The organism is Neobacillus solisequens (assembly GCF_051233465.1).
In the GTDB taxonomy this organism is placed as follows: Bacteria; Bacillota; Bacilli; order Bacillales; family Cytobacillaceae; genus Neobacillus.
The window spans coordinates 461,372-519,042 of sequence record NZ_JBKFGJ010000002.1 but is presented as its reverse complement, the minus strand read 5'-3'; the positions used below and the strand labels follow the sequence as shown (position 1 = coordinate 519,042).

At 40.1% G+C, this 57,671-nt stretch carries 58 protein-coding genes and 1 riboswitch (2 of these 59 running past the window's edge); of the genes, 8 read left to right on the top strand and 50 right to left on the bottom strand.

The features are described from left to right. From ACI3K6_RS03030 to ACI3K6_RS03020, 3 genes are all read right to left on the bottom strand, one after another. Positions 1–151 carry the 5' portion of a hypothetical protein gene (locus ACI3K6_RS03030; protein WP_435553643.1) on the bottom strand. The gene continues 143 nt to the left of window position 1, outside the view, so 151 of the gene's 294 nt are visible here — the first part of the coding sequence; its start codon is at positions 149–151; its stop codon lies off the left edge, out of view. A gap of 74 nt (positions 152–225) precedes the next feature. Then, positions 226–1,509: an MFS transporter gene (locus ACI3K6_RS03025; protein WP_435553642.1), complete on the bottom strand. Its 1,284-nt coding sequence runs from the start codon at positions 1,507–1,509 to the stop codon at positions 226–228. 173 nt (positions 1,510–1,682) lie between these two features. Then, entirely contained in the window at positions 1,683–2,423 is a 741-nt protein-coding gene (locus ACI3K6_RS03020; RefSeq protein ID WP_435553641.1) for a hypothetical protein, read from the bottom strand. Between the two features lie 168 nt (positions 2,424–2,591). On the opposite strand from ACI3K6_RS03020, the gene ACI3K6_RS03015 reads away from it, so the two are divergent. Continuing rightward, positions 2,592–3,812, top strand: coding sequence for an MFS transporter (locus ACI3K6_RS03015; protein WP_435553640.1), 1,221 nt, complete (start codon positions 2,592–2,594; stop codon positions 3,810–3,812). A gap of 92 nt (positions 3,813–3,904) precedes the next feature. Here the strand turns inward: ACI3K6_RS03015 and ACI3K6_RS03010 are convergent, their stop codons facing one another. Next, positions 3,905–4,330, bottom strand: coding sequence for a MarR family winged helix-turn-helix transcriptional regulator (locus ACI3K6_RS03010; RefSeq protein ID WP_435553639.1), 426 nt, complete (start codon positions 4,328–4,330; stop codon positions 3,905–3,907). A 136-nt stretch (positions 4,331–4,466) separates the two neighbouring features. Here ACI3K6_RS03010 and ACI3K6_RS03005 point away from each other — a divergent pair, with 136 nt between their 5' ends. Continuing rightward, positions 4,467–5,957, top strand: a complete 1,491-nt coding sequence (locus tag ACI3K6_RS03005; RefSeq protein ID WP_435553638.1) for an MFS transporter — start codon at positions 4,467–4,469, stop codon at positions 5,955–5,957. A 105-nt stretch (positions 5,958–6,062) separates the two neighbouring features. Then, a complete protein-coding gene (locus tag ACI3K6_RS03000) occupies positions 6,063–6,797 on the top strand; it encodes a protein-glutamine gamma-glutamyltransferase (protein WP_435553637.1) in 735 nt (244 codons plus the stop codon). A 167-nt stretch (positions 6,798–6,964) separates the two neighbouring features. Here ACI3K6_RS03000 and ACI3K6_RS02995 read toward each other — a convergent pair whose 3' ends face one another. The 16 genes from ACI3K6_RS02995 to ACI3K6_RS02920 all read right to left on the bottom strand — a co-directional run bounded on the left by ACI3K6_RS02995 (position 6,965) and on the right by ACI3K6_RS02920 (position 23,712). Then, positions 6,965–7,969 carry an ABC transporter substrate-binding protein gene (locus ACI3K6_RS02995; RefSeq protein ID WP_435553636.1) on the bottom strand — a complete coding sequence of 335 codons (1,005 nt, stop codon included), beginning with the start codon at positions 7,967–7,969 and terminating at the stop codon, positions 6,965–6,967. A 10-nt stretch (positions 7,970–7,979) separates the two neighbouring features. After that, on the bottom strand, positions 7,980–8,747 hold the full coding sequence (locus tag ACI3K6_RS02990) for an ABC transporter permease (RefSeq protein WP_335474969.1): 768 nt from the start codon (positions 8,745–8,747) through the stop codon (positions 7,980–7,982). Further along, on the bottom strand, positions 8,737–9,495 hold the full coding sequence (locus ACI3K6_RS02985; protein ID WP_435553635.1) for an ABC transporter ATP-binding protein: 759 nt from the start codon (positions 9,493–9,495) through the stop codon (positions 8,737–8,739). The genes ACI3K6_RS02990 and ACI3K6_RS02985 overlap by 11 nt, the downstream gene beginning before the upstream one ends. Continuing rightward, positions 9,470–10,141, bottom strand: coding sequence for a thiaminase II (gene tenA, locus ACI3K6_RS02980; RefSeq protein WP_435553634.1), 672 nt, complete (start codon positions 10,139–10,141; stop codon positions 9,470–9,472). The genes ACI3K6_RS02985 and tenA overlap by 26 nt, the downstream gene beginning before the upstream one ends. A 1-nt stretch (position 10,142) precedes the next feature. Next, positions 10,143–10,652, bottom strand: coding sequence for an energy coupling factor transporter S component ThiW (gene thiW / locus ACI3K6_RS02975; protein ID WP_435553633.1), 510 nt, complete (start codon positions 10,650–10,652; stop codon positions 10,143–10,145). Next, the gene (gene thiE / locus ACI3K6_RS02970) at positions 10,649–11,299 is read right to left on the bottom strand and encodes a thiamine phosphate synthase (protein WP_435553632.1); all 651 of its coding nucleotides are present in this window, start codon (positions 11,297–11,299) and stop codon (positions 10,649–10,651) included. Before thiE ends, thiW begins: the two co-directional genes overlap by 4 nt. After that, complete coding sequence (gene thiD, locus ACI3K6_RS02965) at positions 11,296–12,108, bottom strand: bifunctional hydroxymethylpyrimidine kinase/phosphomethylpyrimidine kinase (RefSeq protein WP_435553631.1); 813 nt, start codon at positions 12,106–12,108, stop codon at positions 11,296–11,298. Before thiD ends, thiE begins: the two co-directional genes overlap by 4 nt. 12 nt (positions 12,109–12,120) lie before the next feature. Further along, positions 12,121–12,933, bottom strand: coding sequence for a hydroxyethylthiazole kinase (gene thiM / locus ACI3K6_RS02960; RefSeq protein ID WP_435553861.1), 813 nt, complete (start codon positions 12,931–12,933; stop codon positions 12,121–12,123). Positions 12,934–13,014: 81 nt separating this feature from the next. Then, a riboswitch (TPP riboswitch) is annotated at positions 13,015–13,123 on the bottom strand. Between the two features lie 350 nt (positions 13,124–13,473). Further along, positions 13,474–14,373 carry a UTP--glucose-1-phosphate uridylyltransferase GalU gene (galU, locus tag ACI3K6_RS02955; protein WP_435553630.1) on the bottom strand — a complete coding sequence of 300 codons (900 nt, stop codon included), beginning with the start codon at positions 14,371–14,373 and terminating at the stop codon, positions 13,474–13,476. 108 nt (positions 14,374–14,481) lie between these two features. After that, positions 14,482–15,270 carry a HipA family kinase gene (locus ACI3K6_RS02950; RefSeq protein WP_435553629.1) on the bottom strand — a complete coding sequence of 263 codons (789 nt, stop codon included), beginning with the start codon at positions 15,268–15,270 and terminating at the stop codon, positions 14,482–14,484. Then, entirely contained in the window at positions 15,267–16,382 is a 1,116-nt protein-coding gene (locus ACI3K6_RS02945; protein ID WP_435553628.1) for a glycosyltransferase family 4 protein, read from the bottom strand. The genes ACI3K6_RS02950 and ACI3K6_RS02945 overlap by 4 nt, the downstream gene beginning before the upstream one ends. A 58-nt stretch (positions 16,383–16,440) precedes the next feature. Beyond that, entirely contained in the window at positions 16,441–17,547 is a 1,107-nt protein-coding gene (locus ACI3K6_RS02940) for a serine/threonine-protein kinase (RefSeq protein WP_435553627.1), read from the bottom strand. Positions 17,548–17,790: 243 nt separating this feature from the next. Next, positions 17,791–18,792 (bottom strand): agmatinase family protein, encoded by a 1,002-nt coding sequence (locus tag ACI3K6_RS02935; RefSeq protein ID WP_435553626.1) that lies wholly within the window; start codon positions 18,790–18,792, stop codon positions 17,791–17,793. Continuing rightward, positions 18,770–20,062: an imidazolonepropionase gene (hutI, locus tag ACI3K6_RS02930; protein ID WP_435553625.1), complete on the bottom strand. Its 1,293-nt coding sequence runs from the start codon at positions 20,060–20,062 to the stop codon at positions 18,770–18,772. Before hutI ends, ACI3K6_RS02935 begins: the two co-directional genes overlap by 23 nt. 44 nt (positions 20,063–20,106) lie before the next feature. Continuing rightward, positions 20,107–21,780, bottom strand: coding sequence for a urocanate hydratase (gene hutU, locus ACI3K6_RS02925; protein ID WP_435553624.1), 1,674 nt, complete (start codon positions 21,778–21,780; stop codon positions 20,107–20,109). A gap of 435 nt (positions 21,781–22,215) precedes the next feature. Further along, positions 22,216–23,712 carry a helix-turn-helix domain-containing protein gene (locus ACI3K6_RS02920; RefSeq protein WP_435553623.1) on the bottom strand — a complete coding sequence of 499 codons (1,497 nt, stop codon included), beginning with the start codon at positions 23,710–23,712 and terminating at the stop codon, positions 22,216–22,218. Positions 23,713–23,909: 197 nt separating this feature from the next. Here ACI3K6_RS02920 and ACI3K6_RS02915 point away from each other — a divergent pair, with 197 nt between their 5' ends. Continuing rightward, entirely contained in the window at positions 23,910–25,244 is a 1,335-nt protein-coding gene (locus ACI3K6_RS02915; protein WP_435553622.1) for an APC family permease, read from the top strand. A gap of 183 nt (positions 25,245–25,427) precedes the next feature. On the opposite strand, the gene ACI3K6_RS02910 is transcribed toward ACI3K6_RS02915, so the two are convergent. Further along, a complete protein-coding gene (locus ACI3K6_RS02910; RefSeq protein WP_435553621.1) occupies positions 25,428–25,922 on the bottom strand; it encodes a flavodoxin domain-containing protein in 495 nt (164 codons plus the stop codon). 202 nt (positions 25,923–26,124) lie between these two features. Between ACI3K6_RS02910 and ACI3K6_RS02905 the strand changes: the two genes are divergently transcribed. The 3 genes from ACI3K6_RS02905 to ACI3K6_RS02895 all read left to right on the top strand — a co-directional run bounded on the left by ACI3K6_RS02905 (position 26,125) and on the right by ACI3K6_RS02895 (position 30,884). Beyond that, positions 26,125–28,185, top strand: coding sequence for a metallophosphoesterase family protein (locus ACI3K6_RS02905; protein WP_435553620.1), 2,061 nt, complete (start codon positions 26,125–26,127; stop codon positions 28,183–28,185). Positions 28,186–28,280: 95 nt separating this feature from the next. After that, the gene (locus ACI3K6_RS02900) at positions 28,281–29,588 is read left to right on the top strand and encodes an alkaline phosphatase family protein (RefSeq protein ID WP_435553619.1); all 1,308 of its coding nucleotides are present in this window, start codon (positions 28,281–28,283) and stop codon (positions 29,586–29,588) included. 21 nt (positions 29,589–29,609) lie between these two features. Beyond that, on the top strand, positions 29,610–30,884 hold the full coding sequence (locus ACI3K6_RS02895; protein ID WP_435553618.1) for an MFS transporter: 1,275 nt from the start codon (positions 29,610–29,612) through the stop codon (positions 30,882–30,884). 41 nt (positions 30,885–30,925) lie between these two features. Here ACI3K6_RS02895 and copZ read toward each other — a convergent pair whose 3' ends face one another. The 6 genes from copZ to ACI3K6_RS02865 all read right to left on the bottom strand — a co-directional run bounded on the left by copZ (position 30,926) and on the right by ACI3K6_RS02865 (position 36,307). Continuing rightward, on the bottom strand, positions 30,926–31,132 hold the full coding sequence (gene copZ, locus ACI3K6_RS02890) for a copper chaperone CopZ (RefSeq protein WP_335476072.1): 207 nt from the start codon (positions 31,130–31,132) through the stop codon (positions 30,926–30,928). Positions 31,133–31,145: 13 nt separating this feature from the next. Further along, positions 31,146–31,493: a metal-sensitive transcriptional regulator gene (locus tag ACI3K6_RS02885; protein WP_335476074.1), complete on the bottom strand. Its 348-nt coding sequence runs from the start codon at positions 31,491–31,493 to the stop codon at positions 31,146–31,148. A gap of 73 nt (positions 31,494–31,566) precedes the next feature. Then, positions 31,567–32,376: a hypothetical protein gene (locus tag ACI3K6_RS02880; protein WP_435553617.1), complete on the bottom strand. Its 810-nt coding sequence runs from the start codon at positions 32,374–32,376 to the stop codon at positions 31,567–31,569. 20 nt (positions 32,377–32,396) lie between these two features. Further along, the gene (locus ACI3K6_RS02875) at positions 32,397–34,604 is read right to left on the bottom strand and encodes a heavy metal translocating P-type ATPase (RefSeq protein ID WP_435553616.1); all 2,208 of its coding nucleotides are present in this window, start codon (positions 34,602–34,604) and stop codon (positions 32,397–32,399) included. Between the two features lie 279 nt (positions 34,605–34,883). After that, complete coding sequence (locus ACI3K6_RS02870; protein ID WP_335476187.1) at positions 34,884–35,573, bottom strand: GTP pyrophosphokinase; 690 nt, start codon at positions 35,571–35,573, stop codon at positions 34,884–34,886. 80 nt (positions 35,574–35,653) lie between these two features. Continuing rightward, the gene (locus ACI3K6_RS02865) at positions 35,654–36,307 is read right to left on the bottom strand and encodes a TetR/AcrR family transcriptional regulator (protein WP_335476080.1); all 654 of its coding nucleotides are present in this window, start codon (positions 36,305–36,307) and stop codon (positions 35,654–35,656) included. Positions 36,308–36,864: 557 nt separating this feature from the next. Between ACI3K6_RS02865 and ACI3K6_RS02860 the strand changes: the two genes are divergently transcribed. Beyond that, positions 36,865–37,026, top strand: a complete 162-nt coding sequence (locus ACI3K6_RS02860; RefSeq protein ID WP_335476081.1) for a hypothetical protein — start codon at positions 36,865–36,867, stop codon at positions 37,024–37,026. A 48-nt stretch (positions 37,027–37,074) separates the two neighbouring features. On the opposite strand, the gene ACI3K6_RS02855 is transcribed toward ACI3K6_RS02860, so the two are convergent. The 23 genes from ACI3K6_RS02855 to ACI3K6_RS02745 form a co-directional block, all read right to left on the bottom strand. Next, positions 37,075–37,647: a DNA-3-methyladenine glycosylase I gene (locus tag ACI3K6_RS02855; protein ID WP_435553615.1), complete on the bottom strand. Its 573-nt coding sequence runs from the start codon at positions 37,645–37,647 to the stop codon at positions 37,075–37,077. Positions 37,648–38,003: 356 nt separating this feature from the next. After that, a complete protein-coding gene (locus ACI3K6_RS02850) occupies positions 38,004–38,939 on the bottom strand; it encodes a manganese-dependent inorganic pyrophosphatase (protein ID WP_435553614.1) in 936 nt (311 codons plus the stop codon). Positions 38,940–39,038: 99 nt separating this feature from the next. After that, positions 39,039–41,243 carry a sensor domain-containing protein gene (locus ACI3K6_RS02845; protein WP_435553860.1) on the bottom strand — a complete coding sequence of 735 codons (2,205 nt, stop codon included), beginning with the start codon at positions 41,241–41,243 and terminating at the stop codon, positions 39,039–39,041. Positions 41,244–41,397: 154 nt separating this feature from the next. Further along, positions 41,398–42,201, bottom strand: coding sequence for a sigma-70 family RNA polymerase sigma factor (locus ACI3K6_RS02840; RefSeq protein ID WP_335476089.1), 804 nt, complete (start codon positions 42,199–42,201; stop codon positions 41,398–41,400). An 18-nt stretch (positions 42,202–42,219) separates the two neighbouring features. Then, positions 42,220–42,585, bottom strand: a complete 366-nt coding sequence (locus ACI3K6_RS02835) for a hypothetical protein (RefSeq protein WP_335476091.1) — start codon at positions 42,583–42,585, stop codon at positions 42,220–42,222. Positions 42,586–42,605: 20 nt separating this feature from the next. Further along, the gene (locus ACI3K6_RS02830) at positions 42,606–43,523 is read right to left on the bottom strand and encodes a MinD/ParA family protein (RefSeq protein ID WP_435553613.1); all 918 of its coding nucleotides are present in this window, start codon (positions 43,521–43,523) and stop codon (positions 42,606–42,608) included. 1 nt (position 43,524) lies between these two features. Then, positions 43,525–44,772: a flagellar biosynthesis protein FlhF gene (flhF, locus tag ACI3K6_RS02825; protein WP_435553612.1), complete on the bottom strand. Its 1,248-nt coding sequence runs from the start codon at positions 44,770–44,772 to the stop codon at positions 43,525–43,527. After that, positions 44,769–46,802: a flagellar biosynthesis protein FlhA gene (flhA, locus tag ACI3K6_RS02820; RefSeq protein ID WP_335476098.1), complete on the bottom strand. Its 2,034-nt coding sequence runs from the start codon at positions 46,800–46,802 to the stop codon at positions 44,769–44,771. The genes flhF and flhA overlap by 4 nt, the downstream gene beginning before the upstream one ends. After that, positions 46,799–47,893 (bottom strand): flagellar biosynthesis protein FlhB, encoded by a 1,095-nt coding sequence (gene flhB / locus ACI3K6_RS02815; protein WP_435553611.1) that lies wholly within the window; start codon positions 47,891–47,893, stop codon positions 46,799–46,801. The genes flhA and flhB overlap by 4 nt, the downstream gene beginning before the upstream one ends. Before the next feature lie 2 nt (positions 47,894–47,895). Beyond that, positions 47,896–48,666 (bottom strand): flagellar biosynthetic protein FliR, encoded by a 771-nt coding sequence (gene fliR, locus ACI3K6_RS02810; RefSeq protein WP_435553610.1) that lies wholly within the window; start codon positions 48,664–48,666, stop codon positions 47,896–47,898. A gap of 9 nt (positions 48,667–48,675) precedes the next feature. Continuing rightward, on the bottom strand, positions 48,676–48,945 hold the full coding sequence (gene fliQ, locus ACI3K6_RS02805; RefSeq protein ID WP_435553609.1) for a flagellar biosynthesis protein FliQ: 270 nt from the start codon (positions 48,943–48,945) through the stop codon (positions 48,676–48,678). Between the two features lie 14 nt (positions 48,946–48,959). Then, positions 48,960–49,706 (bottom strand): flagellar type III secretion system pore protein FliP, encoded by a 747-nt coding sequence (fliP, locus tag ACI3K6_RS02800; protein ID WP_335476106.1) that lies wholly within the window; start codon positions 49,704–49,706, stop codon positions 48,960–48,962. A 4-nt stretch (positions 49,707–49,710) separates the two neighbouring features. Further along, on the bottom strand, positions 49,711–50,280 hold the full coding sequence (locus ACI3K6_RS02795) for a flagellar biosynthetic protein FliO (protein WP_435553608.1): 570 nt from the start codon (positions 50,278–50,280) through the stop codon (positions 49,711–49,713). Positions 50,281–50,309: 29 nt separating this feature from the next. Beyond that, entirely contained in the window at positions 50,310–51,164 is an 855-nt protein-coding gene (locus ACI3K6_RS02790; RefSeq protein WP_435553607.1) for a MotE family protein, read from the bottom strand. Between the two features lie 12 nt (positions 51,165–51,176). Further along, positions 51,177–51,611: a flagellar export protein FliJ gene (locus ACI3K6_RS02785; protein WP_335476112.1), complete on the bottom strand. Its 435-nt coding sequence runs from the start codon at positions 51,609–51,611 to the stop codon at positions 51,177–51,179. Beyond that, on the bottom strand, positions 51,611–52,930 hold the full coding sequence (fliI, locus tag ACI3K6_RS02780; RefSeq protein WP_435553606.1) for a flagellar protein export ATPase FliI: 1,320 nt from the start codon (positions 52,928–52,930) through the stop codon (positions 51,611–51,613). Before fliI ends, ACI3K6_RS02785 begins: the two co-directional genes overlap by 1 nt. Further along, positions 52,914–53,741, bottom strand: coding sequence for a FliH/SctL family protein (locus ACI3K6_RS02775; RefSeq protein ID WP_435553605.1), 828 nt, complete (start codon positions 53,739–53,741; stop codon positions 52,914–52,916). Before ACI3K6_RS02775 ends, fliI begins: the two co-directional genes overlap by 17 nt. Further along, on the bottom strand, positions 53,725–54,732 hold the full coding sequence (gene fliG / locus ACI3K6_RS02770) for a flagellar motor switch protein FliG (RefSeq protein ID WP_335476117.1): 1,008 nt from the start codon (positions 54,730–54,732) through the stop codon (positions 53,725–53,727). Before fliG ends, ACI3K6_RS02775 begins: the two co-directional genes overlap by 17 nt. 5 nt (positions 54,733–54,737) lie before the next feature. Further along, a complete protein-coding gene (fliF, locus tag ACI3K6_RS02765) occupies positions 54,738–56,318 on the bottom strand; it encodes a flagellar basal-body MS-ring/collar protein FliF (protein ID WP_335476119.1) in 1,581 nt (526 codons plus the stop codon). A 29-nt stretch (positions 56,319–56,347) separates the two neighbouring features. Continuing rightward, complete coding sequence (gene fliE, locus ACI3K6_RS02760) at positions 56,348–56,650, bottom strand: flagellar hook-basal body complex protein FliE (protein ID WP_335476121.1); 303 nt, start codon at positions 56,648–56,650, stop codon at positions 56,348–56,350. 11 nt (positions 56,651–56,661) lie between these two features. Continuing rightward, a complete protein-coding gene (gene flgC / locus ACI3K6_RS02755) occupies positions 56,662–57,111 on the bottom strand; it encodes a flagellar basal body rod protein FlgC (protein ID WP_335476123.1) in 450 nt (149 codons plus the stop codon). 5 nt (positions 57,112–57,116) lie between these two features. Next, positions 57,117–57,509, bottom strand: a complete 393-nt coding sequence (gene flgB, locus ACI3K6_RS02750) for a flagellar basal body rod protein FlgB (protein ID WP_435553604.1) — start codon at positions 57,507–57,509, stop codon at positions 57,117–57,119. Positions 57,510–57,628: 119 nt separating this feature from the next. Continuing rightward, positions 57,629–57,671, bottom strand: partial view of a glucosaminidase domain-containing protein gene (locus tag ACI3K6_RS02745; protein ID WP_435553603.1) — the 3' portion only. Its footprint extends 647 nt past the window's final position; only the last 43 of its 690 coding nucleotides appear in the window; the start codon falls outside the window, past its right edge; its stop codon occupies positions 57,629–57,631.

Here is a 57,671-nt window from a genome sequence, read left to right as displayed (position 1 = left end):
GGTGAAAACCACCTCCAGGGTAAAATCCTCCATGGCCATGGTGAAAACCACCTCCAGGATAAAATCCTCCATGGCCGTGGTAAAATTCAGGTCCAAGTTGCCCTCCAGGCATTCCCAGGGTAACACCTGGCATTCCCATCATTTGATTCATCTGTGCATCTCCTCCTCTATTTGTTCCAAGATAGTGTATGTGACTATCTTTCAGGAGGAATGGTTAAATGCCTATCATTTCGCTTTAATTGAAGAGGCAGGCACACTGAGTGGCTGGGTTCCTTCGTGTTTTTCCTTAATAAGAATGCCGCCAATCAAACCGAAAACTGAGAATACCACAGGAATAATAAACCCATAATGATAGCCACCGCCCGCATAATCTGTATGAAAATAATCGAGCACTTTTCCAAAAAAACTGGGTAAGAGTACGGCGCTTAAGAAACCACCTGTATTCGCGAATCCAGAAACCACTCCAACATCTTTAATTGAGAATGAGCTTCGCACAACCGCAAAGGTTAACGCGCTTGCTCCATTTCCAAACCCGATCAACAAATAAAGAAGGATCAGCAAGATGTATGGCGGTTTCCCATCTAATAAAACAAAAGTAGTCCAACTTAGCAATACCATTGTATGTACTACCAAATAAGGACGTTTAATCTGATTAAGCCTGCTTGAAATCCATCCTGTAAATGGTGCCCCAACTAAGGCTCCAATTAAACCAACCATCACAAGCTGACTGGCTTCTAACCGGCTCATTCCATAAATCGTCATTCCATATGGAACGGCCCATGAACCGATAAAACCTACATAGGACCCAACAAGGCCGAAGTGGCAAAGGAAGGTAGCCCATGCTTGACGATCCTTCATAATCCTAATTAGCAAATGAAAGACACTTTCCCGCTTTTTCTCTTTATTTACTGGATGAGGCTCTGATTTAAACATTTGCTTTGGCTTTTTTTCCAGAATGATATACAGTGCTGCCCCACAGAGACAAAGGATTAGTCCAACGGTGGAAAATGGTGTTCTCCATCCAGATACTGCTATCCATGCAGAGAACGGAACAGTTGCTGTTAAAAATCCAAGACCTCCTGTCATTCCGGCAAAACCTAGTAGTTTCACAAACTCGTTAACTCGGAACCATTGGCTTAAAATTAACACTAAATTAATCCAAATCGTTGCATCGCCGATTCCTGCCAGAAGTCTTGCCAAAATAAGAAGGAATTCATTTGATGCTACGCTAAAAATCAACACCCCAAGTCCATTCAATACTGCACCAATAATCAGAAATTGGTTTGGTCCGTAGCGATCTGATAAAATTCCGATTGGGATTTGCAATCCGGCATACGCGAAAAATTGTATACTTGTCAGAATACCAAGGAAGGAGGCGGACAGATGGAATTCCTTCATTAATTGATCAGTAATAAGCCCTGGAGCTGTCCGTTGACTGACAATTAATCCATAAGTAAATAATACAGCTATATACACAACCCATCTGTATGTACTTTCTTGCTTTTTCAATGGTCCATCTCCTACTGCTTTTATTTTTTTTATTATACTTTATTATTTCGTAAATCAAAATATCATAAATACCATTGATATGAATGTACCCATTAAAACATTTTTCATCTTTAAAATGTAAGTATCAATAGATAGTATTTTCCAAAAAAAATAGGCCCCGCTATGGAGTCCTATTATTTTTTTGTGATTTTGGAGGGATTGTTGATTTTGTATGCCACCGGTTGATCGACGGTGAATTCCTCAGCGACATCTTTACCTTTAGCAAGTTTTTTCGGTGCTACTTTTCCGTCAAATTCCAGTTTGTCACCGGGTGCCAGCTCAAATTTTTTCAATGTTTTGCTGTGACTACACCAAGCGAGGCCCAGTTCAAGCGGTGATTCCTGATCAATCTGCACATTTTCTAACACCACTACCTCATCGTTTTCTTCATTAAAAGGATTATAAGTCAGGGCAAATTGCTTCACGGAAGCTGTAAAGTGTACCTTATCGGTCGGTAGCTCAAGTTTTGGAGCTTTCTCCTTTTTGGGTTTCGCTGCTGCTTTTTCAGGTTTAGCAGTTTTCTGTTCTGTTTTAGATTCAGGTCTAACCGGTGTTGTTACCGTACTTTCGAGCTCAATCACACTTTCTTTTCCAAAGCCTGATTGCTGCATTTCTTTCAGGTAGGCGGGCTGAATGCAGCTCAAGTTCCCATCAGGAAATTCAATGACAAGCGTGTTGTAATCACTTGAGATACCGTAATTTTCATAGCCCTTAATGGTCACGAGACATTGATAACTGCGGTCCTTATACCAGAATTCTTTTTTTCCTGCCGCCAGGCCCCATTCCTTAAGTTTTTCTTTATAATGATTATCATCCAAAAAGGTGTTGTACTCTCCTTTTGGAGGTATGTATTGAGTTGGTACTGTGGTTTCCATTTTTTCACATCCTATAAAAACTGAAGTTTATTTATTATACCATTTTGAAAAAGCAACGTAAAAATGGCAAATATGAAAACCTTCCATATTTTTTAAAAATATTTAGTGCACCGAAGAACTTTGCGTGTATAATAGCCTTGTATATTAATAGAGAAATGGCGGATGGGCATGCGATCATATAATGAAAAAATCAGTATTTATAATGGAATGGCATCTACGATAGCGGTTTCCTTGCCGAATAACTATTATCCGATTTTTGCTATCTCCATTCTGGGGGCTTCCAATTATCAAGTTGGGTTAATCAGTTCATTACCGCCGTTGATTACCTTGTTGATGACGGTACCTGCAGCCATTCTGTTGAATCGCCTTGAACAGCAGAAAAAAACGGTAGCGATGAGCATTTTATGGGCAAGAATGATGTTTATTTTACTTATTGGGGTTGTATTCATTCCCCCTCATTTTCAAGCTTGGGCATTTTTATTGGTTATTGCGCTTATGAACGTACCAGGCACCATCTCGAACGTAGGCTGGCAAACGCTGATAAGCGGAATGATTTCCGAAGAACGAAGAGGTGCGTTTTTTAGCGATCGAAATCGCTTAATGACCGTTATCGGAATGATTACTACCTTAATCATTGGTATCGTGATGAAAAAAGAAACAGAAAATGCAGCAGCCTATCAGATTTTATTTTTAGCAGCTTTTCTTTTTGGAATGGTTGAGGTGTATTTCCTTTTTAAACATAAGGAAACTGTCCAGCCCAGACCAAAATCGGAGCAAAAAAATGCCACAATGGATTGGTCGATTTTTAAAATTCATGGCTATAAATGGTTTCTGATTGCGGCCCTTAGCTTCAATTTCACTTGGCAAATGGCCTGGGGGCTTTTTAATATCTATAACGTCAAATACGCTCATGCCACTATTTTATGGATAAGTATTTTTTCCGTGGCGAACCAGTTAGTGCAAATCTTCTCCTTTCCACTGTGGAAAAAATGGGCGGAACAAAAATCGAATACCCTAATGCTTGTTTGGGTGGCCCTTGGGATGGCGACGGCCCCATTTCTAAACGCTCTATCCACCAACCTGTATTATCTAACCTTTGTCAGCATGACATCAGGATTCTTCGTATCAGGTACCATGCTGCTATTGTTCAACCTTTTGCTCGAGCAATCACCAAAAGAAAAACGAACCTACTGTATCACCACCTACAACATCCTGCTGTCCTTCGTCGCCTTTGTCGCACCACAAATCGGCATCTGGCTTCTCGAAAAAAACGGCATTATAACAGCCTTAAACATCAGCACAATCTTGCGCTTCCTAAGCGCCATCGTATTCTTCATCATGTACATCAAATCGGTCAAAAACCGCAAAACCTCCTTAGCAAAAGGATAACGAGGCTAAAATTAGATGGGGACACAATGGTTGGTGACACAATGATGGTGACAGGCACCGTTCGTGGACAATTGTCCTCCTCCAGTGGACACTTAATTATTTCTTGAAGTGAATTCTATTTTTTTAAGTAGTGTGAACAGTTGGTTTATTTCGGATTCAGACAGGTTTCGTGTTAGTTTCTGATTGGATGTTTCGATTATTTTTTGGAGGGTTGGGTAGAATTCCATCCCTTTTTTTGTTGGGTAAAGCATATAGGCTCGGCGGTCGTTTTCGTCAATTTTTCTTACAATGTAACCTGCATCCTCAAGTTGCTTTACGGTCCGTGCTGTGGTAGCTTTGTCAAATTGGAGTTTGTCTGTTAGTTGATCCTGGTTGATGCCCGGCTCTCTAATGATTTCAATCAGAAAACTATGTTGACCACCACCGCCAATTTGATATGCTTTCAGTTCTCTCGTTAAGTATTTTTGATTCTGCCGGCTAATCTGTGATATTAATTTCCCTATTGGGGTTCCCTTCATTTTTTTACTCCTTTTTTATTGTTAACAAAAGTGTAACTTAAATTAGTTGCACACGCAACTAACGTAAGCTACACTATTTCTATTATAATAGTTGCAAACACAACTAATATCCTAGCTTAAAAAGGAGGCACTCTAGATGAAACCAGAAATTAATACATTTCAAGCTGATCCAATGATTCAGAAAAACCGCTGGACGATCTTGATCATTTTGAATTTATTCGTTTTCATGTCAACATTGGATGGCAGTATTGTAAATATTGCCCTTCCTGTTATATCTAAAAATCTGAATCTATCCATCTCGCAAACACAATGGATTGTCAGCAGCTATTTAATAGCAATTTGTACTCTTATTCTTTTCTTCGGCCGATTAGGTGACATTTTTGGAAAAATTAAAGTATTTAAATTCGGAACTGTTATCTTTCTAGTTGGCTCTTTGCTTTGTGGCATCAGTTCCTCCCTTACTGAATTGATCATTTTTCGTATCGTCCAAGCTGTCGGCGCTTCCATGACAATGGCGAATAGTCAAGGAATTATCACTGATATCTTCCCAATAAAAGAACGTGGAAAGGCGCTGGGATTGGTTGGTACGTTTGTATCACTAGGCAGTATTGCAGGACCAAGTGCAGGTGGAATTCTTGTTTCGGCTCTAGGTTGGGAGTCTATCTTCTGGGTTAACATTCCGATTGGAATTATAGCTATTTCAGTAGGTTGGCGTCTTCTGCCGAAGGACCTTGGTTTGCATAAAGGAAATTTAGATTGGAACGGCAGCCTATTATTTTCTATTTTTATTATTTCGCTGTTTTCCGGACTGCTCCTTGGCCAACAGGTAGGCTACCATGATTGGCGTATCCTTACATCACTTGTTGTTTCCATTATTACCTTTATGTTATTTTTATGGACGGAATCTCATAAAGATCAACCAATGCTACATTTGGCACTGTTTAAAAATCCAGCTTTTTCGTTAAGTATTTTATGCGGCTTTTTGGTGTTTGCCTCGACCTTTTGCTTTAATATCATAGCACCGTTTTATACACAAAATATCTTACATTTGACACCTTTGGGCTCGGGGTTTCTATTAATGCTATTTCCGATTACAATGGCCGTAACCGCCCCGTTTAGCGGAGCCCTGTCTGATAAAATAGGATCAGAGTTTTTAACTTTTATAGGCTTGATTGTTATGGTTCTTGCCCAATTTGGCTTGGCGACCCTTCATAACGGGAGTTCCGTACCATTATTTGGGGTGCTTGTAGCCATGTTGGGATTTGGCAATGGATTATTCCAGTCCCCTAACAATTCCCTCGTTATGTCAACTGTACCTCGGCAACATTTAGGTATTGCTGGCAGCATCAATTCTTTAATACGGAATTTTGGCATGGTCATTGGTATTTCCTTAGCAACTACCACACTCTTTGGGGTAATGAGCCTAAAAGCAGGGCACCGTGTTACGGGGTTGATCCCTGGTCATCCTGATATTTTTATTGAAGGAATGCATGTTGTTTTCATTCTTTCGGCAATAATTTGTTTAACTTCTGCTGTTCTTACAGGATATCGATTAATTAAAACTAGGCGGATTGTTCATTCAATCTCTCACGGAGAGGCATCCCTCAGTCAAAAAAGTAAACTATAAAAGCCAGGGTTCTGGCTTTTTCTATTTTTTTGAAAAAATGATAATTTGCTATTCTTTATCATATTTTTAAGAAGAAGTTGATTATACTTAAGTGGAGGCCGGTCCATGATTAAAATAAATAATGTTGTGGTGAAACCAAAGGAATTAGTAAAGGATCTTAAGAAGCCGGAGCAAATGCTCATCGTGAACCAAATGGATACCTATAGCGAAACGTATCATTATTTTTCCATTCAACAATTAGAATTTGAACTGCAATTCCGAATCAATACCATGCAAGCTGCAAGGGAACTTAATTCAAGCAAAGCTAAATTTACTACTTTTACCTACGCGATTGCAAATAAAAATTATTGGTATCGTTTGGGTAACGGGGGCTTTCTATTAAGGGAAGGAAATAGTCCGTCCAGGGCCATTCTTGATATATTAAAAAATGGTTCACTTTATGCGTTTGAATGTTCAACAGGGATTGCAATCGTATTATATATTGCCACCCTCTACTCAATTGGGAGTGCAAAATTCGATTATCTATTTAACCGCCTATACCTGATGGACTGGCAATTCGATGAAGACCTGCCCATTTATCAAAAATATGGGGATGATTTCCTTCCCGGTGACGTACTCCACTTCAACAATCCAGACTTTAGTCCAAGAGAGCCCCACTGGCGCGCCGAAAACGTCGTATACTTCGGTGACGATCAATACTACGGCCATGGTGTTGGGATTCGAAACGCCAGCACCATCATCGACTTCCTAAATAAAAAAAGAAGGCCGAATCCACAACTTTCAGCCTACCTCATGCGACTTATCTCAAGACCACACTACCACACATTATCTTCCTACTAGGTTTGTTTACTTAATTTGCATTCAATAAAATATATAAATTGACAAAAACCCCCAATTTATCCACCCTAGACGGACAATTTAGGGGTTATTGTCCACGAGCGGTGCCTGTCACCACTTTGTTACCATATAAAGTCCCTATTTTTAATGTCCCAATTTCTTATCACCATTTAAAAATTAACAAAAGCCTCTTCCGGATCAGTGTTTTTATTGAGGATTTTGGTTTGGTTGAGCCATTTGGCGACTTGTTTCCAGGTTTCAGGGTCTTGATAGCCAAATAGCTTTCCTTCTCCGGCTGGGTTCATGAGTGGCAGGAGGATTTCCAGGCTTTTGGTTTCGATTTGTTTGTCTAACGGGCTGGTTTTGTCTTCGTGTTTGAGTAAGACAGATAGTCCTTCTTTTGGGTGTTCTGTCACATATTTTTGGCCTTTCCTAATTGCTTTCATAAACTTTTTAAACATTTCTGGGTTCTTTTTCAGTTCCGTTTCACTTCCTACTAAAACTAACTCATAATAGTCAGGAACCCCGTAGTCTGCTGGATTCAAGGTTTTCATTGGATGTCCTTCCTTCTCCAACAGTAATTTCTCATGATTGATATAACCGCCGATCAAGGCGTCTGTTTTTTTCGTAGCCATGGCAGGAATCAAATCCCACCCAACATCCACCATTTTCACTTTGTTGGCGTCCCCTCCTGCAGACTTTACCATCGTTTGAATAATTGCTTCATCCAATGGAATGGAAGGATACCCAATTGTTTTACCAGCAAGATCCTTTGGTGTTTGAATCGGACCATTCTTTGGCACCATTAACTGGTTCAACGGATGCCGAACAAGCGCTGCAAATGACTGAACGGGTATTTCTTCCCCACGTGCCACCAATACTTCTGGTTGATAGCTGATTGCCATGTCAATCTTCCCGGCTGCTACCAAACGCAAAGGATCATTAGTATCCGCAGGCATTTGAATATTGACGTCCAACCCCTGTTCTTTAAAACACCCTTTTTCAACTGCACTATAAAGAAAAGAATGCACCGCGTTAGGATACCAATCCAACATCAAATTCACTTTTTGGAATTTCCCGCCCTCTCTTGTGGCAGGGGCAACTTTTTCCTTTCCGCATGCACTTACAAAAACAAATAAACAACTTATTAAAATGACAAACCATTTTTTCACCAAGAATCATCCTTTATCGAAATATATTTTTCACAAGCCTCTTCTCTACTAAACTAATTAACAAAAATAGCACGATGCCAAGTAGTGATAGCAGAAAGATAGCTGAAAAGACAGCATCCGCTTGCAGGTTTCCAGACATTCTTCTGCTAAAATACCCCAAACCTTCGCTTGCGCCTAGCCATTCCCCAATGGTTGCGCCTACAACACAATACACCACAGACATTTTCAATCCGGACATAATGGAGGGTAAGGACATTGGTACCTGTATTTTTCGAAAAATAGTCCATCGGCCAGCCCCCATAGTTAACAACAATTCCCTATAGTCATTTCCACCTGCTTTTAAACCGTCATAGGTACTAACCACAATAGGGAAAAAAGCCACTAAAATGGTTACCGCAATTTTGCTCCAAATGGAATAGCCGAACCACAAAATGAAAATAGGTGATATTGCAATCATTGGTATTGTTTGCGAGATAATTAGAAATGGGTACAAGATTTTTTCCATGATTCTCGAAAAATACATTCCCACCCCCAAAAGTAAACCGCATCCAAGAGAGAGGGCAAATCCAATTAAAACTTCTTTCAATGTTGCAATTAAATGGACCTCAAACAAAATCTCTCTATTAGCTATAAGTGACCTTATGACAGTTGATGGTGCAGGTAAAATAAACTCGGGAACCTGGCCGTTTTTAACCACTACTTCCCATAAACTAACTACCAGAATCAGGACTAATAAAAATAACCCATAATCCCCAAACCATTTTTTCCAATTAGCTTTCATGGTGAATTAGCAGCTCCAGTTCTTTTCTCATTGTCATAAACTCAGGTTGATAGATTACTTGGTCACATCTCGGTCTTGAGAGGTTCACTTTCCAGTCTTTTATTCCTGTTGTGGAGAGAATCAAAATTCGATCACTCAATAAAAGGGCTTCCTCCAGATCATGGGTAACGAGCAAGATCGTCTTTTGTAAATCGTCCCATAGACCCAATAACCAGCTTTGCATCTTTCTTTTTGTAAAAGAATCCAAAGCACCGAATGGCTCGTCGAGTAATAACAAGTCTTTTCCAGTCAATAAAGTCCGCAAAAATGCTGCCCGCTGTTTCATTCCACCTGAGAGTTCATGAGGATAAGCATGTTCATATCGGTCCAGTCCAAACCGGGCTAACCATAATCGAATCTCTTCTAGGTTCAACTTTTCCTTCTTAACCTCTAAGGGAAGTGAAACATTTTCAAGGACCGTCTTCCATGGTAATAGTAAATCCTGTTGAGGCATATACCCCACTTCGCCTAACAGTTTTGTTTTGTTGTCAGTTAACACTATTTCTCCGGAATCCGGTTTTATTAAACCAGCAATCAATTTAAAAAGTGTGCTTTTTCCCGACCCGCTCTTGCCAATGATCGATACAAATTCGCCCTCTTTTACCTCAAGAGAGACATCGCGAAAAATGGAATTACGTTCATCAATGGAATAGGACAAATTGGTGATGGAGAGAGTTGATGCTTCAAACAGGCCAATCACCACCATCATAAACCATATCCCAGAACATATATTCAAACCGGGCAGTTGTTAGGAAATGTTCCTCTAAAACCGCTAAGTCCCGTTCTGATTTTCCCTCAGCCAATGTATCAAGCATGTCGATAAGCCATGTTGTCAAAGCGTCAAATTCAATGGAGCTATACATCGTAATCCAATCTCCGTATAATAGATGATTGCTAGAACCTGGATATTTAACTGCTAGCATACTGCTAATTTCCCGATAGCTCCACATACAAGGTAATAATGCGGCGATGATCTCCTCTAATGACCCTGTTTGAGCCACATTCAACATATATCTGGTATAGGCTAAATTGATCGGAGTTGGCTTCGTTTCCTCAAGTTCTTTACAAGTGATCCCAAACTTGGATGCATAACTCCTATGTAGCTCCATTTCCGCGTTTAAGGTTTCATGCAGCAATTTTGCAAAAGCCTTCATCATATTCACATCTTTTGCCTTCACCGATCCCAAAGCAAATAATTTTGAATAGTCGATTAAAAACACGTAATCCTGCTTCATATAATGAACGAACACTTCAACCGGTAGTTCTCCTGTTCCTAATCCGGTAACAAAGGGATGCTGATGAGTTTTCTCCCATATTTCCCGTACTTTTTCATACAAGGTCTCGGAAAATTTCACCCTAGTCCCTCCCTATTTCGATTTTGTTTGATGGGATTGCATTCTTTTTCAAAAAAATGGAGAGGATGACTAATCCTAGCAACGCACCTGCAAATGAACTAAAGATAAATAAAGGAATAAACCCAAATAGGGTCGCTTTCTGTCCCAGGATCAGCGTGGCAATTGGGTAAGAAAGCATCGCTCCGAAAATTCCCGTTCCGATTACCTCACCAATAAAGGCGAAATAGATTTTTCTAGTTTTATAGAATAAAAGGGAAGCCAGCAGTGCTCCCACCATACTTCCTGGAAAGGCAAAGATCGACCCGGTCCCCATTAGATTTCTGATAAGTGAAACACAAAAGGCTTGGGCGACAGCGTAATAGGGTCCTAGTAAAACAGCTGACAAGACATTTAAAAAATGCTGGACTGGGAATACTTTTGTAAAACCAATCGGAATGGCTACAAGATTGCTAGAAATAGTCCCAATGGCAATCATCATGGCTGTAAGTGTGATCTTATAGGTTTTATTCATGGCGTTACAACTCCAAAAACTTTATTTTTCAAATCCATAGCAGCTTTATACGGTGATGAAGCTTGACTAATCCCAGAAATCACAGACACACCATCCGCACCAGCTTCCATTACGATATGTGCATTTTCTATTGTAATCCCGCCAATTCCAACAATTGGTGTCGTAAATCCCATCAAACGCAGCTCCTGGATTACAGTTGTACCACGTGCGGGTTTGGCATCTTCCTTGGTTGTAGTAGGAAAAATCGGACCCACTCCAAAATAATCTGCCCCATCTTTTAGTGCTGCTTCTGCCTCTTCCAACGAGTGCACAGAAACACCTAAAATTTTGTCGCCCATCTTTTCTCTTACTGTTCTTACATCCTCGTCGTCTTGCCCGATGTGAACACCATCTGCATTCAATGCTACTGCGAGATCGATATCATCATTGACAATAAACGGTACCTGATTCTGTTTACATATCTCCTGCAGTTGCTTTGCTAAGTTATATTTTTTCAACCCAGTTAGTGCTCCGTCCCCTTTTTCGCGGAATTGAAAAAGGGTAATCCCCCCTTGGATTGCTTCTTGGAGTACCTTTTGGGGGTCCTCTTGGCAGTTAGTGCTTCCCATTATGAAATAAACCTTTAGTGCATCGCCTAAATTTTTCATTGTGTGGTAAACTCCTTTCTTTTTCGATATGCCCAGTGATTGGTCGGACCATGGCCTTGACCAATTGAGATCCCGTTTTCGATTGCTGCTTGTATAAAATTTTTGGCGACGACTACCGCCTCATGAACGGTTTTCCCTTTTGCCAGCTCCGCTGTTATGGCCGCTGCGAATGTACATCCAGTACCATGTGTGTTTTTTGTTGGGATTCGTTTGCTCGTTAAGGTAATAAATTTTTCGCCATCAAATAATAGATCTGAAGATTCAGTTGAACCTTCATCGTGTCCACCTTTAATGACCACAAAGGTCACTCCCATATCAAATAAACGTTTTGCAGCTTCTTGTTTATCCTTTTGGGTAAGAATCTTCATATCTGTTAAAACCTCTGCCTCTGGGATGTTCGGAGTAATTACCTTTGCTAAGGGTATTAAATGTTTTTTCATTGCAAAAACGGCTTCATTTAGTAATAGAGACGCCCCCCCTTTAGCGATCATGACCGGGTCGATTACCAGATTCCCCCATTTATAGATTTTCAGATTTTCCGCTACAGTCTCTATAATTTCCGCATTGAACAGCATTCCGGTTTTTATGGCATCCGTCCCCATGTCATCACCAATGGCTTTTATTTGTTTTTCTACCGCCTCTGCCGACATGGGGTAAACACCATGAACACCCAACGTATTCTGCGCCGTAACCGCTGTAACAGCAGACATTCCAAACACCTGTAATTCCTGAAAAGTCTTGAGATCCGCTTGAATTCCTGCCCCGCCACCACTGTCGGAGCCCGCAATTGTTAGTGCTTTTTTCATCATTTCCGTCCCCTTTTACATTTTTCTAAAGGAAGCCAATTGATGTAGGTCTTCTTCTGAAATTAGTGACAGTTGATTTAAAAATTCGATCTGGAAACTACCTGGACCCCACTCCACTGTTTTATGTGCTGCTTTTTCAGCAGCAACGCCATAAAAGGTGAGGGCAGAGATAGTAGCTTTTATCAAATCATGTTCCACCCCTGCAAACGCCCCAATTACCGAGGTTAATAAGCAGCCGGTTCCTGTCACCTTTGTTAAAATCGGATGACCGTTTGAGATGAGATAAGTTGCGTTACAATCTGATACGACATCTTCTTTACCGGTAATCACGACGGTACAGGCTAATTTCTTAGCAGCTTTTTGGGCCAGCTCTACCACATTTCCTCCTGTATTTCCTGCATCTACCCCTTTAATTTCCCATTTTTCACCGACAACATTGGCGATTTCTGCAGCATTTCCTCTGATAATGCTCACTTTCACTTCACTTAGGATTTTGTGTGCTGTTTTTGTGCGATATGGAGTAGCACCAGCACCAACAGGATCAAAAATAACAGGAACCCCTTGTTCATTTGCCGCTTTTCCGGCGATCAACATGGCCTCAACTACAGGTTCAGATAATGTTCCAATATTTAATACGAGTGAATTGGCTATTTTGGCCATATCAGCGACTTCTTCAGGCGCATAAGCCATGACCGGTGATGCCCCCATTGCCAACAGACCGTTTGCTGTAAAATTTGTGACAACCACATTTGTGATATTATGTACCAGCGGATTCCTTTCTCTAACCTTCTGTAATGTTTCGACTAAGAATATTTTCTCCATGTCCATCTCTCCTTTTCTTTGTAAACATAAAAAAACCAGATCCATTATTGGACCTGGTTTGAGGTTAAACGAACGTGAAACAGCTTTGTTTCGCATTAGCTACTTTCCTACGCTGGTATTACCCAGATCAGGTCCAAAGGGTTAAAAACCTCGCAGTTTTCTCTCAGCCCGATACAGGGCACCCCTAGTAGATTGGTATTTATTAAACTTTTATTATCATAACCATATTCATCTATGTTGTAAAGAAATAAACTCAGGGAGCTACAAAAATATAGCAGTAATTAGCTTACATAACATTATTATAATCCATTAAGTAGAATGCTTGATTTTAACTTAAAAAGCCTCTCCACCAACCGACAAATCCCATCCAGAAATGTCTAATCCTGCGCTTTCCCGAGCAATAAATTACTGCATAGAAATTCATCCCCTAACCAAAAAATCAACCAAATAACAAAAAAAGAAAACAAACCATACCCCTAATCATGATTTGTTCTCCTACTATTGGTAATCCCTTACATTTTGTCCTCCCCATATGGACAAATCACTCTATTTTGTACTTTTGTGGTGCCTGTCACCAATTTCCAATATATTCCTCAAGTGTTCAAGAACGGAAGCTTGGGTGTCGGGTCTTTGGAGGGCGATGTCGATTGTTGCTTTGATGTAGCCGATTTTGTCGCCGATATCGTATCTGTTTCCTTCAAATTTGTAGGCGAGGATGCCTTGGGTTTGGTTGAGTTGGTTGATGGCTTCGGTTAGTTGGAGTTCGTTGTCTTGTCCGATTGGGAAGTGTTCGAGGATTTGGAAGATTTCCGGGCGTAGGATGTAGCGACCCATGATAGCTAGGTTGGAAGGGGCGACATCTGGGTTTGGTTTTTCGACGAATTCGTCAACATAGCATAGTGATTCGTTTAACATTTGCCCTTTTGGTTTGATGATGCCATATTTATTTACATCTTGATCCGGAACGTCTTGGATGGCGACAACTGAACTGTTGTAGTATTCAAAAATATCCACTAGCTGTTTTAAGCAAGGTGTTTTTGATTGAACGATGTCATCTCCCAGCATTACGGCAAACGGCTCGTCTCCTATTAAATTTTTTGCACAAAGGATCGCATGCCCTAGTCCTAAAGGTTCTTTTTGTCGGACATAATAGATTTTAACGAGTTCAGTTATTTTTTGAACCTCCGCTAATGCCTCGAATTTATTCTTTCTTAACAACGTATCTTCCAGCTCAAATGATTTATCAAAATGATCCTCTATCGACCGCTTTCCCCTTCCGGTAATCATGATGATTTCCTCAATTCCCGAAGCAACGGCTTCTTCAACAATATATTGAATGGTTGGCTTATCGACTATTGGCAGCATTTCTTTGGGCTGGGCTTTCGTTGCAGGTAAAAAGCGGGTCCCGAGGCCGGCAGCTGGAATAATGGCCTTTCGGATTTTCATGTTTAGCCTCCTTCCGTATTTCAACTTTTTTGTTTATATGCAATCGTACAACTATGGCCAAAGAGAGTAACCCTACTATACGTGTGTCTAAAAAAACTCCCTCCCCAATCAAGTTCGGGAGCCATTCATGTTTGATTGGATCGGCCGATAGACTTTTTTAATAAATCCATTCATCAGCTTTGGAAGAATTTTATAACGTCTAGTTAATAAAGTGGTAACGATTTCTTTTCTTTCTGTTTTTGAAACATTCCAATCATCAGGGATAAGTGATACAATTTCCTCGATTAATAAAATGGGAATCGATTGTATCACCTCCATTTCTTTAAAAAATTGCCCCTCATCCGTGATAAATTGCGCCATTAATTGGTGTGTCGCACTTTTCAAAATCCCTACGGGGAGCAACTCGGAATCTGGATGCTGCCAGTTATAAGAGGCAAATATCTCCGCATGATCAATCGCCCAAAGTTGATACGAATTAGGAGTGTCTTCCCGCAAAAGAATGTTCTTACGGGTCCGATCTCGATTACATAGCCAGTAATCAAATAAAATAATCCCTGCAAGTGTTTGTGGATTTACAATCGATGAAACGGTGGAAACTTGATGCCCGTCATAACATCCCGGGATATAAACAGAGGCAAATTGATGCTGAGTAAGATGCATTTCTGCCAGTTCAGGAATGCTAACTGAAAATTCTTCCGGAATTTCAACAATGGTAGCAAAGGGAATCGGTAATCCTAAGAACCTTCCCAAGCAATAAGCGACCCATTCATTTGGCAGTGAACGGTCAAATCCTGGCTGAAAGTATTTCACCACATAATCTTTACCATCACTAAATGTAATCAGGTGAGCGTTTGATTTCCCTTCTAGTTTTTTCACATAAGAAATAGGCTGAATCATTCATTACTCACCTCACCGTCAATATGGGCATGTTCATTCACAATACTTTTTAGCAATTTAACATATTGATCGGCCACAAGCTGAATCTTAAAGGTTTCCTCTACATGCTTCCTCGCTGTCACAGACATTCGTCCATGTAAATGGGGGTCGTCAAGAATTTGATAAATCTGTTTCACTGCATCTTCCACATTTTGCCCCCGAAATAGTAAACCTGTCTCGCCATTTATCACGATTTCATTGATCGGCATCATATTCGAAGCAACCACTGGCACTCCGCAAGCCATTGATTCGATAAATGTATTACCAAACGATTCTGACTTGGTTGTAGCGAGTGTACAGCCGCCTGATTCACGGATTTTTGCATACATATGCGGCATTTGCTGATAGTGGATCACTGGGAACCATTTCAGTATATCCGTCAGTCCTTCATCCTTCCAAGCTGCGGCAAACTCCTCACGCTGAACACTTTGAGCGCCACCTATTAACCAAATCTCAATATCCGATCGTTCACTTTTAATTTGTTTGGCAATCTCAAGTAACATAGGCCAATTTTTCCGCTTATCAGTACGGCCAATCCAACCAATTATTTTTTTACCCACTGGAAGAATTGGTTCATGTTCATAATGGATTTCTTCCGGGGCAAGAGCTGTAAAAAATTGATTGTCTACACCATTGTAAATGACTTGAATGGGGACCTCATCCGTTAAAATCGAGACAAGGCGCTTTTGATATTGGGAGGGGACGATGATGACCTGAGGTTGAATTCTTTTAAACGTTTTTAAATGAGGCATTAATTTTATCAATTCAGGGGTCCGGGCTTCAATTAGAACGGGGCCTTTGTATTTAGCCTTTCTAATCCATTTATAAGCTGCTCCGGTATCCACAACAATGATGGCATCATATGAATTCTTTTTAATCATTTTTATAATCTCTTGTTCATCCTTAGTTATATAGACCTTTGCCACATCCTCCATAATATGGAGTCCCCCATGGTCCGTCGTGTATAAAAACTCCGTTTCAATCCCGTTTTTTTTAAAATAAATAGCCCGATTGCGCCAACCGGCATTCACTCCCCCAACTGTTAGCAAACGCCAGATGACCAGCACTTTCATCTTTGGATCACCTCTCTTTAGAAGGGCATCTTCCTCTTTACTATTCCATTATGTTACTCTATCTTTTTCTCCGTTCGCCGTGAAAATCTCTTCGATCATGCCTTTTGTCTCGTTCTTCTCGATGACCTCTACGGTGAGTCCTTTCATGTCCTTCTCCATGATTTTTCTTTTCGACCATCTTCTTGCTTTCAGATCGGTTATCAGATTTGTACTCTCCTTTTTTATCTTGTCCCTTTTCTTTACGAGAACTTTTTTCACCAGAGTATTTTCTTTTGCTATATCGATCCCAATCGTCACTTTCATCTTTTCGGTTCATATAAACGCCTAATTCCGCCTCCCGCTTATCCCAATATTCCTCGATTTTCTCAAGTACCTTGTCAGGATCACTGCCGCGGGCTAACATGGTTTTGATCCATTCTTCCTTAAAAACCTTATACATCAAACCAGAAAGCTGTTTTACATGTTCTTGTTCATTATCCTTTACTTGCAAAATTTCGCTTACCTTGCTGACTTTATCCTTATCCGGTGGTTGTTGAATGAGCACTTGATAAATGTCTCGTGAAAGCTCCTCCATCCGAATATAATGCTGCCATTCTTCGTATAAAGGTCGAGCAAACCATTGCACATGCTGTAAAAATAGTTCCTTGTATTCTTCTCCTAAAGAATTTAATAATTTGCGAGGATACGGGTATACCCGATCACGCCAAATCGTCCTGGCAACATCAATAACTTTTAAACTCCCATCAGACTGCAAATAGATTTGCCGTTTATGGTGGTCGATCCGTTCATAACCAATTTCTTTGAACGTCGTTAACATTTCAATTAATCTCAATGAAAGCTCCCAAGTGAGCGGCTGTGATTGCAGGTATTCCCGCAAATCCACTCCACGGATGATTTCCATAGCGATATAGAGTTTTCCTTTGGCATATACTTTTGGTAAAAGATTTGTATGCTGGCCGAGAGATAAGGCATAATGCTCTCTCTCACAATCTTCTTGATTACCAAATACCTTCACACAAATATCATCAGAAAATTGGAAAACGGCCCCTTGACGCCCCTTTCCAATCATCTGCATCGGTGAAAGATTTTCCACTTCCACATCAGCATTTACCATATTGGTAACCTTGATCCCTTTTACCCAATTTTCCAACTGCTTTATATCCATTTTTCTCCTCCCTTCCAAATCACATCTTTTTCATTAAGGTAATTCATTAGAAAAAAGGAAGTAGATCCTTTCCGTCCATACCATGCATGACAATACCTTATCTCTTATAGTAAATTCAAAAGCTTATCAAATGGTACAGGCTCCTATCATAGATAAATCCCAAAATATAAATCCCTGTTCCCCAAAAAAATAGTGCAATGGTGACAGGCACCGATTGCACTATTTTTACTTTTATGATAGTTTCTATTTTCCCCTTTGCATAACCCCTGTCAAATAGGTGAGAAATACAAGGGTTCCCAGTTTAACCGTTGGTTGGACTGCGGTGTCTTTTAATGGATCGAGGCAAACAATGTCCATGGAATTTACTTTTGGGTGACGAGCAGCAGTCAAGACTCCTTCAAGAAGCTCAGCCGTTGTCATCCCGCCAGGTGTAGACGCCGGAACTCCTGGTGCGTAAGCAATATCCAGGACATCCATGTCAATGGTCATGTAAATGGTATCGACCTTTTCAGCCAGTTTTTCCAAGCAATCTAAAACGGTCGAGGCGATTCCTTTTTTCCGAGCCTTGGCCAAAGTGATATAATTGACACCTTTCTTATCAGCGTAATCCTTCAAATCCTTTGTATTGAAGAATCCATGCAGACCGATATTGTACATATTGGAACCTTCGACTATACTACTTTCGATTAAATTCCTCATCGGAGTTCCATTTGAAGGACCATTGTCAGTAAGATCGCGCAGATCAAAATGGGTGTCCAACTGAATAATGCCGATTTTTTCGGAAGGTCGGGCCCGTTGCAGCCCCTTCACCATCATTGCTGTTATGGAATGATCACCACCAATCGCACAGATTTTGGAATGATCAAAAATCTGGTGTAAGGCTGTAGAAGCATCCATGATATTTTCATGACATCGACGAATATCGGTAACATGCAGCGGCACATCTCCGGCATCCAACACTGTCATTTGGGATAAATCACAGTCCTCATCGAGATTATAGGTGGTGAATCCTTTCCATGCGCGGCGGAAGGCATCCGGAAATTCAGATGCACCGGATGGACTGATCGATGAACGAGACAGCTGTACCCCGACGATTACCGCATCGGCATTTTTACTTCTTTCTGGATCTGACTCATTTGATAGCGGCCGAATCCATTCATGAACTTTTGATACAACTGCTCCTTCCTCAGGAAGAACCCAGGTGAAACTTGGTGGATTCACTTTAGGAAAAAGAAAGCTCTTCAACTAGCTGACCTCCTTTGACCACCACCTGACCATTTTTCACAACAGTATCCGTATGATTAACCCCATATGAGTATTGAAGTTTCATATAATTCCCTACATTAAAAATGGTTACATCACCTTTTTTACCGACTTCCAAGCTGCCGATTTCACCAGCTCGATTAATCGCATGTGCCGCATTGAGGGTAGCTGCAGTTATAACTTCCGCCGGTGTCATCCCCATTTTCAAACAACCTAGATTCATAATGAATGGCAATGAAACAGTTGGTGAAGAGCCTGGATTACAATCTGTCGACAGAGCAACCGGAACTCCTAAATCAATCATTTTTCGGCCATTTGCTGATTCCGCCATTAAAAAATAAGCTGTTCCTGGCAGAAGAACGCCAACAACTCCAACCTCAGCCATTGCTTTCATCCCTTCTTCAGAAGCTCGTAGAAGGTGATCTGCAGAAATGGCTCCAACCTCCGCCGCGAGTTCCGCACCTTCATAAGGCTCAATCTCATCAGCATGAATTTTTGGAGTCAACCCGTACTGCTTGCCGGCCTCAAGAATTTTTTTGGACTGCTCAGGCGTAAACACACCATGCTCGCAAAATACATCATTAAACTCGGCTAAGCCAAGCTCCGCAACTTTTGGGATCATTTCTTCCATTACTATCCGAACAAATTCGTCTGGATTTTCCTTATATTCTTTTGGTACGGCATGTGCTCCCATGAACGTTGAAACAACATCAACGGCATGTTTTTCATGTAACGCTTTTGCCACTTCCAGCTGCTTCCGTTCGGTTTCCCAATCCATCCCATAGCCACTTTTTGCTTCCACGGTTGTAACACCGTGCTTCAAAAATTGATTTAAGCGTTGGTAGCTTTCCTGAAAAAGTTGTTCACTTGTGGCCGCCTTTGTTGCTCTAGTTGTGGCATGAATCCCGCCACCCGCATTCATGATTTCCATATAGGTCGCACCCTGCAGGCGCATATTAAACTCATTTTCCCTGCTTCCAGCAAACACCAGATGGGTATGGGGATCGACTAATCCCGGTGTGACCACTTTTCCGCTCGCATCCACGACCTCTGCCTCATTTAGCCTGCCTTCATATCTTTCCAGTAATTCTGAATCCGTACCCACTGCCTGAATCAAACCATTTTCAATCCAAATACTGCCATCTTCAATGATCCCAAGCTCCGACATCCCGTCCTTTACCCGGGGAGCATCTGAACTCCCCTGTAAAGTGACAAGCTGTGATGCATGTCTAATAAAAATTGTTTTTTCCATTTAGATCCTCCTAATCCTGTTGCTGCTAGCAAACTTTCAACATTCTATTCCTGTTCGAGCATTGGCATTTTAATTCCCTTTTCTTTAGCTGTCTTAATAGCCAGGTCATAACCCGCATCAGCATGTCGAACTACGCCCATACCCGGATCAGTCGTTAATACCCGCTGCAAGCGCACTTCCGCTTCCTTCGTACCATCAGCAACAATGACCATGCCAGCATGTTGAGAATAACCCATACCTACTCCACCGCCATGGTGAACCGAAACCCAGCTGGCACCACCCACCGCATTAATCAGTGCATTTAAGATCGGCCAGTCAGATACAGCATCACTGCCATCCTTCATTCCTTCTGTTTCACGATTAGGGGAAGCAACTGAACCCGCGTCTAAATGGTCACGACCGATTACAATTGGTGCCGAAACTTCTCCAGAAGCCACAAGATCATTGATTATTTTTCCTAGACGAGCACGATCCCCGTACCCTAGCCAGCAAATCCGTGCTGGCAAGCCTTGGAAGGCAATTTTTTCCTGAGCCATCTTAATCCATTTGCATAAATGTTCATCCTCTTTAAATTCACGGAGGATGGCCTCGTCGATTTTTAAAATATCAGCTGGATCGCCAGAAAGAGCTGCCCAGCGGAACGGCCCTTTTCCTTCACAGAATAATGGACGGATGTACGCTGGTACGAATCCTGGGAAATCGAACGCATTTTCGACACCTTCATCCTTGGCGACCTGGCGGATATTGTTGCCGTAATCAAAGGTGATGGCTCCCTTTTCCTGCATAGTCAACATGGCTTTTACATGGATGGCCATACTTTGTTTAGCAAGCTTCACATATTCAGCAGAATCTTCCTTACGCAATACTGCTGCCTGTTCCAGAGTGTAACCAACAGGTATATACCCGTTCAATGGGTCGTGAGCTGAGGTTTGATCAGTCAACACATCAGGCGTGAAACCTTTTTCAATCATCAATGGTAAAATTTCTGCAGCATTGCCCAATAAACCGATTGATAGGGCTTTTCCGGCCGTCTTCGCTTCATATGCCCATTTCAATGCCTCATCTAAATCATGCGTTTTGACGTCCAAATATCGCGTTTCAATACGGCGGTCGATTCTCCATTCATCCACCTCTACCGCAATACATACACCATCATTCATGGTTACGGACAACGGTTGTGCACCACCCATTCCGCCTAATCCTGCTGTTAGCGTAATACTATGTTTCAGAGAACCGCTGAATTCCTGTCGTGCCAGCTCGGCAAAGGTCTCATAGGTGCCTTGAACGATCCCTTGGCTACCAATATAAATCCAACTTCCCGCTGTCATTTGTCCGTACATGATCAACCCTTTTTGATCTAGTTCGTGGAAGTGTTCCCAATTGGCCCAGGCCGGAACAAGGTTTGAGTTTGCCAATAATACTCTTGGTGCGTCTTTATGCGATTTAAAGACGGCAACTGGTTTTCCTGACTGAATTAACAACGTTTCATCGCTTTCCAGCTCAAGCAGTGTTTTCACGATTGCATCGTAAGAATCCCAGTTTCTTGCTGCTTTTCCAATTCCGCCATATACGACCAAGTCTTCAGGTCTTTCGGCAACCTCAGGATCTAGATTGTTCATTAACATTCTGAGCGCAGCCTCTTGAATCCACCCTTTTGCATGTAATTCTGTACCTTTAAAATTCTTGATCACTCTTGATTTAGCTGTATTTTCCACCATTTCCTTCACTCCCTTATTACTATTCATTATCTTTATTTTAAAATGGAAATCTTCTGAAAAATACCAATGAATGTTTTGATATATCGTAAATTTATTAGGTAAAAGAGAATTTTATTTAGGAAGGTTGTCTGAAAAGTAGTAATATTTTTAGATTAAGTGCACATTTTTTATATAAAAGGCTATGTTAAAGAATCCTGTTGATTTTAAACACTGTTGATAGGAGCGGAAGGCACGAAAGACTCCTCGAAAATGCTAACGCATTTCCTTCGTGCGTGGGAGAATGCTAGGAAGAAAATCAATGTCCTGTGGGAGTACGGTTCTGGAGAGACCCCGCAGGCGCAAGTGCCGAGGAGGCTCGCCGAAACGCCCACGGAAAGCGAAGTGCCTGGAACGGAGATCAACATACTAGTTTAACAGAGCCATATAAAAAGAAACTCAACCATTCTGCTGAGTTTCTTTTTGCATCCTATAAATTCTTGGTGAAACACCCACTTTATCTTTAAAAATTCTGCTAAAATAATTGGAGTTTTGGTAACCAACCAATGCTGATATTTCTTTCACGGCCTTATTGGTTTCTATTAACAGTCGTTTTGCTTGCTTCAATCTGATTCCTGTTAAAACATCTGTAAAACTAGTACCCGTTCTTGATGTAAACAAGTGGCTGAAATAGGAGGGATTTCGGTCAACAAATGCTGCAACATCCTCTAGCTTGATATGAATGTTTGAATAATTTTCCTCCAAAAATAAAATGGCCCGCTCTATCGGATCCTGCATGAGTGTTCCGCCCATAGATTCTGTCGCTGAAAATAATTTTTGAATAAATAAGATGAGATTTTGAACGGTTCGGTAAAGAACAGTATCATACAAGATTGAATGAAAAATGGTCCTGTATTCCTTTTCGGTCTCTTGGTTTTCATCCAAATGATGGGTTTTCATAAACCTTCTAATTTGAGCCAGAATACTTGTCAGTCTAATTCTTACAAGACCCGGGTCAGGATATGGATCTTGTAATTGTAAAAATTCATTGTAAAGCCATTGTTTGATTTTTTCTATATGAAAGCTTGAAAGCAAGTCTACCCAATATCGCTGCTCAGTAGGCGATAGAAAAGGGTCTATATGGGCCCACTCTTGAGAATATCTAAATTCAACAACTTGCCGATAACCCTTAAAATAGGTAAACTCTAGCATTTTCTGCGTTTGCAAAAATTTTTGATTAACTGAAAGATTTGATGTAGGGTCTTTATGGACAACTACAGCTAGTGGTTCGGAATACTGCCCTTCCCACCTTCTCATTGCTTTTTGGCATTGATCTAATAATTCTTGACCTCGATCAGTGAATAAAATAATCACCATGTCATTTAATGGATAAATACCCTGCAGGTCTTTGAAGGGATATTCTTCTAAAAAACTATGCAGCACTGGGATGGTTTCGATCATCTCAGTCTTGAATGCCGCCATTTGAGCATTTCTTACGCCGGAAGCATGTGGGATAAATAAAGATTCATAGGATTCCTCTTTAAATGTTCGGGAAATTTGAGTTCGTTCAGAAAGTTGGTTTGCTTCCAACTTTTGTGTTGCCATGTTAAAAGCAGATTTTACTTTTGTCGTGGACAACGGCTTAATCATTAAATCAAGGGCTTGCAAATCAAGGGCTATTCTCGCTTTTTCAAAGGTGGCCTCGGCACTAGTAAACAGAAGAATCGGACGATAGATTTGCATTAGTTCCGAGAATGTCGACCAGTCCCCTTGATGAATCATATCAAGCTCCAATAACACGACTTGTGGGGCTTCCTTTTCAAACAAGAAAACGAATTCTTGAAAATTGGCAGCTAGGTAAATTTCCATGACAGGGATGGTGGATGTTTTTAATAGCCATTTCAAACCTTCCCGTTCATTTAGATCGCGATCAGCAATCAGCCATTTGCCTTCCATTTCATCTGCCTCCATTATTTTCAAATAGACATTTATTTTATTATACCTGAAAATGTTTTCAAATGGATTTTTGAAAGATTTGGTTATGCCTTATTTCAAAAAAATAATTTAAATATTTAAACAAAATGATTAACATACTTTCCATGATATAATCCGTGTATACCCTGAAAAGACATTTGTATCTAGGAGGTAGACACATGGGGAATGAGACGCAATTAAAGAAAAACATTGGCTTTTCAGTTGCCACTACTCTAGTAATCGGAACGGTTATTGGATCGGGTATTTTCATGAAGCCCGGGATAGTGATCGCTTCAACCGGCAGCTCTACTGCTGCGCTTTGGGCGTGGATTATCGGCGGTATCATCACTCTTGCCAGTGGATTAACCATCGCTGAAGTTAGTGTCAAAATTCCAAAAACAGGCGGACTTTACGCTTATATAGAGGATGTCTACGGAAAGTTTTGGGGATTCCTTTGCGGCTGGGTTCAAACATTAATCTATGGACCCGCTATAATGGGTACACTAGGTTTGTATTTTGGATCATTAGTAGCCGGATTATTTGGTTATTCCCAGCATAGCTATACTATTATTGGAATTATAACAATTTTATTCTTAGGATTTATGAATCTATTAGGAACTCAATATGGTGGATTGATCCAAAATATCTCAACCATAGGAAAACTTATTCCGATCGTATTGATTGCCGTATTTGGTATATTCAAAGGCGATGTGCAGATTCTCAATATGGGCAGCGGTGTCCATCACTCCATCAGTATGGGTGCTGCCGTGTTGGCTACGTTATTTGCTTATGACGGCTGGATGAACGTCGGATTTATGGCCGGCGAAATGAAAAATCCTGGCAAAACACTGCCAAAAGCAATTATAACTGGTATTGCAGTCGTCATTGCTGCTTATATATTGGTAAACATCGCCATGCTGCATGTGTTGCCAGCAAGCAAGATTGTGGAACTAGGTCCGAATGCGGCCAGCACAGCTGCATCGATTTTATTTGGAAACGTTGGCGGAAACCTGATTACAATCGGAATTCTCGTGTCAATCTTCGGTTGTTTAAACGGTAAAATTTTAACCTTTCCGCGGATTCCATTTGCTATGGCTGTAGACGGCTTCTTACCTGGATCAAAATCACTGTCATATGTGCATCCTAAATACAAAACGCCGGTTGGGGCAACCATCTCACAAATGGCCATTGCCATTATCATGATGCTTGTCTCCAACCCTGACAAACTATCAGACATTGCCATGTTCTCCGTCTTCATCTTTTACGGATTAGCCTTCTTCGCAGTATTTATACTTCGAAAAAGAGAAAAAGAAGAAACAAACCTATACAAAGTGCCACTTTACCCAATCACACCACTGATTGCAACTCTAGGAGCACTTTACATCGTAGGCAGCACCCTAATCAACTCACCAACCGATGCCCTTCTTTCAATCGGCATCACCATAATAGGAATACCAATCTACCTAAAACTAAACAGCAAAAAACAACAACCAACCGGCCAAAAAGCCAGTTAAACCGTTAATGACCCAGGGTGTCCACCACAGGAGGACATTTGTCCACAGATGGTGCCTGTCACCCAAATAGTCACCAAAAAACGTTTCTGCAAGTTTGCGCAGAAACGTTTTTTGGTTGACTCCTATTCAAATATGGTATGACACGTGTAGCCTTTATAAATCGACCCTGTTAACGCACACCTATTATACAGGGACTTTGACGGAGTTGTAGCGCATGGCGAATTCCATGATGGCAGGAATGTCGAGTTTGGATTGTTCAGCGGTGATGCCGACGACTTTTTTGACGATTTGTCTTTCTAGGAAGTTCATTTTGGAGACGAGGAATTCACCGCCAAATAGGCCCATTGCTATAGAATTTTTTCTTAAATCATGTGGAAATGCGTGATTAAATTGTTCCATAGCTACTTCGCCGTCATTCATGCAACACAGGAATAACCCCAGTTCTTTTTCTATTAGTTCATCATGATGTTTTTTAATGAAGTTCTTAATCTTTAATTGAATTTCTCCTGCATGAATCGATCCGCCGATAATAACCCCTTCAAAATCTTGCAAATCGAAAAACACTTTATCCCGTTTTAAATCAACGGCAAGCACTTCTCCTTCCAAGTGCTCACAAAGAACATTTACAGCCTTTTCTGTAGTACCATGGGATGAGCAATAAACAAGCAACGTCTTCATAAAAATGCCCCTCCAAATTCTTAATGGTTTTTCGGAAAAAACAGCTATAACAAACATATTTGGAAATATACTACATTTAGTATAATCCTTAAAAACGGCTGAATCTCATAGTACAATTGGCAAAATTATGACAACTATCATTAGGGATGGTACGATATACTAAAACAAAGACAGGATGAATGAACGTAAAAGAGGTGGAAAAGTGAAGACAGCAGATTTTCCATTATTACTTGCAGGGCCGATTGTTCGCAGGTGCGAGGAAGGACGTGTCTGTTTGTGGGTAGCAACAAGCCGAATGGTTGAGATCACAACTGATTTTTATCAAATTACTTATACTGATGAGAAGGAAGCGTTCAACTACATACTTCTTGAGACTGGCCTTAAAGTAAAATCTATTCAATTAGGAAAAAGACTGTTTATTTACCTGCTTAGCCTCTATCCAAAGGAACCGACTTTTCCCTTCGAAGAGTTAATTGGTTATAACTTGCATTTTTATGATGGTGAACATCAACATTCCCTTGAGAGCTTAAATTTACTATCGCCTAATCATCCTTACTCCATTGTTTATGGTTCGCTCAAATATCCTACCTTCTTTATAAAAAATCAAAAGGAGTCTACCATTTTTTACGGCTCCTGTCGCAAGTTGCATGGTGAAGAGGATGATGCCTTATCGCTAGCTGATGCTATCATGGCTGAATCTTATAACAAACCTGAGAAACGCCCCGATTCTCTCTTTTTAATGGGAGACCAAATTTACGCAGACGACGTGGCTCATCCGATCTTCCGGACGATTACAACGTTTAGCAAGGAATTAATTGGAGAACTAGAACCCTTAGAAGAGATTGACAGTACCCTAAAGCTTCCCCTATTCCAAGAACGGCTCCAGCAATTAAATGGGCGGCAATACATCACGGAAAATTTCTGTCAATTTACTTCCAATCATGCTGAAAACCATTTAATGGAGCTCGGCGAGTTTGCGGCCATGTACTTATTAGCCTGGAGCCCTGCTTTATGGGAGACTGCCCAAGCACTCCACTTATTCCATTCGTTTGAAGAAGCAGAACAGGAGAAGATCATCCATTTTACTTTTCCTCCTGACAACAATTCAGATAAGGAGCACAGGGCAGAAAGAAATAGACTGTACCAAAAATATATGGAACAACAGGAGGCACTGGTTTCCTTCCAAGAAACTCTCTTCAAAGTAAGACGTTTGTTGGCCAATATTCCGACCTATATGATATTTGACGATCATGACATAACAGATGATTGGAATCTTTCCGAGTCTTGGAAAAACAACGTCTATACCAACAGCCCCTTGGGGAGACATGTCATTGCCAATGGGTTAACAGCCTATTGGGCCTTCCAGGGCTGGGGCAATGATCCAGATTCGTTTGATCACTCATTTATCAAAACAATTAAATCCTATCTGAAATCACCCAAAATATTTTCCGAATCATATCAATCTTGGATAGAAACTCTATTGAATTTCAATTCATGGGATTATGTCGCGCCAACTTATCCAAAAGCGGTCTTTCTTGACACTAGAACCCAGAGGGAGGATGATCCTACCCCAACTCCTGTAAAAATGGGCAAAGTGATGGAAGAAACAGCAAGTACTCCCCTGCTGTTAAGCGAACGCGGCTGGAGAAACATTACCAATAAAGTTCGAGACAGCGGCTGGCAAAGCAACACTCCACTGATCATCGTTTCAGCAACACCCGTTTATGGAATGGGACTGATTGAATCATTTTTACATAAAGGTGTTTATCCATTACGGGTATTGGGAGTTGAAGTCCAGACTACCTTTGATTTCGAAGCATGGAAATATAACGGGCAAGGCTTCACCACTTTTTTAGAACAAACAGCAAACTGGATTCCATCAACGCTCATTATTCTATCCGGAGATGTCCATTATGCAACAGCTGTCCATTCAATCGTAACCTTTAATGATGGTAGGAAACTTCCCATTTATCAATTCACCAGCAGTCCATTGAAAAATATGAGTTTTTCTGGATTGTGGGGTTTATTTTTGAAACTGGTCATTACCTGGAACACCTCGGAACGTAAAAACAAAATCATAAAGCGGATATGTACCAAAAACTACAACATTGTTAGAATCAAAGGTGATCCAGATCAACCCTTTATCTGGACTGATGAATTATCTTACCAGTTGCTGAACGGAAAGACCATCATTGAAACCAATAACAATCTTGGTTTACTCTCCTTATCGAGGACAAGGATCAACAGCACTCTTCTCAAATGATCATTGTTTTAAAAACATTATAAATATTCTGTAACAGACCTAATGCCAGTTATAGTACAATTAAGTTACCTGCTACTCAATTCGGAGGTTTTTCGATGAAACGACTTACTGAGCACTTAATTATTATTTCGTTCGATTGCCTTTCTGCGCTGGATTTTCCTATCATCAGGGAACTACCACACTTTCAAACTATTTTAAAAACAGGTGCTTATATTGAAAAGGTGGATTCGATTTATCCATCTGTCACCTATCCTTGTCATGCCACCCTCGTGACCGGGAACTATCCAAACCGTCATGGCGTCATCAATAATACGCTACTACAGCCCGGACGAACATCCCCCGATTGGAATTGGTTCAGAGAATCCATCAAAGGGACCACCCTCTATGATGAGGTGAAAAAAGCAAACATGACAACCGCCGCCCTGTTGTGGCCGATCACCGGGAAAGCGGAGATTGACTATAATATGCCTGAGATCTTCGCAAACCGCCCATGGCAAAATCAAATCCTTGTCTCGCTTATGAGTGGCACTCCCCGCTATCAATGGGAGTTAAATAAAAAATTCGGACATATCCGCAAAGGCCTTAGTCAGCCAGAACTGGACGACTTTGTCTTGGAATCAACAGTGGACACTATTATGACGAAGAAACCTAACCTTTTAATGGTTCATTTTACCGATTTAGACTCTAAACGCCATGATCACGGTTTTTCATCAGAGGAAGCCATCGCCGCTATTTACCGGCACAACGAGCGGCTTGGCAGGATTCTAGAAGCCCTTAAAGAAAGCGGAATCTATGAAAACTCCACTGTTGTTCTATTGGGAGACCATAGTGCTTTGGATGAAAATAAAGCTGTCAGTCCTAATGTTTTATTTAAACAACACCAGCTCATCCAGGTCAATCCTAAAGGCAAATTAATAGATTGGAAGGCCTACTGCAAAACCTGTGATGGATCGGCATATATTTATCTTAAAAACCGCCATGACCAAGAGACTTATTCCATCCTGAAAACCTTGTTAGAAAAATGGATTCAAGAACCTGATTCGGGAATTGAATCGTTTTTAACAGGAGAACAAGCCTCTGCAAAAGGGGCTGATGGCGCATGTGCTTTTATGTTGGAAGCACAGCGGGGTTATTATTTTTTAGAAGACTATGAGGGGGAATATATCAAAGAGATCACCAAAGAAGTGGCCCATATTGATAAAAAGTACACCCTGGCCACCCATGGTTATTCACCAGACAAGGAGGAGTATGGAACCATTTTCATGGCGGCCGGCAAAGGAATTCAACACATTACTCTGCCGCATGCAAGGTTAGTTGATGAAGGTCCCACCCTTGCAAGGCTCCTGGGTGTTAGCTTAGGTGACACTGATGGAAAAGTGATCGAGGAAATTTTACAACTATAAATCCATAAAGGAGGAAAAACGATGAGCCGAATGTCCAAGCAAGAAAAAAGCTGGGTGTTTTATGATTGGGCCAACTCCGCCTACTCCATCCTCATCACAACAGCAGTGTTCCCGTTATATTTCAAGGCTGCTGCAAAAGGAGCCGGAATTGCGGCTGCAACCTCGACTGCTTATTGGGGATATGCCAATTCGATTGCCACGCTATTAATTTCCATTTGTGCACCTGTTCTGGGCAGTATCGCCGATTTTAGAGGTTTTAAAAAGAAATTCTTCACCTTTTTCTTTGCCCTTGGTATTATTTTCACCTTTATGCTCGCGGTTGTTCCAAGCCAACAATGGCTGATTCTCTTAATCTGCTATATGCTAACGGTCATTGGATTTGGCGGTACGAACATCTTCTATGATGCTTTTCTTGTTGATGTGACGACAGAAGAGAGGATGAATAATATTTCCTCCAAAGGCTTTGCACTGGGCTACATTGGCAGCACAATCCCATTCATCATCGGAATTGCCTTGATTGTCTTATCTCAGCAAAACATATTGCCATTATCAGTAACAGTTGCTAGTCAAATCTCCTTTGCCATTACGGCGTTGTGGTGGGGCCTATTTACGATCCCCATGTTAAAAAATGTAAAGCAAATCTATTATAAAGAACGTGTTCCAAACCCGATTTCCAATGGATTTAAACAGTTGTTTGATACGTTCAAAAAAATCAAATTGTATCGTCCTTTATTTCTATTTTTAATTGCTTATTTCTTTTATATTGATGGGGTTAATACGATAATCACGATGTCAACCGCCTATGGGTCAGATTTGGGAATCGATTCTACGAATTTGTTAATCATCTTATTTGCCACTCAGGTTGTCGCCGCCCCGTTTGCTATTCTTTATGGACGGCTTGCCGATAAATTTAAAGGCAAAACAATGCTGCTGGTCGGAATTTTTGTCTATGTTATTATCTGTACTTATGCTTACTTTTTAAAAACTGTCTTGGATTTTTGGATTCTGGCCATGTTGGTGGCATCCTCGCAGGGGGGGATTCAGGCGTTAAGCCGATCCTATTTTGCTAAACTGGTTCCGAAAGAAAGTGCCAACGAGTTTTTCGGTTTTTATAGTATCTTTTATAAATTCGCGGCGATTTTAGGACCATTTTTAGTCGGAGTAACCGCACAAATGACTGGCAATACTAACAGCGGTGTTTTCAGCCTTATCGTTCTGTTCATTATTGGCGGTGCTATTTTGCTGCTTGTTCCCGAAGGTTCAAAGATTCCAACATCCCATTCCATTTCAAAATGAAAAAAAGACTCCTATTCTACTTTAGAACAGGAGTCTTTTTTTTATTCTACATCGTAGCCTTGATCATCAATCGTTTCTTTGATTGTAGCAAGGGATACAGCATTAGAGTCAAACTCTACGTCCACTAAGCCTTTTTCCAATTTCACTTCTACTTTTTTAACGCCTGCAAGTTTTCCGACACTGCCTTCTACGGCTTTTACACAATGACCGCAAGACATACCTTTTACCGTTAATGTAACGTTTTCCATTATGAACATTCCTCTACTTTCTCATTAATTTTTCAATCGTGACAAGAACCTCATCAAGAACTTCGAGATCCCCTTCTTGAATCCGTTCAATCACACAGCTTTTCATATGGCCTTCAAGCAAGATTTTTGCGACGCTATTAAGAGCAGATTGTGTCGCTGAAATTTGGTGAATCACTTCATCGCAATATGTGTCTTTTTCAATTAGCCCTTTAATCCCGCGAATTTGGCCTTCAATGCGATTCAATCTGGTAATTAAGTTACTTTTCACTTTATCTGAATGGTGACTTTTCCGTTCACCATTTTCATGGTCGCAACAAGCTTCACCGCTTACTTGATCATCCTTCTCCAATCCTGTAGACATATGATCCGGCCTCCTTTTTTCCCATTATATCATACCCCCGTACGGTAATACATGACGAAACTGTGCACGTTGGTCATTTCACTTTGATAACGAATGGGAATACCCTTACCTTCCCTTCTTGTTTAAATTCAGCCCAAATTTTATAGATTCCTGGTTTTGCAAATTCTGTCTCAAAAATAGGCTCCTGCTCATTATGCGGATGTACGTGCAAGTATTGATTTGCCGCTTCGTCAAGAATCACTACGTGACCAGCTGCACCTAAATAGGGTTCAAGTGTAGATTGATCCAAATTGAATTTGAGGGTGACTGGTTTCCCTGCCTCCTGGGCACTCAAGACCATTTCAACATTTTTTCCATCAATCGTTTTCGTGAAGATTTCCTCTGCTTGCAACTGAGCATGACTGTGACTTTCCTGTTGTTTCCCTACTGTAAAGGAGATCGGAGTAACATGGTAACTTAAGTTCTCCGGCTTAATATCAACAAATGCTTTATACGAACCATCTTTAAAGCTATGAGAAATCTCAAACTTGCCTTTTTCCACTTTTTTAGGGTGCAAATGATAATATTGATCAAGATGGTCATCAACGACAATTAAATGCAGTAGTTTTTCATGATTGACCTTTAATTGGTCAACAGCTTTACCGTCTTTATCTGTTATTTGAATGATGATCTTCCCTTTGTCATAGACAAAATTGGTTTTTACTTCACTTGTTGTTTCATCACCTCCTTCATGCTCGTGCTCATTAGTGGCATCATGTTTGGCGTCAGACATCTTATGTGAGCTTGCTTCACTATCTTTTTTAAAGAATTGGTCATAAGCTGTAAACCCCCCCATTAACACCAGTACATATACAATGGCTGCAATTGCCCATTTCTTCATCATTTCCCAACCCCTTTTGGTTACTATTGATCCAGTTTTACTCTTTGGAGCCTTAGTGCATTTAGTACAACCGATACGGAGCTAAATGCCATGGCTGCACCGGCCAGCCAAGGTGCTAGTAATCCGATTGCGGCAATCGGAATTCCCAGTGTATTATAGCCAAATGCCCAAAATAGATTTTGTTTAATGTTTTGAATGGTTTTCTTGCTCATGTAAATCGCATCAGCAATACTGTTCAAATCCCCGCGCATTAAGGTAATATCAGCGGCTTCCATGGCAACATCAGTCCCAGTGCCAATCGCCATGCCAATATCGGCAATCGCTAGGGCCGGTGCATCATTGATGCCATCGCCCACCATGGCCACTCGTTTTCCTAGCGCCTGCAGCTTTTTCACCTCAGCTGCCTTTCCTTCTGGTAGTACCTCAGCAATAACAGCGTTAACTCCGACTTCTTTTGCAATTGCGTTGGCGGTTAGCCCATTATCACCTGTCATCATGATCACTTCAAGGCCCATGTCTTTTAATTTTTTGATGGCTGCTTTTGACGTTTCTTTTACTGTATCGGCAACAGCAACGATTCCTGCCATTTTCCCATCGATTGCAACTAACATGGCTGTTTTTCCGCTCTCTTCAAGAGTGACCATTTTTTCAGCAGCCGTTTCAAATTCAATGTCATATTTTTTCATTAATTTTCTGGTACCAACAAGAATCTCATGGTTATTAACTATCGCTCTTATCCCATACCCCGGTATGGCTTCAAACTCGGCGACATCCACTAAATCGATGCCGTTCTCGGTGATTTTACTGACAATGGCTTCTGCTAACGGATGCTCTGATTGCTTCTCTGCAGATCCAACTAATTGTAAAAACTCAACCTCCGAAAAGTCATTTTCCACGAAAATATCCGTTAACTGTGGTTTTCCGTTTGTCACGGTACCGGTTTTATCTAAAACTACAGTGTTAATGCGGTGAGTCATTTCTAAATGCTCGCCACCTTTGAACAAGACGCCAAACTCAGCGGCCCGGCCTGAACCAGCCATGATCGATGTTGGTGTGGCAAGGCCCAAGGCACAAGGACAAGCAATCACAAGTACAGCAATCATCTTTTCCAATGCTTCGGCAAAGTTCCCCGGATCTACCCAGATAAACCAGATAAGAAATGTAGCAACAGCAATTCCGACAACGATTGGGACGAAGATTGCGGATATTTTATCTGCCAGTCGTTGAATAGGTGCCTTGGAACCTTGTGCCTCTTCTACGACTTTTATGATTTGTGCTAATGCGGTATCTTTTCCAACTTTAGTTGCTTTCATTTTTAGAAAGCCATTTTTATTAATAGTGGCGCCAATGACAGGATCGCCAACGGTTTTATCGACTGGGACACTTTCACCTGTAATCATGGATTCATCTAGGGCGGAACGACCTTCAATGATTTCACCGTCAACCGGGATTTTTTCACCTGGCTTAACATAAATGATGTCTCCCACCATCACTTCTTCTAATGGAATCTCCTGCTCGTTTCCATCCCTTAACACATTGGCGGTTCTCGCTTGAAGACCCATTAACTTCTTGATTGCTTCAGAAGACCGGCCTTTAGCTCGAGCCTCAAATAATTTTCCTAAAATGATTAGGGTAATCAGCACGGCACTAGTTTCAAAGTAAAGATCTGGCATATTCCCGCCTGACCCGAACGCTGCATCAATGGACAGGTACAGACTGTAAAAGTACGCAGCTGAAGTACCCAGTGAAACCAAAACGTCCATGTTGGCACTGCCGTTTTTCAAAGCTTTAAATGCGCCTACGTAAAACTGCTTTCCAATAATAAACTGAACTGGTGTGGCGAGTGAAAATTGGAACCAAGGATTCATGAACAGATCTGGCAAATATATAAAAGACGTGAATTCAAAGTGGCTAACCATCGCCCATAAAAGTGGGAAGGATAAAATCAGCGAAAATATAAACTTTCCCTTTTGCTTCTCCAGCTCCTTTTCGCGATGGCTAATGGCTGCCTCCTCTTGTTCCATTAACACATCATAACCAAGATCCTGTATCTTATGAATAACCTGATCAACATTCGTCGCTTCGGAATCAAATTTGACCGTAGCCTTCTCAAGCGCCAAATTCACATTGGCCTCCTCAACCCCGGTGATCTTATTTAACCCCTTTTCAATTCGCGTCGCACAAGCCGCACACGTCATCCCAACAATTGGTAGCTGTACTTCTTTTAACATATATAGTACCCCCTATTTAAACCGTTTCGGTCTTATCATTTATCTTATGCTTTTATACTATACCCCCCTACCCTATAATGTCAATAAAAAATAATCAATTTTTCCCCAATCCGAAAAAAAGGGCCTTTCAACCTGAATTTTACATGTCCGCTGGAGACACACAAATGTACACGGGTGGTGACAGGCACCAAAAAGTCACCAAATGAATTTACACAAAATACTTAACCAAAAAGCGCCCGTCACGTTTGTTGTGACGGGCGCTGGGTTTCTTAGGCGGTATTATTTTTCTGGTTTGTTGTTTTTTAGGATGTTATCAATGAATGGTGGCAGTTTTAGGTTTTCTGGCTGCAGGTCTAAGAATAGGTGTTCTTCTTCTTTTTCTTGTTCTGCTTGTTTTAGGATGGATATTTCTTTGTGAAGCCGTTCCATCTTTTGATCTAATTGATTGGCCATGACAGCTGCTTCTTTGAGTTCGGCGATCATATGGCTTGGGACTTCTTCGTTGTATTTGTAATAAATCTTATGTTCAAGGCTGGCCCAGAAATCCATAGCAATGGTGCGGATTTGTACCTCCACATAGGTTAAAACTTCCCGATCCGACATAAAGATTGGAATTTGTAAAATCAAATGTAGGCTTTGATAACCATTTGGCTTCGGATTTTGAATATAATCCTTATAGTCCACAACCTGAATATCCTTTTGATTCGCAAGCATCTTGCTCAGTTCATAGATATCTGAGATAAACGAACAAGTAATCCTAATCCCAGCGATATCCCTAATATGTTCTTTAATAGAGTCTAAGGAAAAATCATAGCCTTTACGATAGACCTTCTCAAAAATACTTTCAGGGGACTTTAATCTAGATTTTACATGTTCAATTGGGTTATAGTCATGAATAAAATTAAATTCCTCTTTTAATATATTAATTTTTGTATTCATTTCATCTAAAGCAAACTTATAGGACATCATAAATCTGGTCAGTTCCACTTTTAATGCCTTCAATTCTTTCAAGTCAATTCCTTGCTCCAAATTCAATTAACAACGTCCTCTCAATCATTATTTGTCTCAATAGAAGCGATTCTCTCCAAAGCTTCTGGTGGCATAACCATCCGACAAATCACTCTGGCCATTTCAAGATAATTCATCGAGATGCCCTGTTTGATTTCAGATTCTGTTGCATTTTCCACCAAAACCAGAATGGACCAGGCTACAGTTTCTAAGTCTAAATCTTTCCAGGTTAGCCCTTTTTCCCGGGCAACCTGCAATTTTAATAATATATTAGAAAATATTTTCCTTCTGGCCGTTTCTAATACCTCAGTTAACTCTATATCTTTAGGTAATAATTCAGGTAAGACCCGTTGAAGTCCCCATTCCTTCAAATGTTTCGCGTGACCTTCCAATAATGTTGCCAGCAAAGTAACAGGATCTTGCGTAGACCAACTTGGCTCAGGAGGAAGAAACCGTTCAATTTTATCTTCTAATAATGACATAAGAAGCTGTCGTTTATCCGAAAAATAACGGTAAAACGTTCCAGTCGCCACCCCTGCGTGAGCAGCTATTTCCTTTGCCGTCGTCTGCTCATATCCTTTGGTTACAAATAATACACGACCGCTCTCAATAAGGGCATTTCTCTTTTGTTGCGCTCGCTCCTGCTTGGGTACAAACGGAAAATCACCTACCAGCAAGTCCTCTTTCTCTGACATATTACCACCTCATGATTATGATAACACAAAAAAATAATTTGAACCATAGTTCATGTTTTTAATTGACATACCGTTTGAAACATGTAATACTTGAACTACGGTTCATGTTATATCAATTCCTGCTCAAACACCCCTTGGCTACAGAAATGATGATAACATGACCGATTTTATAAAAATTATTTTTCTAATTCACCATCGAAAAAGAAGGATATCATCTTTTTTTTTCGAATACTATATTATAACTTTTTAGCTTTTTATTTTTTAGGCTGTGTTAAAGAACAGTGTTGATTTTTTACACTCTGTTGATTGTAGCGGAAGGTGCGAAGACTCCTCGAAAATGCTAACGCATTTCCTTCGTGCGTGGGTGAATTCTAAGAAGAAAATCAATGTCCTGTGGGAGTACGGTTCTGGAGAGACCCCGCAGGCGCAAGCGCCGAGGAGGCTCGCCGAAACGCCCACGGAAAGCGAAGCACCTGGAGCGGAAATCAACTGACAAGTTTAACAGAGCCATTTTTTAATATATATTTCCAACTATTATTTGAAAGGTGTTGATTCATATGGCAAAAAAATCTGAATCCAAGAAAATCTCAGTTAATTCCACCATTTCACTTAAAGGGATTGTAAAAGCCATTTTTAACGATACCGTTCACGTTCAAATTGGCGGCAAAGTGATTTCGCTGCCGGTAGCAGATTTTTCTGCGGAGAATCCATCACAATAAGATATTCGAATTATAAAATGGTCCGACACAATTTGTGCCGGACCTTCTTTATTTTGATAACAAGGCTGTTTTTTCATAGCAGTCACAACTCACCAGATGATCATTTACCATACCGCATGCCTGCATAAACGCGTAACAAATAGTGGATCCAACAAACTTGAATCCTCGTTTCTTTAACGCTTTGCTCATTTGATCGCTAATATCTGTAGAGGCTGGAACGTCCTTTAACTCCATAAAATGATTCTGTATCGGCTTTCCATCCACAAATGACCAAATATACTTGCTAAACGAACCGAATTCTTCGACTATTTGTAAATAGGCTTTAGCATTCGTTATAACTGCATTAATTTTTAGCTTATTTCTTACGATTCCCTCATTATGTAAAAGCTCTTGTATTTTAGTCTCATCATATAAAACAATCTTCTCTGCCACAAAATCATCAAACGCTTTTCGATAGTTATCCCGTTTTTTTAAAATCGTATACCAGCTTAAACCAGCTTGTGCCCCCTCCAAGTTTAAAAACTCAAATAGCAGCCTATCATCATATACGGGAACACCCCACTCATGATCATGATAATCTATATATATTGGATCTTGATTGACCCAGCCGCATCGATTCATTACCCTACCTCCCCCTTTCACTACTCCTCATTATAGCTGTTTATTTTTTCCTAGTGCAAGCCCATATCCCCTAACATTTGGCCCGGCATAAACAATAGAAATGGTTTTAAGGAGCGGAGATAATCATATCCGTCCGATGATCTTTGAACGAACCAACTACCTTGCCTTAAAAATTGAGGAAGGTTATCGAGTCACTTCCTCCAACGTGTATAAACTCATGATAGGCTCCAAGCAACCCTTTACTTTCTTCTTAATGAATCAGAAAAAGGCAGAAAATCAGGAACAAATGATCAACTGCCAAAATGACAAAAAAACCGTTCAAGTCCGGAAACTCAAACGGTTTTTCTACTAGGGGCTTATACGCCTTTATTAAATACATCGGTTAATACTGGTACAATTTGCTTCTTACGGGAAACAACGCCCTTAAGAGTAGCGGTGTTATTAGAAAGCGTAACGTTGTAAGCTTTCTCTACTGCATCCGTCTTGCTTCCTAAAGCAAGACCTACAGAATCGTTTGTTAAAATGTCAGTAACAACAAAGAGGAATAGATCAAGATTTTTTTCAGTAATTTTTTGAGAAATGGCATTCTCTAATTCTGCTTGACGTGCTAGTACATCTTGTACGTCAACCACATTAACTTGAGCGATTTCCACTTTGCTGGAGCCCATTTCAAACCCTTTGGCATCAAGAGTTAAAAGGTCTTCGACTGATTTATCGCGTACGTCTGCACCAGCTTTTAACATTTCTAGACCATAGCTTTCAGCATCTACACCAGCGATTTCAGCTAATTCACGAGCTGCTGCTACGTCTTGGTCAGTGCAGGTTGGTGACTTGAACAATAAGGAATCAGAAATAATCGCAGAAAGCATAAGGCCAGCGATTTCCTTTTTTATTTCCTTGCCATGTTCTTTGTACATTTTATTTAAGATCGTTGCTGTACATCCAACCGGCTCACAGCGGTAATATAATGGATCGCTAGTCTCAAAATTGGCAATTCGGTGGTGGTCAATGACTTCCAACACTCGTACTTCCGATATATCATTGGCGCTTTGCTGACGTTCGTTGTGGTCTACTAAAATGACAGAGTTTACTTCATTGGCTACTGTATCCACCTGACGAGGGGCATCCACCTTAAAATAATTTAATGCATATTGTGTTTCACTATTTACCTGACCAAGGCGGACAGGCTCTACATCTTGACCAAGCTGTTGTTTTAAATCAGCGTAAACAAGCGCTGAACAAATTGAGTCTGTATCCGGGTTCTTATGACCGAAAATAAGTGCTTTTTCCATTTTTTTGCTCCTAACCTAAGTAAAGTATGTAAGAAACCCCTAATTTAGGGGTTCCATAAAAAGAATTATATATGATTTCAAGTAGAGTTTCAAAAAATATTATTTTCTAAGTTTAAGATGACTAGAAGAAACATTATTTAGAAATTGCTGTAATTCCTGATCAGACAATGGTTTACTAAACAAATAACCCTGCGCTTCATTACAGCTATGCTGTTTAAGTACCCCGAGCTGCTCACTTGTTTCTACTCCTTCAGCAATCACACTTAAGCCAAGATTGTGTGCCATTAACAGAATAGTCGTTGCAATATTTTCATCATCTTTGTTAGTAGCAATATCTCGAATAAAAGAGCGATCAATTTTTAAATAGTCAATCGGGAACTTTTTCAAATAACTAAGGGAACTATAGCCTGTTCCAAAGTCATCAATTGAGATCGTAAGCCCTAGATTTTTCAAATCATGCAAAATGCTGGTGGCCTTTTCAACATCCATTGTCATACTTTCCGTAATTTCAATCGTCAAGCATTTGGGGTCAATTCTGGTTTCCTTAATAATTTGCTGAATCATTGGAACAAGGTCCGTTTGATAAAATTGACGAAGAGAAATATTAACGGAAATAGATGGCATAGGTAAACCGCTTTCTTGCCATCGTTTTAATTGGTTGCACGCTTCTTTAAGAACCATTTCTCCAATTGGGATGATCATCCCTGTTTCTTCGGCTATTGGAATAAAGCGATCAGGCGGAACCTTTCCACGATGCGGATGATCCCAACGAATGAGCGCCTCAACACCTTTAATTTCATTTTTGGACAGATCCACGATTGGTTGATAATGGAGAATAAATTCATTCTTTTCAATCGCTTTCCGAAGTTCTGTTTCGATTTCCAAACGGTTAAAGTTCTTATCATCCAAACTTTCTGAGTAAAATTTAAAAGTATTTCTGCCCTCTTGCTTTGCATGATACATAGCGACATCCGCTTTTCGAATCAATTCATCCGCATTTTTGCCATCAGATGGGAATAAACTGATGCCAATACTAGGGGTGATAAACATTTCATTGCCTTCAATCGAAAAAGGTTTAGCAAATTCATCTAATATTCTTTGGGAAATCTGATTAATTTCAGACTTGGAAACATGATCTAACAATATGGTGAACTCATCACTGCCTTGTCTAGAGGGTATATCATTTTTTCTAATGCAGCTGGTAATTCGTTTCGCAACAGCTTTTAATAACAGATCACCAATTTTATACCCTAGCAATTCGTTGATTAGTTTAAATCGGTCCAAATCAAAATACATCAATCCAAGCAATTTTCCTTCAGAATTTTTAAATAAATTGATGGCAATATTGACTTTTTCATCAAACATTTTCTTGTTTGGCAAGCCGGTTAAGTCATCATGATAGGCCAAGTAATTTATTTTTTCTTGAATTAAATAGTGCTGAATGACCAAACTGGTTAGATGAATCGCCTTGCTGATGATTTGCTCCTCCGCTTCTGAAGGAGTAAATGCTTTTTGGTAATAAATTGCTAAAACCCCGATCACCTCATGCTGATTATTACAAACTGGCGTTGACCAACATGATTTAAGACCGTGTTTTAATGCATCATCCCGATAATCCCGCCAAAGCAGATCCGTGGCAATATCAGCCGTAATAATATTTCTATTATAGTATGCAGCTGTACCAGAGGAACCCACGGCTGGGCCAATAGGCATTACATTAATAATGTCTTTGTAACCTTGAGGTACATTTGGTGCTGATCTTAAGTGTAAGATTGGTTGGTGTTCATCCTTAAGAAGAATGGAAACCAAACCGCCATCAATATATTTTTCAACAAGAAAAACAATATTGTCTAAAATATCTGAAATGGGACGACCTTTGGCCACCATTTCGAGGATTTGATTTTGTTCAACTAATAAATTTTCTAAATCAGGTTTCCTTTGCCTGGGCTTGGCAATTCCAACGATTCCGTATACACGATTCCCATTATAAATAGGGTAAGCCGTTAAGGATAGGTGCAAAGGGTTCCCTTGTTTATCCTGAATAGTTACATTAAAATTTTCGCGATTGCCCTTTAATATCTGATTATAGGATTTAAAGGTATTTTCCAAATCATGATCATGGATTAACGAAACAAAAGACATTTGCAATGCTTCTTCTTGTGAATATCCTGTTAGTCTGGCCGCAGCATCATTTATTTGTATAAAATTACCTTCCAAATCCAAAGCAAAGCAGGCATCATGGTGACCATCAAAAAGTGACTTATAAATTTTGAAAAGTGAATTTGTTTCAAACGTTGTTTTCACAGACAACACCATTTCTTCCTAAAATTTTTTTGGATCCATTTTGATAGTTATACTCTTTTTTATTTTATCGGAAGAAATCAAAATAAGTTTAACTCTTTTATTGACCAAAAAAAATACACACTCATCAAGAAATCGAGTGTGTTCAACAAAAATATTATATAAATGAATCCAATGAAAACCCTTTATCTTCAAAGCTACGGCGTAACCGAAGAATAGCTTGCGAATGGATTTGAGAGATTCGCCCTTTTGTCACACCTAGAATCTCAGAAATTTCTACTTGGGAAAGCCCTTCATAATACAATAAAGAGACCACAAGCCTTTCTTTCTCAGGCATTTTATCAATACTTGCTGCAATCAGTTTCCGAAATTCTTCCTTCTGTAAATTACTTTCATGAGGTTTTATAGAATCGTCGCAGATTTGGTCCACTCTACTTTGTTGCTTCCCCTCATCTTCATTAGCATTAACAGGTTCATTCAAAGATAACATGGTTGATAAGGAAACGGCCGCCATCGTATGATCCACCTCTTCAAGAGAAATGTTTAAAAACTGACTCAATTCCTCCTCAGATGGTGATCTCATCAAAGTTTGTTCCAAATGACGGTAGGCGTTATTTAATGCTTTTGCTTTGTCCCTCAAACCGCGGGGGATCCAATCCATTTTCCGGATTCCATCCAACATAGCCCCCTTGATTCGCCAAAGTCCATAGGTTTCAAATTGATAGCCTTTTGAATAATCAAATTTTTGAATTGCTTCAATTAATCCAATGTATCCTAAGCCAACTAAGTCATCTTTAGGTATAATACGCTGTGGAATCGTCATACTTAATTTATTTGCCATCTGTTCTACCAAATGACCATATTGCTTAATGAGATTTTCCTGTAATAATGAATCACGAGTCTCCCGGTATTTTCTCCATAATGGATAATGGGGAATGGTTTCTTTAACAGCAGGTCTCAAATGTTATCCCTCCTGATTTTACTCTGTCCAACTACGAATAGTGTTTGCGATTTTCTCAGAGTCTTGCATTTCCCCACTTTGATGCAATGCAGTCAGTGGAATGCTTTGAAAGTCTGTTTCCTCTATTGAATCTTCTGAATTTGAACTCGGCTGTATATTGACTGGCTCGGATCTTTCTTCTGGACCCATTTTATTGGTTAGAGTACTATTATTCAAATGTTGTAACAGTGTTTGAAATAAAACCCCCATGACACAAAATAGCAGAAAGCCGATCACTGACCAGAATAAAGACATGACCCAAGTATTATTGGTATATGAAAAAAAATAGGTGATAACGCCAGCGATCAGTCCTAATGAGGCACTTATTTTCCACTTTATTGTCATCTTACAAACTTCCTTTATATCTATTTACGACGGGACCATATCTTTTCAAAAAATCCCCGTATTCCTTTTGAAGAAGAGGGGCCTGACCGAGTAAACTCAGGCAGATAAGAATAGATGATCTGTTTCATATTTTTGGCAGCGGTACTATTTGGATACATCACCAGAAACGGCTTTTGAGCTTTAACCGATTGGCGAACATGTAGATCTTCAAGCAAATAACCCAATGTCTGAATCTCCAGTTTTAATATGGTTTTACAGGCATGCTGGAAAGCTCTGGATGTCTCTACTGCCTCTTGATACGTTTGTGCACGATTGATGACCAGACGGAGCTTTGGCTGCTCTGTGGTATAGCTCATAACCGTTTTCAAAACCGTATATGCATCGGCAATCGATGTCGGCTCCGGCGTTGCCACCATAATGGTTTCATCTGATGCTAAAATAAAATCGACTAACTCTTTGGAAATTCCGGCACCTGTATCAAGTAAAATATAATCTGCGTAGGATTGAAGCTCATTTAATTGATTCCAGAAATAATCGAGCTTGCTTTGATCAAAGTTCATTAAATGCTGCAAATCAAAGCCGCCGTGTATAAACTCAATTCCTTCCGTCCCTTTCTCAATGACATCCCAAATCCTTATTTGATCATAAAGGACATTAGCCAACGAGTAGCGGGGCGAGATCCCCATCAGAATGTTAAGATTAGCGGTTGATAAATCGAGATCCAGGATCACGACCTTTTTTCCTTCTGCCTTTAACCCAAGTGCAAAGTTAAGAGAAAAATTAGATTTTCCAACTCCACCCTTCCCACTAGTAATCGTAATAACACGTGATGAAGGATGGTGTTGGTATTGGGTTTTCTGTAGGGGATCCTGCAGTTGTCGTGGACGCTCGGCCTGGAGACGATTCATCTTTTCTCGAAGACTTTGTGCCTGATCCATTTTAATTTTCCTCTCCGACCAAATTCTTCGCTAGACTTTCTGCATCAACAGTAATAATATCCTCTGGTACACTTTGTCCCGTGGTGATATAAGCTAATTGGTACGAATACTGATAGGCTATATTTAAAACGGTGCCGTAGCTTGAGGTTTCGTCCGCTTTCGTAAATATTAATTTTTGAACCGGACTCTTTGAAAATTCATCAAGTAATACACGCAAATCCTCATATTTGGTTGTTAAGCTGATGGCCAGATAATTGTCACTTTCAGGCGGATGAAATAAAAACTCTTTGATGGATTCTCTGTTTTTTTCTTCCTTATAATTTCGTCCAGTTGTATCCATATAAATGAGATCGTAGTTCTTCAGCTTGTCCAAGGTACTCGCTAATTCATCCCCGGAACGAACAACTTCAATTGGAACATTTAAAATGCCTGCATACGTTTTTAATTGTTCAACCGCTCCAATTCGATAAACATCCGTTGTAATCATGGCCACTTTCCGTTTTTGCTTTAACACCTGCTCAGTCGCCAGTTTAGCTATGGAGGTTGTTTTGCCGACTCCCGTTGGGCCAATCACATTAATAATCCGTGTCTGATCGGAAATCGCAAACGTTTTCGGAACACGTTTGATAATTAGATCTATTATGATAGTAAGAATTTCAGTTTTAATGGTAGCTTCTGTTAATTCGTTTAAGGAATCATATTTTTTCATAATGGTTGAAACAATGTGTTCCACTACAGTTTCTTCAACACCTTGTTTTTTCAAATGCTCTACAATCTTTGATAGAGCAGCTGGTCGAACGTTTCCTTGATTTTCTCCCATCATGAAAGTCATCATCATTTTCCTTAGGCTGGTCAATTCATCCAACATCGTCGTATCATGTTTAGTTGATTCGACGGCGGGAGTTGGAGGAATGATGGCTTCAGGCTTTGAAGGTTGCTGAGAGTAAAACTGATATAAATTTTGCGGTTTTTTATGGAAACCCGAATTTAAAGGTTCTTGCTCCTCCCGATTGACCTCAACAGGATCCTTCTTTGGTGGTTCCGTTTTTGGCAGAACCTCTTTTTCTTCACTTTGGTTTTTATCAATTGAATACGCTGTTACCTCATATTTTTGTTTAGTAAACAGGCCTAACAAACCACCGGATTTGATCACCCTAGTATTGACGATGATAGCATTTTCCCCTAGTTCTTGCCTTACCTTTTTTAAGGCAAGGGGCATCGTGTCGGCTATTATTTTTCTTGTTTTCATATATTAACCACTCCAATACTTTGGATCTCAACATCCGGCTCAAGCTCTGTATATGCCAAGACAGGCACGGTAGGCATGATTTTATCGACAAATTGTTTTAAATACATCCGAATGTTTGGACTTGTGAGGAAAATAGGCTGACCGCCAGCTTGAATGACCCGGCTGATTTCATGCTGTAATTCTTCGCCGATTCTTCTCGACAGGTTTGGATCCATTGATAAATAGTAAACTCCTGCTTCTGATTGCTGAATGGAATCTGAGATACCTTTTTCCAATGTTGCCCCAGCCGTCAAAACTTGAATAACACCTTGCTCGGCAAATTGCTCTGTGATTTGGCGCGTTAAGGATTGGCGAACATACTCTGTAAGCACCCGTGGCTCTTTCGTATATTGTGAGTAATCAGCCAATGTTTCAAAAACCGTCGGTAAATTACGGATAGAGATCTGTTCACGAAGCAGACTCTGCAATACCTTTTGAATATCGCCAACTGACAGTAAATTTGGTACAAGCTCTTCCACAAGATTAGGATGTGTTTCTTTGATATTTTCAATGAGCTCTTTTGTTTCTTCTCTTCCTAATAACTCAAATGCATAACGTTTTAATACTTCTGTCAAATGGGTAGCAATAACAGATGGTGGATCAACAATCATGTACCCCATGAGTTCAGCTTTTTGTTTCTCCTCTATATTAACCCAAATGGCCGGTAAACCAAAGGCAGGTTCAATAACCTGAATACCATTAATGCCGGTAGCATCTGCTCCTTGAGTCATGGCTAAGAAGTGATCGAGATACACTTCACCGGAAGCAATTTTTGATCCGCGGAATTTCAGAACATACTCATTTGGCGGTAACTGGAGATTATCGCGAATCCGAATGGTTGGAATAACTAACCCCAGTTCAATCGCAAATTGCCTTCGAATCATCACAATCCGATCGAGAATATCCCCGCCTTGTTTTTGATCCGCTAATGGAATAAGCCCATAACCGATTTCTAACTCTAAAGTATCGAGTTGAAGCAGGTTGATGACTTTTTCTGGACTCCGAACATCTTCCTCCGCCTCTTCCATTTCTGCTTGTTCATGTTGCTGCTGTTCCTTATCCATGGATTTTTTCATGGAATAGGCCCCGTAGGCCAATAATCCTGACACTGGAATGGTTAATACCAATCCAATTGGCGTGAATAATCCAAACAGAAAAATCGTTCCTGCAACAATGTACAGCAGCTTTGGATAATTAAAGATTTGTGTGACAATGTCCGTGCCCAGATTACCGTCAGAAGCGGCACGGGTTACCGTAATACCGGTAGCAGTTGAAATCAGTAAGGCTGGCACCTGACTGACAAGACCATCACCTACAGATAACAGGGTAAAGGTGCTTGCCGCTTCAGTAAAACCCATTCCATGAATCACGATACCAATGATAAATCCACCGATGACGTTAATTAACAGGATGATGATACCAGCAATGGCGTCCCCTTTAACAAATTTACTCGCACCATCCATGGCACCGTAGAAATCAGCTTCTTGTTCTACTTTTCTGCGTCGTTGCCGGGCGTCCTGTTCACTGATTAGTCCGGCATTCATATCAGCATCGATACTCATTTGTTTACCTGGCATCGCGTCCAACGTAAAGCGGGCAGCGACCTCTGCCACCCTTTCCGATCCCTTCGTGATGACAATGAACTGGATCACGACAAGAATCAAGAACACGACAAAACCAACAACTGGACTTCCCCCGATTACAAACGAACCAAACGTTTCAATAACATGACCACCATCTGCTTTTGATAAAATGGAACGCGTCGTTGAAACGTTCAGAGCTAGACGAAACAGCGTTGTAAGTAATAGAGCTGTAGGGAAAATGGAAAACTCCAATGGTTCTTTTGTATTCATTGCTACCAACAGGATCAGTAATGATATGGAGATGTTTATAATTAATAAAAAGTCCAGTAACATTGTTGGCAGTGGTATAATCATCATCGTAACAATTAATATTACGACAAGCAAAACCGATATGTCTTTTGCCTTCATCTCATCATCTCCTTATACCGACCTTCTTGGTAGTAAACATAAGCCAAAATTTCTCCAACTGCATTGAACAATTCTTCCGGAATCGAATCTCCCACTTCAACTGCAGCAAACAGCGCTCTTGCAAGCGGTCGATTTTCTACTGTCATCACTTTATGTTCTTTTGCAATTTCTTTCATTTTTAACGCCACATAATCTTGACCTTTTGCGATCACTTGAGGCGCATCCATTGTTGCGATATCATAGCGGATCGCAATAGCAAAGTGGGTAGGGTTTGTAATCAACACGTCTGCCTTTGGTACTTCCTGCATCATACGATTCATCGACATCTGTCTCTGCTTTGCCCTACGTTGCCCTTTGATATGCGGATCCCCTTCCGTTTTCTTATATTCATCTTTAATATCCTGTTTAGACATCCGTATCTTTTTTTCAAAGGAAAGTTTTTGATATAGATAATCTGCGGCTGCAATAGCAGCCAAACTTCCAGCACCAGTTAGTCCAATTTCAATAACCAAAGATCCTATTAATCTAGCAAAATCATAAATGCTTTTTTGGCCAACGATTAATAATTGGTCCTTCTGCTTCCAAATTATCATAAATACCACACTAGAAATAATCGATATTTTTAGCATAGCCTTCAGAAGTTCCACTAGTGATCTCATCGAGAACATATTTTTTAATCCGGTTAGCGGATTCATTTTGCTAAAGTTAAATTTCAAGGATTCAAAATTAAACATAAAGCCAACCTGCATATAATTTCCTACAGCAGCGGCAACCATGGCAACAGCCAGGATGGGAGCGACTAACTTCACCGATTGCCATAATAACTGATTAAACATTAACGCAACACTTGAAATCGAAAGGTCCCAAAGCATATACTCATGAAAACTTTGGCGGTAAATATTTAAACAACCCTCTACCATGGTTTTCCCGAAAATTAACAGTACGCCGAATGAGAGGATTAAGATCATGGCTGAAGTAACCTCATTACTTTTTGCTACCTGACCTTTTTTCCTTGCTTCCCGTCGTTTATTGGGCGTTGCTTTTTCCGTTTTTTCACCAGAAAACAATTGCAAATCTAAACGAAGCAGCATGCCTAAGCCCCCATAATATTTAAAATTGATGACATGGAACTATACATGTTATCAAATAGAATTTTCAACAAGTAAAAAAAACTTGGTAAAAGAAAAATATACATCATAAAGTGTAACAACATTTTTAATGGCGGAGCTACAGTTAAAATATTCATTTGTGGCACTGTTCTCGAAATAATCCCGATGCCAATATCAACCACAAACATCGTTCCTAATATCGGGGCTGCCATCATGAAACCAATCATAAACATTTGAATGATACACTGTAAAATGAAAGTCGAGATTCTTCCATCCATCCAAGCTGGAACAGTAGCTTTAAGCGGCACCCAATCAAAACTGGCCAGAACTCCTTGAATCAATAAATGATGCCCGTTTGTTGTCAGTAAAAATAAAATCGCTAAAATATTTTTGAAGCTCCCGGTGAGCTGTGTACTTGTTTGAAACGTGGGATCAAATAAACTGGCCATTGAGAATCCAATTTGCAAATCCAAAAGTGACCCTGCAAATCGAACAGCTGAAAACATGATCGTGGCAATCATCCCCAATACAATCCCAACGAGTACTTCCTTTAAGATTAGAATAAATAGCAGCGATTGGGGGGGATCTACGATCGGCTCCTTTACTAAGCCGGCACATAAAATACTAAGAACAGCGCTCAAACCAATCTTAAATGGCGTCGGAATTTGCCGCCCTGAAAAAATCGGAGCTGAAACCATAAATGATGTAACCCTTACAAAGATGAGTAAAAAGCTCCATAAAAGTGAACCATCCATTTGCATCACCTACCCGATATAGTTGGAAAGGTTACCTAAAAGGTGTTGGGTAAATTCCACCACGTGACGCAACATCCATGAACCGAAAAATAATATGGCCAAAAACACTGCTACAATTTTTGGTACAAATGCTAAGGTTTGTTCTTGAATCTGAGTGGCCGCTTGGAAAATACTAATGATTAATCCGACAACAAGTGCCACACCTACAACAGGAGCAATCACGATTAAAACCGTATAAATAGATTCTTGAGCAATTTTCAAAACTGTTTCTGTGGTCATGTTAACACTTCCTTTTAAAAACTCCTGAGCAGTGATTCAACGATTAAATGCCATCCGTCTACCAAGATAAATAATAGGATTTTAAACGGTAATGAAATCATCACCGGTGGCAGCATCATCATACCCATCGACATGAGAACACTCGACACGATCATATCAATCACTAAAAACGGGATAAAAATCATGAATCCCATTTGAAACGCCGTTTTTAATTCACTGATTGCATAGGCAGGGACTAAAGCTCTTAATGGAATTTCTTCCACCTTTTTGGGTCTGTCCAATTTGGCATAATCCAAAAACAAAGCTAAATCCTTTTCACGTGTCTGCTTGGCCATGAATTCTTTCATGGGGATACTGGCGGCCTTATAAGCTTCATCCTGTGACATTTTCCCGTCCATAAATGGTTGTAGGGCATTTTGATTAACTTCCGTAAAAGTCGGGCCCATCACAAAAAATGTCATAAATAAAGCTAGTCCAATCAATACCTGATTTGGTGGAATCATTTGTGTTCCCAAGGCATTACGTACAAAACCTAATACAATGACAATTCTAGTAAAACAAGTCATTAGGATTAAAATGGCTGGTGCGATAGACAAAACCGTGATTAATAAAATAATCCTTAATGTATTGGAAACTTTATTAGGGTCACTACTATCACCTATATCAATGCCAGGAAGAAGTGTAGCCGCTTCTGCACCATGGGTCATTGAGAAAATACCTATTGTAAGGAGCGGAACAAGCAAAGCTAGTTTTTTTAGCATCTTACTACTCCTCTCCATGATCCTTTTGCATCGATTTCAAATGTTTTTGAAAAACGGACTTCCAATTTAATTTAGAGGTATCTACATTCATCCATTTCTGAGATACCGGTTCACCTGGATCTTCAAAGCTTTCGAGTAAATGCATATACTCTTCACCTTGAGAAATCGTTTTTAGAAGTGTAACGTCCTCACCAACACCAAGAATGTAAATGGTCTGACCAATCAGCACAATTTGCAAGGAACGATTGTTGCCAAGCATTTGACTTCCTAGTGAAAGAATTGGACCGTTTGATTGCATCGTACGGCCTTTTTTTGATATATATCGCAAGATAAAAATTAAAATAGCAATAACCAAAGCGAAGGAGAAAATAAATTTGAGAAATAAGGGAAATATAGAAGATGATTGCTGATCCACTGTTGCTTTATCTACAGATGAAGAGCTTTTTTTATCCCCATGCTGGATCGTATCATATACAGAAGAATCGCCGGAAGCTGACGCGCCTGCGGCAAAGACTGCGGGTTGATTGGAAAATATATAAATAAACACAACAAATAATAGTGTTAAGCGTTTCATGATTTTCTCCTTCCATGGAGCTATTTCAATTAATTTAAGCTGGCCGTGATTTGTGCAGCCATTTTGGCATCAAGTTGAGAAATGGCGGCTAAAATTTGTGAACGGCTATCTGTGCTGACATTTTTTAGTAAATCTAAAGCTACTTGTTGATTTGTGGACATCATGGATTGAATGATGACCGCTGACTGTGATGGTGACATAGCTGAGATGGTTTCAGCGAGTGTCTCAGTCGGTGTTTGTTGACTTTGTACCAATTGATGTAACTGTTCTTTCATAATGGCGGGATCTTCACTATTAACCCCGGACATATCTTTTAATAACATCGTAATTTGTGCGGCCTTTTTCGCATCCTTCATGCTGCTTAAAATAGAGCTTTGCAAATTCGTGTCTAATTGCGACATTGTAATCGTTGCATCCTCAAGTGACATCGTCGCAAACATCGCTGCAGCTTTTGAAGGAGTCATTGTTTTATAGATACTCGCAACTTTTTTCATTTGCGCTTGATTCGTGTTTGATTGTTTTTTATCAAGTTCTGTTTGAATATCCTGATTCGTTTGCTTCATTTTTTCTAAAGCATTTTGATTGGCCTTTAGCTGTTTAGTTAGGTCACTAATCTCTTGACTTTTTTCAGCTAATTGTGATTTACTTTGCACGTATTTCTGCTTCCACTCATCTGTTTCAGCTGAATCATTTGAAGAATTTGATTTAGGATCAGGGATAATAGTGTTCAATACAGGAACTTTATTTCCCCATGTTTGCACAGTTTTCATTACAGGGTACCCTAAAAAATTTAATACAACCAGAGCTAAAGCTGCTGTAACAATTAATGGTATACCAAACATGAAAAAGGTTTTGATTTTACCACGTTTTTTTTTCTCTTCCATTGTTTTAGCTCCTTATCCCCTTCGTGTATAGCGTAAAACGGCTAGTTCATCTAAGAAAGCTTGTTCTTTTTGATTCACCTGTTTGATAAAAGCCTCTTTAGATTTTTCCTTCCATTGATTCCACATTTTCGCTTCTTTTGATTTCTCTATCAAAATTTGATGTTTTAATTCCATTTCATAATGAACTTGTTTGGATTGTTGTTCTAACACTTTCATTTGTCGATTCACATGTTCGATATCCTGTTGCATTTCTATTATCTCAGAAATAGTTTTTCTATCAACATGATTATACTGGCTGAATATCTCTTTCTTTTCCAATTCCAAACCTTCCATTTGTTCTTGAAGCTCAATCTGGCGGAGTTTGATGGATCCATATTCATGTTTGGCGTGCTCTTGCTCTTTTTCTTTAACATCTAGTACTTTTTGGAAAGAAAAATTGTACTTCATTACATCATCGCTCCAAATTGTGAAATTAAGAAGGATTTAGTATCATCCAGCTGTGAAGGTTCGTAAATTCCCTGTTTTAAAAATTGGTCCATTTGCGGTTTTAACCTCATTGCCAAATCAATATCACGATTGGAACCTTTTTTATAGGCACCGATATTAATGAGATCCTCTGCTTCATTATAGGCCGCTAATAATTTCTTGAATTGAACTGCCACGGCTTGGTGTTCGTTGTCGGTAATTTCAGTCATAACACGACTTGCACTGGAGAGGACGTCAATGGCTGGAAAGATCCCCTTCCCGCCAATAGCACGATTAAGAACGATATGTCCATCTAAAATACCACGGACTGCATCTGCAATCGGTTCATTCATATCATCACCATCTACCAGAACAGTATAAATGGCTGAGATGGATCCCTTAGGTCCCGTACCCGCACGTTCTAACAGTTGTGGAAGCATGGCGAAAACCGATGGAGTGTACCCTTTAGTGGTTGGCGGTTCACCGATTGCCAGGCCAATTTCCCGTTGAGCCATCGCAAAACGAGTAACTGAATCCATGACCAGCAGAACGTTTTTGCCTTGATCACGAAAATACTCAGCAATCGATGTAGCTGTTAACGCTCCTTTGATACGGATTAATGCTGGCTGATCGGATGTAGCAACAATGACAACCGATTTTTTCAGACCCTCTTCACCTAAGTTTTGCTCTAAGAAATCTAACACCTCACGGCCACGTTCACCAATTAAAGCAATCACATTTACATCGGCAGTAGTATTACGGGATATCATCCCAAGCAAGGTACTTTTACCAACACCACTACCTGCAAAAATCCCAACGCGCTGTCCCATTCCCATCGTTAGTAATCCATCGATCGTCCTGACACCGACACCAAGTGGTGAATGTATTCGCGGTCGGCTTAACGGGTTAGGTGGTGCTGCATGTGTCGGAACTTCTTCTAATCCTAATGGAAGCGGTTTGCCATCCATAGGTTGTCCCAATCCATCCAAGATTCTTCCAAGCAGTTGATTACCAGCTTTGACCGTCATCGGCTTTCCACTTGCAACAACATCACAGCCAGGGCCAATTTCTCTTACTTCACCCAGAGGCATTAGCAACACTTTATTTTCTCTAATACCGACCACTTCTGCCTGAATCGGAGTTTGAGAATTTGCCGGGTAAATCGAACATAATTCACCAATTCGGACATCCGGCCCTTGTGACTCAATGGTAAGACCGATAATTTGGGTGATTTTGCCGTTTACCCTGACTGGGTCAATGTTATGAATGAGCTTGACATATTTCTCAGCTGACAGCACCATTTTCCGGCTCCCTTCTTGCCTCCAACATGACCTTTTTAATTTCCTCCATTTGGGTATCAATACGGGCATCTACGCTGCCGTATGCCGTTCGGATTACACAGCCTTTACTGGTCACTGAGTGATCAGGAATAATTTTTATTTCCGTTTCACCATTGACTACTGCAACAAGATGCAATCGCTGTGATAAAACAAAATCAAAATCATCCGGATGAACACAAACTGTAATAAATTCCTTCTCCTTGAAGCGCAGAATATGCTGTTTAATCAGTTCAATAAATTTATCAGGCTTGCTGTCTAACTCTTGTTTTAGAATTTGAGTCGCAATAGCCGTACTTATTTCTAAAAGAAATGGTTCAGCTTCAGCGACAATGGCCTCTTTTTCACTGTAGGCATGTTCCAATACCTGCTGCGCTAAAGCCGTTTTTTCTTGAAAATCCTCTTCGACAGCTGTAACGCCTTCCATTTTTCCTTGATCAAAACCTTCTTGATATCCTTGCTGCTTCATTTCCATCATCATTTGTTCAAGGTGGAACTGTTTTTCTTCCCACCATGAATTGATTTCTTCTTGGGCAGCTGCTTTCAAGGATTGCGCATAATTTTCTGCTTCCATAACAATCGTAGCCGCTTTTTCCTCAGCTTCTTGAAGCTGCTGTTGGACAAGTTGTACTTGTTCTGTTAGTTCATCATGACTAAAAACGGGCTGTTGATCACCCGTTTGTGTTTGATTCGGTATAAATGGTTGATTGACCACTTTTACATCGTTTAGGACGGAAAGGTGTGAAGCTTTAAATACTTTAGAATAGGATTTCATCGCTACCACCTCGAGCAATGACGACTTCACCTGAATCCTCTAAGCGGCGAATAACAGAGACAATCCGGCCTTGTGCTTCCTCAACATCTTTAACCCGTACAGGTCCAAGATATTGCATTTCTTCTTCGAACGTTTCGACCATCCTTGTAGACATGTTTTCGTAAATAACCTTTTTGACTTCCGGACTGGACGCTTTTAGGGCCAACATGAGGTCTTGGTTATCAACTTCTTGAATAACACGCTGAATAGCACGGCGATCCAGATTAATAATATCCTCAAAGACAAACATCCGTTTCTTGATTTCGTCTACCAGCTTCTCATCCCGCTGACCTAAATGTTCTAGGATGCTCTTCTCTGTTCCACGGTCTACCCCATTCAGGATGCTAACCACAGAGTCGATTCCACCCACAACGGTGAAGTCCTGTCGAATGGTCGCAGAAAGTTTCTGCTCTAGGATGGATTCCACTTCTTTAATGACCTCTGGTGAAGTCTGTTCCAGTAAGGCAATCCTTCTGGCTACCTCAGATTGAAGCTCATCCGGTAAAGAAACTAAAATGGATGATGCTTGCTGCGGATCTAAATGGGCCAAGACGAGAGCAATAGTTTGTGGATGTTCATTTTGCAAAAAATGATAGATCTGCATAGGGTCCACTCTTCGTGCAAAATCAAACGGTTTCACTTGGAGCTGAACCGTCAATTTTTGAATAATTTCTGTTGCCCGATCTCTACCAAGAGCAGATTCCAATACTTCTTGTGCATAATTAATTCCCCCAGTGGTCAAATAATCCTGGGCGATACACATTTCATGGAATTCCTTTAAAATCTCTTCTCTTTCATGATGATCCACTCTATTAATACTTGCTATCGAGAGAGTAAGTTGTTCAATTTCCTCATCCGGCAAATGTTTGAAAATTTTTGCTGAAGCTTCTTTTCCCATTGATATTAATAAAATTGCTGCTTTTTTCCTTCCAGTCAATTTTTCAGTAGCCATAGGAATTACGCCTCCTCATCATGCAGCCACGTCCGAATAATTTTTGAAAAATCTTCCGGTCTCTGGTGCAGAACTTTTCTAAGCTGACTTTCAACACTCATGTCTTGTTCGTCAAAATCTTCAGGTTTAATAATTGGTGCAGTAAACATTTCCTCAACTTCTGGGTCTTCGTCTTGTTTTCTGCGTCTCGCCAACCACCAAATAAGCGTTCCCACTAACAGCATACCAGCAACAGCTGCACCGGCTATATAGAGCCAATTTGTAGATGTTGATGATTGAGCATCCGTATTCTTGGCAAAGACATGCGGGAATATAGTAATCCGCTGGTCCACTTCTTTTTGAGATAAATTTGGATGACCAAGGGCTGTCCTTACAGTATTAGAAACAATGTTACGAATATTTTGTTCAGTGGCTTTAGGCAATTTATTAGAATTCGCCCCGACTCCAACGTTAATGGTAATATCGTCAATTTCATAAGGACTTTTAACAATTTCATTATTAATGCGGTTCACTTCGTAATTTACTTTTTCCTGTGTTTGTTCATAATTACTGTTACCGCCTGACGTGTCGCTACTATATTGTGGAACGTCTGTCTCACCGGTACCTACTACTCCACCAGAACTGCTTCCTGTTCCTGTAGATGTGACAGAGCTCTTATCAGAACTGATGACAATTCCATTATTGTTATCATCTGTAGGTTTCACCAAGTTTTCTTGGGTTTTCACTTTATCAAAATTCATTTTTACAAATGTATTAACATACACTTTCTCAGAACCAATAATCGTTCCAAGTAAACTTTGTAAGTTTTGTTGGATATCCCGTTGAATATCCTGTTGAATCTTGCGTTGTTCTTCGTATTTACTTAAGGACTGATCATCTTCACTGTCAACATCACTTTGCGCCAAAGTTTCACTATATTGGTTCATAATCGTAATATTTTCTAATGGAAGATTAGGAACACTATGAGAAACGAGCGTATATAAAGCCTTGATTTGCTGTGAATTTAATTTTGTCCCCGGTTCAATTTCAACCATCACTGAAGCGCTGGCCTCTTCTTTATTGTCATCACGAACAAAAACAGAGCTTTGAGGTAAGGTCAAAATAACCTCAGCGTTTTTAATTCCATCTACATTTTTGATGACATCAGCCACTTTATTCTGTAAAGCTTCTTTTTCAAGAATATCGTACTGTTTATCGGTCGCCCCAAAAGTAAGGTTTTGGCTAAAAATATCAAAATTAATTTTGTTGTCTTTCGGGTACCCGGCAGCAGCCAGACTTACTAATAAATCAGGAGCATTCTTCTTCGGAACGAGCAACATCGTACCCGTATCGTTCACCTGATAATCTGTAAAGCCCTCTTTATCCAGTTCAGCTTTGATATCCCCAACTTCCCGTTGACTTAATTGACCCGTATATAAAGGAATATATTGTGGGCGGGAAGCCACGAAAATAAAGATGGAAAGGGCAATGATAATTGTTAAAAAAGATCCAATAATGAACCACTTTTGTTTTTTTGATCGTGCATTCCAATATTCTTTGAAACGCTCAGTTGTTTTTTTGAGTTGATCTGTCCATGATCGATTCATTACTCACCCCGCCCAGCATTCGTCATTCATTATATTTGCATTCTCATCATTTCTTGGTAAGCTTCAATGGCCTTATCCCTTACAGTAACTGTTAGTTCAAGCGCCACCTTCGCTTTTTGTGAAGCGATGGTTACATCATGTATATTATCGATTTGACCCGCAGCCGCTTTTACTGAAAGGTCCGAAGCCTGCTTTACGGTGTTATCGACATTTTGCAAATATCCCTGAAGCACATTCGAAAACGAAGTGTTTGTTTTCGTTGTTTCCGGTTTTATAAACGGATTTTGATTGATTTTGATTAATGATGACCCATTAATTCCTGTAACTGCCATTTATCTCACTCCTAACGACCTATATCTAAGGCTTTCAGCATCATGGATTTTTCTGTATTAAACGAAGTAATGTTGGCTTCATAAGAACGAGATGCTGATAGCAAATCAACCATTTCTTTTGATAAATCAACATTAGGCATTGAAACATATCCATCAGCATTGGCATCTGGATTAGTAGGATCATACACAGTCTTGAAAGGCGTACGATCTTCAGCTATTTTTGTCACACGAACGCCTTGCAATTGCGTCTGATTTTGCTGCTGTAGCTTACCTTGTAAAACTTGGTTAAAGGATTTTTCTCTTGGTTCCATCACAACCATTTTACGGCGATATGGTTCCCATTGCCCATTCACTATTTTCCCTCTCGTGGTAGATGCATTGGCGATGTTAGAGGAAACAACATCCATCCTTAAACGTTGCGCTGTTAAGGCAGATGCACTAATATTCAAAGAATCAAACATCTACATTAACTCCTTCCTTTTATCGCAATTGATAAATTTTGAAACTCGCTATTGACTTGTTGTGTCAGTGTATAATACCAAAGCGAATTTTTACCCATCTCAGTCATCTCAGAGTCCACATCAACATTATTTCCATTGTTCTGCATAACACTGTTGGCATCTTCGACAATTTTTGCGTTAGGTATGTTCGAAGCCTGGCCAATTACAAAATGTCGAGGATCAGTCCGATTCCCAACAAATTTTAATTGATTAGATAATTGCTGTTTCAAAATATCTTCAAACAGCACTTTTTTTGCTTTGTAACCAGGAGTTTCAGCATTGGCAATATTATTTGAAATCGTTTGTTGTCGTAAACTCGATGCCGTTAATGCTGATTGCAGGAGGCCAATTGTATTCAAAAAGACTCTCCTCCTTTCACCTCAACTATAGTTTGATGTTATTCAAAAAGAATCAAAAAGAAATATGACCCTTAAATAATATACTAAAAAATTCATTGCGAATCTATTAAATTTTTCCATTAAATTAAAAGTTTGTTAAAAAATCGTGTCACACCTTTAACC

Coding starts and splice junctions, on each gene's coding strand:
- ACI3K6_RS02865 (WP_335476080.1), bottom strand. CDS start 36,307: ATGTCAGAGAAAGAGGACTTGCTGGTAGGTGATTTTCCGTTTGTACCC.
- flgC (WP_335476123.1), bottom strand. CDS start 57,111: ATGTTTGATTCTTTGAATATTAGTGCATCTGCCTTAACAGCGCAACGT.
- fliR (WP_435553610.1), bottom strand. CDS start 48,666: ATGGATGGTTCACTTTTATGGAGCTTTTTACTCATCTTTGTAAGGGTT.
- ACI3K6_RS02860 (WP_335476081.1), top strand. CDS start 36,865: ATGGCAAAAAAATCTGAATCCAAGAAAATCTCAGTTAATTCCACCATT.
- fliP (WP_335476106.1), bottom strand. CDS start 49,706: ATGCTAAAAAAACTAGCTTTGCTTGTTCCGCTCCTTACAATAGGTATT.
- hutI (WP_435553625.1), bottom strand. CDS start 20,062: ATGGAAAAAACAATTTTTATTAGACATGCATCACAGCTTGTCACTTTA.
- galU (WP_435553630.1), bottom strand. CDS start 14,373: ATGAAAATCCGAAAGGCCATTATTCCAGCTGCCGGCCTCGGGACCCGC.
- ACI3K6_RS02900 (WP_435553619.1), top strand. CDS start 28,281: ATGAAACGACTTACTGAGCACTTAATTATTATTTCGTTCGATTGCCTT.
- copZ (WP_335476072.1), bottom strand. CDS start 31,132: ATGGAAAACGTTACATTAACGGTAAAAGGTATGTCTTGCGGTCATTGT.
- ACI3K6_RS02990 (WP_335474969.1), bottom strand. CDS start 8,747: ATGAAAGCTAATTGGAAAAAATGGTTTGGGGATTATGGGTTATTTTTA.
- ACI3K6_RS02985 (WP_435553635.1), bottom strand. CDS start 9,495: ATGATGGTGGTGATTGGCCTGTTTGAAGCATCAACTCTCTCCATCACC.
- ACI3K6_RS02875 (WP_435553616.1), bottom strand. CDS start 34,604: ATGTTAAAAGAAGTACAGCTACCAATTGTTGGGATGACGTGTGCGGCT.
- thiM (WP_435553861.1), bottom strand. CDS start 12,933: ATGGACATGGAGAAAATATTCTTAGTCGAAACATTACAGAAGGTTAGA.
- ACI3K6_RS03010 (WP_435553639.1), bottom strand. CDS start 4,330: ATGAAGGGAACCCCAATAGGGAAATTAATATCACAGATTAGCCGGCAG.
- ACI3K6_RS02830 (WP_435553613.1), bottom strand. CDS start 43,523: ATGGATCAGGCACAAAGTCTTCGAGAAAAGATGAATCGTCTCCAGGCC.
- fliG (WP_335476117.1), bottom strand. CDS start 54,732: ATGGCTACTGAAAAATTGACTGGAAGGAAAAAAGCAGCAATTTTATTA.
- ACI3K6_RS02950 (WP_435553629.1), bottom strand. CDS start 15,270: ATGATTCAGCCTATTTCTTATGTGAAAAAACTAGAAGGGAAATCAAAC.
- ACI3K6_RS02920 (WP_435553623.1), bottom strand. CDS start 23,712: ATGGAAGGCAAATGGCTGATTGCTGATCGCGATCTAAATGAACGGGAA.
- thiE (WP_435553632.1), bottom strand. CDS start 11,299: ATGAAAAATTTAGGCGATGCACTAAAGGTTTATTTCATAATGGGAAGC.
- ACI3K6_RS02775 (WP_435553605.1), bottom strand. CDS start 53,741: ATGAAATCCTATTCTAAAGTATTTAAAGCTTCACACCTTTCCGTCCTA.
- ACI3K6_RS02940 (WP_435553627.1), bottom strand. CDS start 17,547: ATGGATATAAAGCAGTTGGAAAATTGGGTAAAAGGGATCAAGGTTACC.
- hutU (WP_435553624.1), bottom strand. CDS start 21,780: ATGGTGGAAAATACAGCTAAATCAAGAGTGATCAAGAATTTTAAAGGT.
- ACI3K6_RS02795 (WP_435553608.1), bottom strand. CDS start 50,280: ATGAAACGCTTAACACTATTATTTGTTGTGTTTATTTATATATTTTCC.
- ACI3K6_RS02915 (WP_435553622.1), top strand. CDS start 23,910: ATGGGGAATGAGACGCAATTAAAGAAAAACATTGGCTTTTCAGTTGCC.
- ACI3K6_RS02835 (WP_335476091.1), bottom strand. CDS start 42,585: ATGACAATAAAGTGGAAAATAAGTGCCTCATTAGGACTGATCGCTGGC.
- fliI (WP_435553606.1), bottom strand. CDS start 52,930: ATGGTGCTGTCAGCTGAGAAATATGTCAAGCTCATTCATAACATTGAC.
- flhF (WP_435553612.1), bottom strand. CDS start 44,772: ATGAAAACAAGAAAAATAATAGCCGACACGATGCCCCTTGCCTTAAAA.
- ACI3K6_RS02895 (WP_435553618.1), top strand. CDS start 29,610: ATGAGCCGAATGTCCAAGCAAGAAAAAAGCTGGGTGTTTTATGATTGG.
- thiW (WP_435553633.1), bottom strand. CDS start 10,652: ATGAATAAAACCTATAAGATCACACTTACAGCCATGATGATTGCCATT.
- flhA (WP_335476098.1), bottom strand. CDS start 46,802: ATGAAGGCAAAAGACATATCGGTTTTGCTTGTCGTAATATTAATTGTT.
- fliF (WP_335476119.1), bottom strand. CDS start 56,318: ATGAATCGATCATGGACAGATCAACTCAAAAAAACAACTGAGCGTTTC.
- flhB (WP_435553611.1), bottom strand. CDS start 47,893: ATGCTGCTTCGTTTAGATTTGCAATTGTTTTCTGGTGAAAAAACGGAA.
- ACI3K6_RS02790 (WP_435553607.1), bottom strand. CDS start 51,164: ATGGAAGAGAAAAAAAAACGTGGTAAAATCAAAACCTTTTTCATGTTT.
- ACI3K6_RS03020 (WP_435553641.1), bottom strand. CDS start 2,423: ATGGAAACCACAGTACCAACTCAATACATACCTCCAAAAGGAGAGTAC.
- ACI3K6_RS02785 (WP_335476112.1), bottom strand. CDS start 51,611: ATGAAGTACAATTTTTCTTTCCAAAAAGTACTAGATGTTAAAGAAAAA.
- ACI3K6_RS02910 (WP_435553621.1), bottom strand. CDS start 25,922: ATGAAGACGTTGCTTGTTTATTGCTCATCCCATGGTACTACAGAAAAG.
- thiD (WP_435553631.1), bottom strand. CDS start 12,108: ATGATGAAAAAAGCACTAACAATTGCGGGCTCCGACAGTGGTGGCGGG.
- ACI3K6_RS02855 (WP_435553615.1), bottom strand. CDS start 37,647: ATGAATCGATGCGGCTGGGTCAATCAAGATCCAATATATATAGATTAT.
- ACI3K6_RS02945 (WP_435553628.1), bottom strand. CDS start 16,382: ATGAAAGTGCTGGTCATCTGGCGTTTGCTAACAGTTGGGGGAGTGAAT.
- ACI3K6_RS03005 (WP_435553638.1), top strand. CDS start 4,467: ATGAAACCAGAAATTAATACATTTCAAGCTGATCCAATGATTCAGAAA.
- ACI3K6_RS02850 (WP_435553614.1), bottom strand. CDS start 38,939: ATGGAAAAAGCACTTATTTTCGGTCATAAGAACCCGGATACAGACTCA.
- ACI3K6_RS03015 (WP_435553640.1), top strand. CDS start 2,592: ATGCGATCATATAATGAAAAAATCAGTATTTATAATGGAATGGCATCT.
- ACI3K6_RS02885 (WP_335476074.1), bottom strand. CDS start 31,493: ATGTCTACAGGATTGGAGAAGGATGATCAAGTAAGCGGTGAAGCTTGT.
- ACI3K6_RS02870 (WP_335476187.1), bottom strand. CDS start 35,573: ATGATGTCCTATAAGTTTGCTTTAGATGAAATGAATACAAAAATTAAT.
- fliE (WP_335476121.1), bottom strand. CDS start 56,650: ATGGCAGTTACAGGAATTAATGGGTCATCATTAATCAAAATCAATCAA.
- ACI3K6_RS02880 (WP_435553617.1), bottom strand. CDS start 32,376: ATGATGAAGAAATGGGCAATTGCAGCCATTGTATATGTACTGGTGTTA.
- fliQ (WP_435553609.1), bottom strand. CDS start 48,945: ATGACCACAGAAACAGTTTTGAAAATTGCTCAAGAATCTATTTATACG.
- ACI3K6_RS03000 (WP_435553637.1), top strand. CDS start 6,063: ATGATTAAAATAAATAATGTTGTGGTGAAACCAAAGGAATTAGTAAAG.